The sequence below is a fragment of the Pirellulales bacterium genome, assembly GCA_019694455.1.
Taxonomy (GTDB): domain Bacteria; phylum Planctomycetota; class Planctomycetia; order Pirellulales; family JAEUIK01; genus JAIBBY01.
Genome location: JAIBBY010000002.1, coordinates 1 through 57,671 on the forward strand (window position 1 = coordinate 1; position 57,671 = coordinate 57,671).

Consider the following 57,671-nt stretch of genomic DNA (forward strand, 5'->3'; position numbering starts at 1 on the left):
GGCGCAGGACGGCGTCGGCCCGGTCGATGGTCTGGCGGAAGATTTTGGCGCGGCGGTAGAGGACTTCTCCCATGCCGGCGTGGCTTCCCCCCTGTCCGCTGAAGAGGAAGGCCAGGCGGGGACGTCGCCCACTGGCGACGCCAGCGGCGATTTGGCTGGCGTCGTCGCCGACGGCGGCGCCGTCGCCGGCCAGCCAGCGGCGGAGTTTCATTGCCGCTTCGGCGCGGGTGGCGGCGACCAGGGCCAGTCGCTCGGCGAGGTGGAAGCGGCCGGTCGCCGCCGTGTGGCCGATGTCGGCCAGCCGCTGGTCGGTGGTCTCCAGATGGTCGGCGTAGCGCTGGGCCAGTTGGCGCAGCGCTTGGGGGGTGCGGGCCGAGAGGCACAAGGGGTGTGGTTCGTTGGCGTCGGCCAGGGGCGTGGCGAGCGGGGCCTCCTCGAGCACGACATGCGCGTTGGTGCCGCCGAAGCCGAAGGCGCTGACCCCGGCGCGGCGCGGCCGCTCGGCCCGCCGAGGCCAGGGGCGGAGTCGGTCGTTGACGAAAAACGGCGAATCCTCAAACTCGAGCAATCGATTGGGCACATCGAAATGCAGCGTCGGCGGCAACTCGCCGTGATGCAGCGCCAGTATCGCCTTAATCATGCCTGCGATGCCGGCCGCCGGTTCCAAGTGACCAACATTCGACTTCACTGAGCCAATCGCGCACGATTGCCGTTGAAGATCGAAAACCTGGCGAAGCCCTTCTACCTCGATTGGGTCGCCCAGCGCCGTGCCGGTGCCGTGCGCCTCAATCAGATCGACGCCCGACGCCGGAAGCCGCGCGGACTGATAGGCGCTGCGGATGACGGCGGCTTGAGCCGAAGAATTGGGGACGGTGACTCCGGCGGCCTGACCGCCATGATTCACGGCGCTGCCGCGGATCAGCGCGTAGACTTGATCGCCATCGGCATGCGCCTTGGACAGCCGCTTCAATACGAGCATGCCCACCCCTTCGCCGAGCGCGTAGCCATCGGCGCGATTGCTGAAAGTGGCACAGCGCCCCGTAGGCGACAAAGCGCCCAGTCGACACATCAACTCGAAATGCGCGGCTGTCAGACCGACTTGGCTGCCGCCGGCAAGCGCCATTTCGCATTCGCCACGACGCAGACTCTCGACTGCCAGATGCACTGCTACAAGCGATGAACTGCAAGCCGTATCGAGCGCCAAAGATGGTCCTGTGAGCGAAAACTGATACGACAACCGATTGGCAAGCATCGACAGCGCGTTGCCCGTAGCCGCGTAGCTATCGACGCCTTCTGGCTGACTCACAAGCGCGGGTAGGTACTCGCTCGCCATGGCGCCGACAAACACGCCAACTGCGGCGCCATTCCTTTGCTCGCCGGCATAGCCCGCATCAGTCAGCGCGTCGTGGGCCGCTTCGATCAGCAACCGTTGCTGGGGGTCGATCTGCGCCGCTTCGCGCGGCGTCAGATGAAAGTATTCGGCGTCGAACTCATCAATGCGTTCCAACAGTGCGGCCGAGCGCGAATAAGTCGTGCCGCGCGCATGGCGGTCGGTCGAATACCGATCATGCAAATTCAGAGTCGACATTGCGTCGACGACTAAATTTCGGCCGTCGCGGATTGCGCGCCAAAACTCGCCCACCGTGTCGCAGGCGCCAAATCGACCGGCGATTCCGATGACGGCAATTAGTTCAGGAGTCGAATCGGCCTGATCGCCGTTGCGTTGGTCGTGCGCTGCGATCGGAACAATTTGCTCGGTTGGCAGACTGGTCAAAGTGGAGGATGGGGCCGGCGAGGACGCGAACTGCTCGACCGGGGACACCTGCCAATCGCTCGCCAAAGCTTGCGCCAGCCGCGACAGGGAGACGCATTCGTAGATCAAGGTGGGCGGAATTGGTTTTGTTGACCATTCGCTCAGGCGCGTGGCGAAGCGAGCAGCGAGGATCGAATCGACGCCTAGCTCTACAAGTGGCCGTCGGGGATCGATCGACTGTGGCGCTCGTTCGGTAATCGTCGCGAATTCCCGAACGAGGACTTCGACCAATTCGCTGGGCTGCTTGATCGAAGTAGCGCCTTGACGCGAAGTGTCGGCGGACGCAGCGGCCAACGTAACCGGCTTGCTGGGAGGGGTTAATGCAATCTGATTCACCCAGTACGGTTCGCGCTCAAAGGGATAGGTGGGGAGGACGACGCGCCGCAGATCGTCATCGCGATGAACTTGCGACCAGTCGATGTTGGCGCCGGCAGCGAACAGACAGGCCAGCACCGCGCAGAATTCGGTCCAATCGTCGACCGTTGCCGGTCCGGGCGTTGCCGGATGATTGAGCAGTTCATCGAGTCGCGGGCGATCCCCGCTGTTTACAACTTGCGAGAGTCGCGCTCGCAGCGGTTGTGAAAGCCGCGGCAGCAGTTCGACAAGTCTCGAAATCAGAGTCTGGTTGTCGCCATCCTGGTCGCCGGTATTGATCAAGCGACTTGGCCAGTGGTTTTTCCGCGGCCAGGATTCAAGTTGTCGAAGTTGATCGGCGAGTTGATCGCGCGAACTGGCTACGATCGCGAGGCGATGTTCCCAGGCCGTTCGACCAACGTTCGAGGTGAAACAGGCGTCAGCTAGCGAGGGATCGCTCGTCGAGCAGATCCAATTGCGATAGCATGCGGTTAGTCGCTCCAGCGCGCGATCGTTGTGGGCCGAGAGCGTCAAGACATACGCGTCTCGCCTTGGCGAGCCAATATTTCTGCTCGGGGCGTTCTCCAACACTGCGTGCGCATTGGCGCCGCCAAAACCGAATGAGCTGATAGCGGCTCGGCGAATCGCGTCGGTCCAGGGACGCGGACGCGTGGCCACATAGAACGGAGACGCCTCCCAAGGGAACCGTTGGTTGGGAGATTCGCAGTGGAGCGATGGGGGAATCTCGCTGTGTTGCAAGCTCAGCGCCGCCTTGATCAGGCCAGCGATGCCAGCCGCTGGCTCCAAATGCCCTAGATTGGTCTTAACCGATCCGATGGCGCACGATTCTGGCGAACGATGGGGGCCGATCACGGCATTCAGCGCATGCAACTCGATGGGATCGCCTAGCGCGGTGCCTGTGCCGTGCGCTTCCACCAATCCGATGGTTGCCGGATCGACCTTCGCGCAATCGTACGCGGCCAACAATAGTTCGCGCTGTGCCTCAAAGTTGGGGGCGGTTAACCCTGCCTTTCCATGTCCATCGTGATTGACCGCCGAACCCTTGATGACAGCCAGCACCTGATCGCCGTCCGCCAGGGCGTCGTCCAGTCGTTTGAGCAACACCGCGGCTACCCCTTCGCCGCGGACGTAGCCGTTTGCATGGTGATCGAATGTGGCGCACCGACCGTTTGGCGACAGCATGCCGGCGGTGGCAAGCAACCGAGTGGTGTCGTCGAGCAGAATGAGGTTGGCGCCCGCCGCGACCGCCAATCGAGCATCGCCAGCGAGGAGGCCACGACACGCCTGATGAACGGCCACTAGCGACGAGGAACAGGCGGTGTCGATCACGTGACTGGGGCCACGGAAGTCGAAAAGATACGACACGCGATTGGCGAGCATGGCCAGGGAGTTGCCTGCTCCGCGATGAGGATCGGCGGCGAGACCGAATCGCTCGCAGAGTTGGAGATATTCGCTTACGGAGGCGCCGACGAAGACACCTGTCTTGCTGCAGCGCGGATCGGACGGTCGGTAGCCCGCGCGTTCAAAGAGTTCCCAAACCACCTCCAGCAGCAACCGCTGCTGCGGGTCCATGAGACGGGCTTCGCGAGGGGCGATGCCGAAGAATTCGGCGTCGAATCCGGCGACATCACGCAAGAATCCGGCGGGGGCCAGTTCGCTGGAATACCCGGATAGCGACTCGCGCGATGACGGAAGTCGACCAACTGCGTCGTCGGCGGCTAGTAGATTCCGCCAGAATTGTTCCGGCGTGTCGGCATTGGGAAACCGCAACGACATGGCCACTATGGCGATGTCGTTATGTTCTGACTGTGCGTGCTGTTGCGCGGCTACTGAGGGATCAATCGATGCTTCGCGCGTGTGTGTGTCGCTGGATTGAATTGGCGATTTTGGGGCGGCGGCGCCATCTTTGGTCAGTCGCGCGAGAGACGCGGCATGATGCTCGCGTAGATAGTCGCACAATCGATTGATCGTCGGCTGCATGAAAAGCAGCACCGGCTCCAATCGTGTGGCGAGACGCTGTTCCAATTGCTGCACGATTTTGGTTGCCAGAATGGAATTGATTCCCAATTCCATGAAGTTGGCGTCGGTGGCGATTAGGTCGGCTTCCATGCCCACCACGGCGCCGATTTCGCACGCGACGGCGCGCCGAACCTGTTCTCGATCGATTTGGGGAGCGCGCGGTTCAGCGCCCGGTGCCGGTTGCAGCAGCGATTCGTCCGATCGAGTGAACGGGGGCGGTTGCTTATCGGGACGCTGCGAGTCGAATTTCAGCGTCAAGAGATGCGCTTGATTGGCTGCCAGCGTCTGCTCAAAGATCGCGCAGCCAGCTTCTGGCGACAATTGGCGCAGGCCGCTTGCGACAACGTGCTTTGCCATGCCGTCGCCCGCCCATGCCGTCCAGCCGATGCTGAGCGCCGTCAGGCCGGCGGTGGCGCGCCGCTGGGCCAAGGCGTCGAGAAAGGCGTTTGCCGCCGCGTAATCAGTTTGGCCGGGAATACCGAACCACGCGCTGACCGAGGAGAACAGCACAAAATGTTGCAATGGGTCGCGCCGAGTGAGTTCGTCGAGAAGCGCTGCGCCGCGGGCCTTGGCGAGAACGACTTGCTGGAAGTCGTCGATTGATTTGTTGACCAACCAGTGGTCGTGTAGCACGCCGGCGCAATGGAAGACTCCCCGCAAGGCGCCCAGCTTCTGGCGCGCGTCATCCAGCGCTTGCTCCAACTGATGACGGTCCGCGACATCGGCGGCCAGATACTCGACGGCGCCGCCAAGCTTGCGGAGTTCGGCCAGTCGCTGCCGGCGGCGCCCATCCAAGCGATCGACTGGGGTGCGGCCGATGATCGCCAACGGCGCGCCGCCAAGCCGAATGAGGTGGCGGCAGATTTCGAAGCCGATAGCGCCGAGGCCGCCAGTGACGAGCGATGCGCCGTTCAGATCGAGCGAAGTTCTTGTCATTGCTTCGCTGGCCGGCGTCAATGTTGGCGCGAGTCGCAAGGGACCGCGCAGGGCGATTTCCGCGTGACTGGCAACTGTTTGCAGTTCTTTTGTCACTCGGCCCGCAAAATCCGCCGCGGCTGTGTCGCTCGCCGTGAAGTCGCGCAGGCGGATGTTCAAATGAAAGTGCTCGTGAGACCACGCGCGGCAGAAACCCCAGAGCGCCGCCAGCGCGGGATTTGCCGATTCCCGCGCGCTGGTTGCCATGGCGCCGGCCGTGACAAGCCACACCTCCAGCGGTTGCTCGCCAGCCGACGAGACGCGGCGCGCCAGTTCGTAAAACGACGTCAGCAGCGAGAAATCGTCGCTTGTCGATACAACGTGTGGCTCGGGCAGAGCCACAATCAGGCCGGCGCGGTCGCTAGAAGTCAGAAATGCGCCGATCGTGTTTGCGTCGTCTGAGCCCAGGATGGCGATGTCCGCAAACGAGACGTGCGGCCGTAATTGGCTGGCCAACTCAATGGCAAGTTCTGGGGACTTGGCGACGACCAACCATCGGCCAGATGGCAAGGCGCGCTGTGACTGCGATTCGCTCGCCTGCCAGCGAACCGAGTGAAGCCAGCCATCCAAGTCAGGCACTTCGACGCCGAGCGGATTGCGTGGGCGAATGGTTGAATCGACGACGGCTGGCAGCCAGTGGTGGCGTCGTTCAAACGGATAGGTCGGAAGTGGAACCAGCCTGCATCCGCGTCGTTCATATTCAGCAATTTGCGCGACTTCGTCGACCCTCTCCCGTGTGACGGACGCTTGACTGGCGGCGACCGCCGCCAGTTTGCCAATCAATTCCGCGCGCGACTTGGCGGTCAGCAGGACTTGCTCCGCGAAGTGCTGGCGGCCGCGCAGCGTCGTGTAGCAAATGTCGTCCAAGCGCTGATCGGTGGTCTTCAAATACTCCGCAAATCGCTCAGCTAATTGCTGAAGCGCGGCAGGGGTGCGAGCGGATAGCCGCAACACGTTGCGATCTGATCCGGAATGTGAGGCACGTGAGGCGGCCAGTGGGCCTTCTTCCAGGACGACGTGCGCGTTGGCGCCGCCAAAGCCAAACGAGCTTACGGCGGCTCTGCGCTGGTGGTCGTCCGACGCTGTCCAGTCGCGCAAGCGCTCGTTCACATAGAACGGCGTCGACTCGAATGAGATAAAACGATTTGGCGAACTGAAATGGAGCGTCGGCGGCAATTCGCGATGCCGCAGCGCCAGCGCGATCTTGATCACCCCGGCAAGGCCGGCGGCCGCCTCCAAGTGTCCGATGTTGGATTTCAGCGATCCGATGGCGCATGTCTGTCGCGAGGCACTCGGCTGCATGACGCGGCCAAGGCCTTCCAGTTCAATGGGGTCGCCCAATGCGGTGCCTGTGCCATGCGCTTCGAACAAACCAACTGTGTGCGGCGCGATGCCTGCGGTTTGATAGGCGCGGGCCAGTAGTTCTGCTTGGCTAGTGGCGCTGGGCGCGGTGAGGCCGTTGGTGCGTCCGTCTTGATTGATCGCGCTGCCGCGAATAACGGCATAGACGTCATTGCGATCGCGGAGGGCGTCGGCCAATGGCCGCAAGACGACAACGCCGATGCCTTCGCCGCGGACATAGCCATTGGCGCGGTCGTCAAAGGCCTTGCAGGCGCCATCCGGCGACAGCATACCGGCATCTTCGAGCGATTGCTGCAATGGCTCGGCGAGCAGCAGATTGACGCCCCCCACCAGCGCCAATCGGCATTCCCTCTGGCGGAGGCTTTGCGCCGCGAGGTGACAGGCCACAAGCGACGACGAGCAGGCGGTGTCGATGGTCAGACTTGGGCCGCGCAGATTGAGGAAGTAGCTCAGCCGGTTCGCAAGGATCGACAGACAGTTGCCGGTCGCCGTGAAGGCGTCAACGATGCCCGCCGACGCAGAGAGTTGCAAGTAATCGTTTGAGCTGGCCCCGATGAAGACACCCGTTGCTCCGAGAAGTTCGGTTTGAGCGACCAGCCCACTGGTCTCCAGCGCTTCCCAGGCGGTTTCCAACAGCAGACGCTGTTGGGGGTCCATTCGATCGGCCTCGTGCGGCGTGATCTCGAAGAAGGAAGCGTCAAACTGATCGATGCCGCGGACAAATCCCCCCCCGCGCGCGCTGCCGGTGTCGACAGTCGAAGTGCGATCTGGCGGAATGGGTCCGATACTGTCGAGGCCCTGGCGAATGTTTTGCCAAAACTCATCGGGCGAGTTCGCGCCGGGAAAACGGCAGGCGATGCCGACGATAGCAATGGCATCGTCGGGCAGCGACTGCGATGGCGCCACCGGCTGTGCCGCTGAAGACTCTGGCGGTTGCGTGCTGCTTGATTCCGGAGCGCCTAAGAGACGCGCCACCGCCGTGATATTCGGGCAATCGTAGAACAAGGTGGGCGAGATGGGGCGCCCGAGCCACTCCTCCAACTGACCAGATAGCGCAATGAGGTGCGCCGAGCCTAGGCCCAGGCTGGTGAAGGAGCGGTCAACGAAAACCTGATCGAGCGGTGTTAAAAAGTCGCGCGCGATCGCGATTCGCAACCATTGAACGACATCCGCAATGGAAGGCGCAAAGCGGTGTTCCGCCTGCGGCGGCAACTCGTTCACATCAGGCGAAGTTTGCGGAGCCTCTCCCAAAGTCCAGCGGTGCAGAACTTGTCCGATTTCAGGGCTATCGGCCAGGTAATCGGCGCGGCACAGTTGTCGTTGTTTCTTGCCGCTGGTGGTCTTGCGCATGGTGCCAGGCGCGAGCAACAGGATAGAGAAGACCTCGACCCAATGCTGGTCGGCCACGACGGCGCGGACGGCCTCGAAGATATCGCCAGCTTGCTGCTCGTCGTGGCCGCTCTCCGCCAGGAGGACCAAGCGTTCCTGTCCGGCGCATTCGACCGAGAAGGCCGTGGCGCAGCCCAGGCGTATGGCGGGGTGACAGTTTTCCACCGAGGACTCGATGTCCTGCGGATGGTGATTCACTCCGTTGATAATGATCAGGTCTTTCAGCCGGCCCGTGACAAACAAGTCTCCCTGGGCGTCCAATAGTCCCAGGTCGCCCGTTCGCAAGAACGGTCCTTGGTCAGTATCAGCGAGCCGGGCCGCAAAATTCTCGGTTGTGTCGGCTGGCTTGCGCCAATAGCCGCGGGTGACCGCGGGACCGGCGAGCCAGATTTCTCCTACTTCGCCGAGGTCTTGTTCTGTTCGGTGCTCGGGATCAACGATGCGCAGTTCGACGTTGTGCAGCGCGCGGCCCGAACTGACCAAGGTCTTGGTATTGGAGACTTCCTGGGATACCACCGCGCGGCCTTGCTGGTCCAGGGCGTGGCGGTCCACGACCATCGAAACGGGCGTTGTGCCGATCGGTTTGCAAGTTGCAATGAGCGTGCCTTCGGCCAATCCATATTCGGGAGCGAAGGCTTCTGGCCGAAACCCGCATGGGGCGAAGCGTTCGCAGAACTGCTCAATCAAGTCGTAGCGTAGCGGTTCGGAACCGTTGCCTGCCGCGCGCCAACTGGAGAGATCGAGAGTCGCCAGGTCGTCCGGCTTCACGCGCGCTGCGCACAAACCATAAGCGAATGACGGCGCCTGACCATGGGTTCCGCGATATTTGTCGATCGCGCGGAGCCATCGCAAAGGGCGCTGGACAAACGCCTGCGGCGCCATGAGGAAGCAAGGAAAGCCGCTGAATAGCGGCTGCAAGATGCCTTCAATCAATCCATAGTCGTGAAAGTACGGCAACCAAGAGACCGTGCGGCAATTTGGGCCGTATCCGCCTGCCAGACGAATGCCGTATAGATTCTGGATCAGGTTGTCATGGGCGACCATGACCCCTTTGGGATGAGAAGTCGAGCCCGACGTGTATTGAAAGTACGCCAGTTGATCGGCGCTGATCGACTCTGGACGCCAAGGGTTGGCGTCCGCGCTCTCGATGCAGTCAGTCGCCAACAACGAGAGATTATGGAAGGGATTATCTGCTGCTTGGTTGGATTGAAATACAGGCTGGCACGATTCAATCGTGAGCAGGGCCGCGGCCTCGGCGTCTTCGACGACGACCTGAATGCGGCGCAGCGCGCGCTCGGCGCGCGAGGATTCTGGCAACGGAATCGGCACGGCGATCATACCGGCGTACAGACAGCCAAAGAACGCCGAGACGACTTCCAGACATTGCGGATAGACCAGCAGCGCTCGATCGCCGGGCGACATGCGGCAGACAAGCTCAGCCGCAATGGCCCGCGCGCGCTGGTCCAGCTCTCGATAGGTGAGCGTGTGCGACTGGCGCTCGCCGTTTTCGAGAAACGCGTAGGCGAGCTGGTCGCCTTGATGCTCCGCGCGGTGGCGAAGTATCTCGACCAGCGAGGCAGCGTGCCAGGGCTCGTACAAGTCGGTCATGGCCGTTGACGGAGGAGCGGAAGAGATGGAACGTCGGCATCCACTTGCTTGACACAAGCCGATGCCAAATAGCCCAGCAGAGCGTTGGAATAACTCGCTCTTTGCCTAGTGGAATCCATTCTCGCCAGGGAAAGCCCAACGTCGACCGGGCCATGGCGCCGCAGCGATGCGCTTAGGCCATCGTAAGCGGGAGGCAATCAGTGTTCAAATGGGCAGATCCTCTCAGAGGGAGGAAGCGTCCGGCGGGGGTGTTATGCCACATTTTCGCGGCCGACGGCGCGCGGTTCGATGGGGCCGGCGATGGCGTGGCGTTCGTGGCGCGCCGGATCGTCGGCCGCATCGACTTGAAAGACGCGTTCAATGACGAACGGCGGTCGCCGGCGCGCTGCCTCAAGCGTGCGAACCATGTATTCGCCCAAGAGCCCAATCATGAGCAATTGCGCTCCGCCGACCACCAAGATGGCGACCATCACGGACGCCCACGAATGCACGTAGCGAGCATTGAGGAAGATGACGGAGAAAGTGACCAGCGCGGCGTAGGCGAAGCCGAGCGTGGCGAGCGCGACTCCCAGCACCGACGCGGCGCGAATTGGCAAATGCGAAAAGGAAACAAAAGTGTCGATCAGATACGTGATCTTTTTGGACCAGCTCCACATCGAGCGGCCGTAGTGCTGCGCGCGCTCTTGACGATGGTAGTGGACGATCGCCGGCTCGAAGCCGGTCCACAGCACCATGCCGAGCCCGGCGCTGGGTTCGTGAGTCTCGCGCAGCACGTCAAGCACCAGACGATCGAGCAGACAAAAATCGCAACCGCCCGGCGGCATGGAAGGGATCGCCATGCGGCGCAGGAATTTCCAGGAGAGATTGGCGGTGACGGTGGTGAGCCAGGGGTCCTTGCGACTGGCGCGCGCGGCGAGCACCACCTTGTAGCCGGCGCGCCAACGTTCGAGCATTTCGCCGATCAACTCGGGCGGATCCTGCAGGTCGGCCGAGATGGCCACGACGGCGTCGCCGCGAGCGCAAAAGATGCCGGCGGACGAGGCGGCGTTGGAACCAAAGTTGCGCGCGAGCTTGACGGCGCGAACGCGCGGATTGGCGCGCGCCAGTTCTTCCATCACCTGGTACGAATCGTCGCGCGAGCCGTCGTCGACAAAGACATATTCAAACTCCTCGGGCTGCGAGCGGGCCAGTTCGTCCAAGCGCACAACGAGATCGCGCAAACTGGCGGCGTTGTGATAAACGGGAACGACGACGGAGATCAGTCGCATGCGGAGTCGACCTGGAGCATTCAGAGCCAGCGCGGCGAGCGAGCGCCGATGAGCGCTGCCATCATCGTAACTGCCGCCTGCTAGTGGGTCAGCCACCGGCGGCGGAAAACCGGGCAATGTCGCGCGCGAAAATATCGCGAATTCGCAATTAAAGGATAATTCGAAAAATATGCTCACATTTACCGTAATTGGCTCCCGCCTCCTGCGCGAACCAGATAATCGAGCGATTGGTGACCTGCGTGCTGCCATATGAATACTCGGCGCCGACCGAGCGCAGCCGCGCGTTGACCTCGGGGCCGAGCTTGCCCATCCAGCCCATGAATTCGGGGCTGACGGCCGACAACAAGCCTTGCACTAGATTGAGTCCCCAGCGCGACCAGCGATCGCGATGGTAGCGATAGGTGACGAAGGCGCCGGGCGCGGCGACATCGGGGACAAGCACCAGATCGGCCATGCGGCCAGCGACCGACTGCTCGACCCACTTCTCCATCAAGGCGCCGACCGCATGCTCGTCGAGAAAGGGATCGGCGTGAAAGCGATCGTACGGGTTGACGGTTTGTCGGGCGGCTTGCGCCAAGCTGGGCACGTCGGCCGGAGTGGCCTGCCGAATGGCTTGCCGCTCGTACGCTTCTGGCACGCGCACCGGGCCGTGTTGAAAGTAGCGAGTTTCGATGAGTGAAAAACCAACCTCGCCTAGCGCGCGCAGCAGCGCCAGATCGCGCGGGTCGACGGCCGACCAGACGTAGCGCGCGCCGGCATGCGACAGCTTGTGCAAGAGGCGTTCGAGGGCCGCGGCGTATTGCAAGCGGGGGCGAAAGGTCGGCGCTTCCAACGGAAACACGCCGTCCAGTTTGGCGACGCCATAGCCAAAGAATTCGGTGTCCCACGGCAACATTTGAGCAAACAGGCCGATCACCGCGCCATCGGCGAGCGTGGCCCGAAAACGAAAGTCATGCGCCTCGTCGAGCGGGCGCGTCAGTTCTTCGGCATGGATCGCACGATCGCCGCGGCGCGAAATGCCGGGCACAAAGTCGAGCGGGCTCCACGGCAGATGCTCGACGAGAAACCGTCGCGCGTCGTCGAGCAGCGGCGCCAAAGGCGCGAGCTTGATGGAGGAATGTCCGTTGGTGGTTTGAATCATGCTACCAATAGTGCTCGCGGCTGGCGCGATAGAAATCGACCGTGCGCGCGACGCCTGCGCTCAGCGGCGTGCGCGGCGACCAGCCGACGAGCGAGCGAATCTTGCTGATGTCGGAATAGAAATCGCCGGGTTCTTGCGCGCGGCGCTCCTCAGAGAACGGGGCCAGCTTCCAGCGGCCCGATCCGGCGACCGAGACAATCGATTCGGCCAGATCGCGGAAGGTGGTGGGCCGATCGACGCCGACATTGAAGATTTGGCCCAGCGCGGCGTCGTTGGTGGCGCACGCCAAGAGCGCCTCGACGCAATCATCGACATATAAAAAGTCGCGCTGGATCATGCCATTGCCGAAGACGGGAATGGTTTCGTCGTCGAGCGCCAAGCGAATGAACCAGTTCACCACGCCATAGCGCGAGTGTTGCATCTGTGCTCGCGGACCATAGGTGTTGGTGATGCGCAGCAGACAGGAGCGCACGCCAAACACCAGGTGGTAGGCTTCGACGATCTTTTCCGCCGCCAGATTGGTGATTTCGTAAATGCCGAGCGGCATGGTGGGCGCGGTCTCGGGGACCGGTAGCTGAGCGGGCTTGCCATATTGGCCGCGCGTGCCGGTGTAAACAACGCGCGCGGTCGGATTGTGGCGCCGGCAGGCCTCCATCACGACGGCTGTGCCTTTGACGTTGATATCGATATCGGGAAAGGGATCGGTCAGACTCAAGATGTGATCGACCTGCCCTGCCAAATGGAAAACAAAGTCCTGGCCGCGGACCAGGTGGTTCATCACGTTGGCGTCGCGAATGTCGGAGTAGTTGACGGTGACGCGGTCGCGGATGGGATGGATGTTGAACAAGTTGCCGCCGTAGCCAGGGATCATGGCGTCGACGATGGTGACCTGCGCGCCGCGTTCAATCAAGGCAATGGCCAAGTTACTGCCGAGAAAGCCCATGCCGCCGGTGATCATCACCCGCGCGCCGTCGAACGTGGCAGTGGCGCCAACCGGCGCGGCGGCGGTCGTCATGGCAAGGCCTCCGCCAGCGTGGAGCGGACGGCGGTCGCCACCGTTTCGAGTTGCCCGGGGGAAAGGCCGATATAGAGCGGCAGCGAGAGTATCTCGCGAGCGGCTAGTTCCGTGACCGGCAGCGATCCAGATTCATAACCCAGATCGGCGTAGGCAGGTTGCAGATGCGCAGGGAGCGGATAGTGGACGAGCGTGCCGATGCCTTGGCGGGCAAGCTCGTCGCGCAGTCGATCGCGCTCTGGCGAGCGGACGACATAGAGATGATAGACGTGCCGCGCGTCGGCGGCGACGTGCGGGGTGCTGACGGCGTCGCGCAGTAAGGCGTCGTACTCGGCCGCGAGTTCGCGCCGCTCACTGTTGTGCTGGTCGAGATAAGGAAGCTTGGCGAGCAAGATCGCCGCTTGCAGTTCGTCGAGCCGGCTGTTGACGCCGCGCCGCGCCGACGAATCGCGATTGACTTGCCCATAGCTGCGCAGTTGCCGCAAGCGCTGGGCCGTGGGCGCGTAGTTGGTGACCACGGCGCCAGCGTCTCCGGCGGCGGACAGGTTCTTGGTGGGGTAAAAGCTGAAGGTCGCCAGGTCGCCGAACGTGCCCACCGGCCGATCGCGCCAGCGGGCGCCGTGCGCCTGCGCGCAATCTTCGATCAGCGTCAGATCGTGCCGGTCGGCCAGCGCGGTGAGCGCGGTCATGTCGGCGGGTTGACCATATAAATGGACCGGCAAGATCGCGCGGGTGCGGGGGGTGATGGCGGCCGCGGCGGCCGCCGGGTCCATGGTATAGGTCGCGGCGTCGATATCGACCAACACCGGTCGCGCGCCGGCGCGTTCGATGCCGCAAACGGTGGCGACCGCCGTATGCGCCACGGTAATGACCTCGTCGCCGGGTCCGATATCGGCGGCGCGCAACGCCAGTTCGATGGCGTCGGTGCCGTTGGCCACACCCACCGCATGCGAGACGCCGAGGTAATTTGCCCAGGCGTGTTCAAACGCTTCGACTTCTGGCCCTAGCACGTACCAGCCACTGGCCAGCACGCGCTGGCTGGCTGCCTGCAACTGGGGCGCAAGCCGCTCGGCGAGCGGACGGAGGTTGTGAAACGGGATCATAGGCAAGCACACGGCGCCAATCGGGCACGGAGCAATGCGGCCAATTGCCGCATTCATGGCAGTGTACGCCGCGCCGCTGCCGCCCGCGAGTTGGGGGGCCTAGTCGCCCGGCGGCGCCGGCGACTAGGTGGAACCCTTCTCGGCACACCTGGGGCGACAAGGATCGGCGATGCAATGCCTTTGCGCGCGATGGAGCACAAGGGGTTTTGCTCGATTGATTTGCTCCGGGGGTCAATGACTAGTGAAGTAGCCGCGGGTTGTTCTCGTCGCTGACAAACGCCGTTCACAAAGCGCGCGACGGGAACAGATGTACAGTATTTGATTGAGGGAGGAACTGCAAGGCGATTTTTTGCACAAACTAGGGGCGGGAGAGGGACGAGCGACGGGGGAGGTGAGTAGAAAAATGCCCCCCTCACCGCGACCTGCGGTCGCTGCCTCTGGCGCCTGCTGCGCTTCGCTGCGTGGGGGCGAGGCGGAAGAGGGGAGGAACCGCAGAGACGCGGAGACGCAGAGGGGGGATGAGATTGAGCAGGGGAGCAGTAGAGAAGGAGATCAGGTGAGCAGTGGAGCAGGTGAGGCGGCCTGTGTGGCCGCGTGTAGGGCCGCAGGGGGCGGCGGAAATGATTTGCAACGAAAACATGAAAACAGGGGGGGTGAACTCCGAAAACGCCTGTCCGACAACGAATGCGAATCGCGATTCTGTTTTTTGAAGTGGTTGGTATGCCACGGCTTGCGCTGTGATGCACGCTCGGGAGAGGCGAAAGGGTTTTCGGAGTTTTCGGAATGCGGTAGCGATTCGTGGCGCGGAGAAAGAAAACCGCCGAGGCGCGGAGGTGCCACATCAACACCAGTATTACGCCCGAGCCGTCGCATGCACTGCGGTTTGCCATCGACTGCATCCAATCATGTGCTGGCGGGCACTTAGGAAATCCGTCGCGTCCCGGCAGACGGTCGCCGTCGAGAAATCCAAAGCATCGTTGCTCGACTCGCCCCCGGAGCGAACTGGGGCTGTTCAGGAGAATTTCCACGGAATTTGTGTGGATGTTCGACACAATGGAGCGCGTGGCATTAAAGTGTCGCTCGCAAGGTTATCGTTGTGCTGGCTGGCGGCGCCTCAAGCGGCTATTTGCCCCTTGGGCCAGATCGAAAGGAAACGCTGATGTCTCGAAATCCAACGCGCGGCCTTTTCTCGATGCCCGCAGCTCTTGCGCTCGCTGTTCTGTTCGTCGCGGGCTTCGTCGCCCCCGCCCTCGCCGTGACGATTCCCACCGTGCCGGTCGGCAACCCGGGCAACGCGCCCGACCAACTCTGGACGCAGACCAATCCCACGAATCTTCTATTCGGCTCGGTCGGCTACGCCTACCGCATCGGCACGACCGAGGTGACGGTCGGTCAGTACACCGACTTTCTCAATGCGGTCGCTGCCACCGACACCTACGCCCTCTACAACACGTCGATGGGCACGGACCTCAATATCGCCGGCATCGCGCGCACGGGTTCGTCGGGCAGTTACACTTACAGCGTCATCGGCTCAGCCAACAAGCCGGTGACCAATGTGAGTTGGGGCGACGCGGCCAGATTCTCGAACTGGCTGAACAACGGCCAGCCGACGGGTGCCCAAGGGCCGGGCACGACCGAGACCGGCGCGTACACACTGAATGGCGCCGTCACTCGAGCAGCCTTGAACGCCGTATCGCGCAATGCGGGTGCCACGTGGTTCATTCCCAGCGAAAGCGAGTGGTACAAGGCGGCCTATTATGAGCCGGCCGCGCAAGGGGGTGACGCGGACAATTACTGGCTCTATCCGACCGGCACCAACAGCGAGCCGATCTCGCAGGCGCCCGCCGGCGGCGCCAACAGCGGCAATTTCTTTGACCCCATCACTGGTTATGCCGTTACGGGTTCCACGGGCTACAGCAGCACTCAGAACTATTTGACCGATGCGAAAGCGTACAGTTCCGCGATAAGCCCCTCCGGCACCTACGATCAGGGTGGCAACGTGTGGGAGTGGAACGAAGCGTTGATCAGCGGGTCGTATCGGGGTTTGCGTGGTGGTTCGTGGAGCAGCTACGCATTCTACTTGCAGTCCTCGATCCGGAACTACGAAAACCCGACGACCGAGGGCCGCAGTTTCGGGTTCCGTGTGGCAACCGTCCCCGAGCCGGCGGCGCTGATCTATGCCGCCAGCGGCATGGCGATAATCTTCGTGGCGCTAGGACGCCGGCGGCGGCGAGCACCTTAGCCCGCGCACTGTGCGCCCCCTTGGTTTCTTGCGGCCGCGGGGGGCATAATGCGGCGCGGGGCGGGGCGCGGGTTTCATCTCGCCGACATGGCGCGAGCAGCGAAGGCACGGCCGCATTTTGAAGTCGATACGCATTGGCAACGCCGCTGGATTTTTGGGGGACAATCTCGACGCGCCGCGGCAGTTGGCCGAGGCGGGCGGGCTAGACTATCTGACGCTCGAATATCTGGCCGAGCTGACGCTGTCGATTCTTGCCCGAGTGCGCGAGAAGAACCCGGCGGCGGGCTACGCGGGGGATTTTTTGGAGGTGCTGGGGAGTCTTGTGCCGGCGCTGGCGTCGCAACCGAACCTGAAGATCGTGACCAACGCCGGCGGGATGAACCCGGCGGCGTGCGCGGCGGCGGCGGGCAGGCTGCTGGCCGAGGCGGGATTGGGCGAGACGCCGATTGGCGTGGTGACCGGCGACGACATCTTGCCGCGCCTGGCCGAGTTGCAATCGGCGGGCTGCGCGTTCACCAACCTTGACACGGGCGCGCCGCTGAGCCAACAGCAGCAACCGGTGAGCGCCAACGCCTATCTGGGGGCGCGACCGATTGTCGATTGCCTGGCTGGCGGCGCGCGGCTGGTCATCACGGGCCGCGTGGCCGACGCCTCGCTGACGGTGGCGTCGGCAGTGCATGAATTTGGCTGGCGGTGGGACGATTGGGATCGGCTGGCCGGGGCGAGCGTGGCGGGGCATATCATCGAGTGCGGCGCGCAGGCGACCGGCGGCTTTTATCCGCACTGGCAAGGGATTGAACTGGGACGCGTGGGCTACCCGATCGCGGTGCTGGCCGACGACGGCGCGTGCCAGATCACCAAGCCGGTCGGGAGCGGCGGCGTGGTGAACCGCGAGACGGTGTGCGAGCAACTGGTGTACGAGATCGGCGACCCGACGCATTATTTGACGCCGGATGTCGATGTCGATTTCACCGGCGTCGAAGTATCGGCCGATGGCGTCGACCGGGCGCGGGTGCGCGGCGGGCGAGGACGCGCGGCGCCAGAGAGTTATAAGGTGTCGCTGGCGTATCGGGCCGGTTTCACGGCGTCGGGGACGCTGCTGGTCTACGGGCGCGACTGCGTGGCGAAGGCGCGGGAGTGTGGCCGGATTGTGTTTGAAAAGCTGCGCGCGGCGGGCTTTGAGTACGACCGGCAACTGGTGGAGTGCCTAGGCGCGGGAGAAGGCGTGCCGGGTTTGAATCGGCCGCCGGCTGATCTTGTGGAGGTGGTGCTGCGGGTGAGCGTGCAAGACCGGCGGCGCGAGGCGGTGGAGCGATTCACCAAGGAACTAGCGCCTTTAATTACGGCGGGGCCGGCGGGCCTGGCGGGTTACGCGGCGGGCCGGGCGAGCGTGCGGCCGGTGTTTGCCTATTGGCCGACGCTCGTGCCGAAGCGCTTGATCGCGGCCGAGACGCGCGTGGCCACGGCCCAACAGTGGAGCCAGCCATGAGCGCGGCGAAGACGATTCGACTGGCCGAGATCGCGCACGCCCGCAGCGGCGACAAGGGGAACCACGCCAACGTGGGCGTGATCGCCTACACGCCGGCGGGGTTTGCTTACTTGCGGAGGGAGCTAACGGCCGAGCGGGTGGGCGCGTATTTCGCAGGGCTGGGGGTGACGCGGGTGGAGCGTTTTGAGTTGGCGGGGATCGGGGCGTTCAACTTCTTGCTGTACGACGCCTTGGGGGGCGGGGCGAGCCAATCGCTGCGGATCGACACGCAGGGCAAGCTCTTGAGCACGGCGCTCATGGAAATTGAGTTGCCGGCAGCCGATAATGCAGCCGCGATGCGTCGAGGGGACGGTTGATCGCTGGCTGTGTGGGCAATAGGCGCAAGGCGGAAGCGCGCCTGGCTACATCCGGCTCTTTGGACGTGCGCGCTCTGGCATACGGCGACTGAGAGAGGCGCCAGAATACAGCCACGAATCCGTAGCCGGGAACACCCCATGAGCGAACCACTGGTCAAGGTACAGGTTCACGACGAGGCGGGAACCATTCTGCTCAACCGCGCCGACAAGCGCAACGCGCTGAGCCGCGAGTTGGTCGCTGAGCTCGATCAGGCGATCGAAGATTTACACCTGGAGCGCCGCGTGCGGGCGGTGATCATCACCGGCGCGGGGACCGCGTTTTGCGCGGGGCTCGACCTGGTGGAGATGCATGAGACGGCGCAGCTACCGAGCGCGCGGACCCAGTGGGAAACCGACTCGCTGGCGTATCGCGACCTGCTGGAAAAGATGTTGCGCTTTCCCAAGCCGCTGATCGCGGCGGTCAATGGTCCGGCGATGGCGGGGGGCGCGGGACTGGTGCTGGCGTGCGATATAGTGGTGGCGGCGCACGAGGCGCGATTTGGATTGCCCGAGCCGATGCGGGGGATTGCCGCGGCGGCGGTGGCGCCCTTGTTGTCGTTTCGAGTGGGGGCGGGTCCGGCGGCGTTTTTGCTGACGACGGCGGGGGTGATTAGCGCCGAGCGGGCGCATCACTTGAACATCTATCACGAACTGGTGGACCAGCATTGGTGCTGGGCGCGGGCGAAGGAATTGGCGGCGCACTGCGCCAAGTGCGCGCCGACGGCGCTACAGCTCAACAAAAAGATGTTGAACGAGACGATCGGAGAGGAGATGCTGCGGCAACTCACCAGCGGCGCGGCGATGAGCGCGTCGTCGCGGACCACCGAGGCGGCCGTCGAAGGGTTGAAGGCGTTTCGCGAGAAGCGCGAGCCGAATTGGGAGTGATGCGCGCAGCGCGCGACCGGAGGGCAAGATGCGATACAACCTGGGGGCGGCGCTGACCAGCGGGCATGTCGATGCGGGGCGCGGCGACCGTGTGTGCCTGTATTGGGAGAACTCGGCGGGCCAGCGGCGGCAGTTCACCTACGCCGAGATGGACGAGCTTTCCAACCGCTGCGCCGCGGCGCTGGCCGCGCTGGGTGTGACGCGGGGCGACCGCGTGCTGCTGCGGTTGCCGAACCTGCCGGAGTTCTACATTGCGGCGCTGGGAGTGGCGAAGCTGGGGGGCGTGTTCATTCCGTCGAGCACGCAGTTTCGGCAAAGCGAGGTGGAGTATCGCCTGCGCGACTCGGGCGCGGTGGCGGTGGTCACCACCGGCGCGCTGGCGGCGGCGATTGTCGAATCGCGCGCGGCGTGCCCGGCGCTACGACACTTGATTACGGTGGATGGGGCGGACGGCGCGGCGGGCGCGCTCGACTTTTGGACGTTGCTCGACGGCGCGGCGCCGCGATTTGAAGCGGCCGACACGGCCGACGACGACTTGGCCTTCATCGCTTATACCAGCGGCACCACCGGCGACCCCAAAGGGGTAGTGCATTTGCAGCGGTACCCAATCTCTTACGAAGCGTTGATTCGGCTGTGGCACGACTACCGCGACGACGACGTGGTGGCCTGCCCTGCCGAGTTGGGCTGGCTGCTGCCGGTGGCCTCGACCTTTCTGTACGCGATGCGGGCCGGGGTGTCGATTGTGCTGTATCACCCAACCGACGGGCGATTTCGCGCCGGGGCGTGGTTCGATTTGATCGCGCGATATGGCATCACCAATTTTGTGGGAACGCCGACGATCTATCGCATGTTGATCGCCGACTCGGCGATTGACGCGGCGAATTTGCGTTCGCTGCGGCATGGCGTGAGCGCGGGAGAACCGTTGCCGCCCGATACGTTGGCGGCGGTGCAGGCGCGGCTGGGGTTTGCGCCGCTGGACGGCATCGGCATGAGCGAGTGCATGGTGTATTGCTTCAACCGCGTGGGGGAGGAGGTTGTGCCCGGCAGTTGCGGCAGGCCGGGGCCGGACTGCGAGATTCGGCTGTTGGACGACGACCTGCGCGAGGTGGGCGTGGGGGAGTCCGGCGTGTTGTGCGTGCGGCGCGATTCGCACCCCGGCATGATGAAGGAGTATTGGAACAAGCCGGCGCAGACGGCGGAGATTTTTCGCGGGCCGTGGTACTACTCGGGCGACGTGCTGACGCGCGACGCGGCGGGGCGGTATTGGTTTCAGGGGCGCAACGACGACGTAATCAAGGCGAGCGGGTATCGCATTTCGCCGTTCGAGGTGGAGAGCTGCTTGCTCGAACATCCGGCGGTGCTGGAAGCGGCGGCGGTGGCGGCCGACGATCGAGTGCGCGGCTCGGTGGTGAAGGGGGTGATCGTGCTGCGCGAGGGGCACGCGGCTAGCGAGCGGTTGGCGGCGGAGATTCAGGAGTTCGTCAAGTCGCGGATCGCGGGGTACAAGTATCCGCGGCAGATCGAGTTTGTGACGGAACTGCCGAAGACGGCGAGCGGCAAGATCAAGCGGAGAATGCTGAGGGAAAGTGGCTAGTGGTCGGTGGCTGGTGGCTAGGGAAGAAGGAATTGAACCGCCGAGGCGCGGAGACGCAGAGGGGGGGCATGTACGAGAAACGGGCCGGCAGCATGCAGTGGCAAATCAAGACGATCTATTGGGACATGCTGCCCGTCGAATTGATTCCGCCTGCGATCGAGTGGCGGGAAGTGTTCATGGCGCTGTGGCCGGGGCCGATCGACGCGGATCAATGTTTCATCGAGGCCGGCTTCACGGAGTTGTACGAGGCCGAGAACGAGGAGGCCGAAGACGCTTGGGAAAGCGAGTGGCGTGAGTTGGTTGCCACGGTGATTGAGCAACTGAGTGTCGTCGGCGATGTTCGGCCGCGCGCCGCGGTCGAGGTTTTGCGCGTCGAAGAAGGCTCCTGGTTGCGGAGACTATTCGGCGCCTCGTCACTACGATCGCCGCCGCTGGAACTGTCGCTATTGGATCAAATCTTATTGGTAAGCAACGACTCGCACTTTGGCGCGATTACGGTGGATTTTGGCGAGCCGCCACAGGCGTCGTTGCGCGCTGGCGAAGGTCATCCGCTTCTGTGGCTGAGCTTTGATCGCGGCGCGATTGATTCGCAGCGACTCGTTGAGCAAGCTGCCGCCGGCCGGCCCGTGAAACAGTTGAGTCTGAATTGGGAACGGTTGATGTGGCATCGAGGGTGAATGGACGCGTTCGCTAGTTCGTTTGCGCGAAACGCGCCGCTGTTGCGGCCTTGACGCGGATTCAGCGCCGAGACGAGGGGACATATTTCAGGGCACGTCCGTGATTTTAATAGGAGGAGCAAGACCACGCCGAAGCGGGGAAATGCTCCATCCATTGCAAATCGACAATGTGCGGGCCACTGGATCACATCGCGTAGGTGTCTGAAGCATTATCGCCACGACCACAGTACCGCCGGCGCAGTCGCGGTAGTCCACCTTTCTCCTCACCCTTCCTACGGAGGTTAAGGAGCCGTTTGCTAACCGATGCGATACTCGAAGGTGGTTCTGCGCCCGATGCAGCGTTCACCTCCTTGGCGAAAGCGCTCGCGAGCGCGGGGTCAGCAACAATTGCATCGGCTGGTGTGTCAAATCGAAGGTACTGTTCAATGATTACAGAATCGAGGTCGTTCATCCGTACACATCCTCTCCCTGCGTTCTGGTTGACAAACGAAAACGCCGATGCAAGATGAACGGCAGGGGGACGTGCCACCGTGCATCGGCCTCTCAACAACTAGCCGTCACTCGCGAGTTTTCCAGGCTTCAGCGAGTGCGGCTTTTTTTTGGTACGCAAGTAGCGATTGCTAACCAGGTTACGTAGCTCACACGCTAGAGTCGCTTAGCTTGCTCCGTAAGCGTGACGACTTTTTTGTGAATGTCAAGTGCCTCAGGCGATTATTTGGAATCGAAGTTCGGATTCATTTCGAATTGCCGTTCCGCCCTGTCAGACCGGCCCCTCGGCGGCGTATCAGCGATTGACGTAACTGGTCAAACGCCGAAATCGCACCGGGAGCCGACGCATGGGCACGCCGCAAGCAACCCTCTGGAACCTAGCCTCTTGGGGGCTGCTCGGCGCCGCGCGAGCGCTGATCGTGGCCAAGTCGCCGCTGTGCGGGCGGATGGTCGAACAGGGTTTGAACGACGGGCTGCACTGCGCGCTGGTCTTTGGCCCGCTGGTCTGGTGCTGGGTGGCGCGGCAGGTGGGGGCGGGCGTTACGGTTTAGCCGCCAGCCGATCGAGCAGCACTTGGATGGCCGCTTTGGCGACCTCGGCATCTTGCTCGCCCGTGCCACCGCCGATGCCGACGGCGCCGATGACCTGATCGGCGACGACGATTGGCACGCCTCCTTTGAGGGTGGTGATCTTGGCGCCGCTGGCCAGCGCCGCGTGCTGAATGGCGAGACTCAGGTGTACGTTGGGCTCGCCACCTGCCGGCAGCGTGCCGGTCGGCTGGCGGAAGGTGGCGGCCGAGACCGCCTTGGTGAGCGCGGTGGCGCCGCTGGCCGGCCGGGCGCCATCCATGCGGGCGAAGGCGAGCAAATGCCCTCCGTCGTCGACGATGGCGATGTTGAGCTTGAGCTTCATCTCGGCGGCCTTTTGTTTGGCGGCGTCGAGGATGGTTTCGGCGCCGGCGAGATGGAGCAGCGTGCGGCCGGTGGTCACCAGCGGCGCGGGGGATTCTGTCTGCGCGGCCGATTTTGTTTGCGCGGTCGCGGACGGCATGGCGACGAGCGAGACGATGAGCGCAAAGAGCAGCCAGTGAGCACGCGACATGACGACCTCCGCGGGTGAGATGAATCGCGGCAGGTGATGCCGTAGGCGCCGCGACGACGTGACGATTCTCGCAGGGGCGGCGAGGGAGGGAAAGTAGATAGTGACTGATGGGAGGGGACGAAGAAACAACGCGAAGTCGCAATGGTGCGGAGGAGGAGATTGAGCAGAGGAGTTGTTTGCGGCGGCCGCGATTGCGGCCTTGGGATTGGGGAATCCCCTCACCCGCGGCCTGTCGGCCTTGCCCTCTCCCCGCACATGCGGGGCGAGGGAGGAAGATGGAACCGCAGAGACGCAACGGCGCGGGGGAGGAGGAGATTGAGCAGGAGAGTTGTTTGCGGCGGCCGCGATTGCGGCCTTGGGATTGGGGAATCCCCTCACCCGCGGCCTGTCGGCCTTGCCCTCTCCCCGCACATGCGGGGCGAGGGAGGAAGAAGGAACCGCAGAGGCGCAACGGCGCGAGGGCGAAGGAGATTGAGCAGGAGAGTTGTTTGCGGCGGCCGCGATTGCGGCCTTGGGATTGGGGAATCCCCTCACCCGCGGCCTGTCGGCCTTGCCCTCTCCCCGCACATGCGGGGCGAGGGGGGAAGAAGAAACGCAACGTCGCCAAGTCGCGAGGGGCGAAGGAGATTGAGCAGGAGAGTGGTTTGCGGCGGCCGCAATGGCGGCCTTGGGATTGGGGAATCCCCTCACCCGCGGCCTGTCGGCCTTGCCCTCTCCCCGCACATGCGGGGCGAGGGAGGAAGATGGAACCGCAGAGACGCCAAGGCGCAGAGGGGGAGGAGATTGAGCAGGAGAGAATTGGAGCAGGGGATAGGGGAGCAGGAGGTAAGGGGGGCAGTGTGTTTACTGCGTCAGGGGTTGCTGTTGGGTTGCCAATTGAGCGACGGCACGGCGCCGACGCCGCTGGCGCTGTTGCCGGCTGGCGCCGCGTGCGTTGCCTGTTGCGCGGACGACTGTGGACACAACTGTGGATAGGTTTGTTCGAGCACGTGCGCGGGGGGGGCCGAGATGACGTCGCCCGCCTGCAACCGGCTGGGGCTGGGATAGCGCTGGCGATTGTGCTCGTACAGCGCCTTGAAGTAGCCGCCGGTGCCGTAGAGGCGCTTGGAGATAACCCAATAATTTTCGTTGGCGCCGACCGTGTAGGAGTGGTCTTCGGGCCGAAACGCGCCAGGAGCGACGCCGGTTGGCTCGGGCTGCGGATTGGCGGCGGCGCGAGGCTGCGATGTGGCCAGCGGCTGTGTTGCTGCTGACGGTTGTGGCGACGGAGCGAAGGATTGCGACGGCGCGGACAACGGCGGAGACGGCGCGGCGAAAGCCGGCGCCGATGCCGGCAGGGGCGCGTCGTTACGCTGCGAGTCGACAAACGGCGTGCCCGCTGGCGGCTGTGCGCCGGCCAGCGGTGGCGGCGCCGCGACCTGCGGCAACGGCTGGTCGTCGATCGGTGGCGGAGGAAGTCGGCGGCGCGAGGGGCGGCTGGCGACGTCGCCTAGTGGTTCGAGCGGATCGGGGAAGTTGGCCGGCGCTGTGTTTGTTGGCGCTGTGTTGTTTGGCGCGGCGATGTTCGCCGGCGCTGAGCTATTAGTTGGCGCGGTGGCAAGATCGGACGCGCTGGCCGGTGGCTCGGCGCGCCAGGAGCGACCGTCATCGGCGGGCGGTTCGAGGCGCAGGGGGCCGGTTGGCAAGGGGGGCGTGCCTGAGTCCGAGGCGGGAACTTCGACATTCGAGCGCGCCGGCACTGCGGCCAGCGATTCGAGCGGCGGCGGCGTGGAGTAGATCTTGGCCGGAGCGGACGAGGCGATGGCTGGCGGCACGAAGAGCGGCGTCTTCCCCGGCGCGGCAGCGCCAGGCGAGTCGTCCGCAGGCGGATTGGGGAGCGTCGCCAGTTGACTGTCGGCGGGCGGGACAGAATCGGCGGGGAAAGGCTCAAAGGGGGCTTCGGCCGGCGCGACGACAGTGGGCTCGCTGGTGATCGAAGATTTAGCGGCGGGCTCAGCGCCCAAAGGATCGGCGGCGAATTGATCGGCCGGCGCGACATTGGCGGGGGGCGTGACGACTGGCGGCAGTTCGCCTGCGAGCGATGGTTGTCGCGGCGACTTGGTGAAGGGATTGTCCGCTACGGAATTGGCGGAAGGCGGCGAGGTGTTGGTTTTCCAGGGCGACTTGCGATGCGGCTCGCTGCTGGCGGGCGCGGCGGCGAGCTTGGTGGTTAGTTCGGAAGCGGCCGGCGTCTTGGCGGGCGCCTTGGCGGGCGCCTTGGCGACCACGGCCTCGCGTTCTTTTTTGAGTTTGGCGGCGCGGGCCTGATCGACGCGGACCCGAAACCAAAGGACGCCGCAGAAGATCAGCACGAGGCAACCAATGAAGCTGACGCCGGCGCGAATTTCGCGGGCGAGCGAGCGGCGAGAGCGGCGCGGCAAGGCGACCGGCTCATCGGCGAGCAGTGTGGCGGAAGTTGTGTCGAGACGGCCGTGATCCATCATGGCGAACTCGCTTTCGTGGCGGGGTGAGTTTAGTCGGTGGCGCGGCGACTCGCGACGCGCAGCTTGGCGCTACGGGCGCGGGGGTTTCGCGCCAGTTCGTCGTCGGCGGGACGCAGCGGTTTTTTGGTGATGACAGCTAAGCGCGGATCGTCGCGAAATGCTTCCTTCACGCGGCGATCTTCCAGCGAATGAAAGCTGATGATGGCCAGGCGCCCGCCCGGCCGCAGCCGGTCTGGCAGACGGCGCAGGGCGATTTCCAGCGATTTGAGTTCTTCGTTGACGGCGATGCGCAAGGCCTGGAAGGTGCGGGTGGCGGGGTCGATGCGCTCGCTATCGCGCGAGCGCGGGACGGCGCGGCGCACCACGTCGGCCAGTTCGGCGGCGGTTTCGATGGGGCGCGCGCGGCGCGCGGCGACGATCTCGCGGGCGATACGGCGGCTGAGGCGGTCCTCGCCATAGTGATAGATGAGATCGGCCAGGTGGGCCTCGCTCAGCCGATTCACCAGGCGCGAGGCGGGCTCGCCTTCGTGGGGATTGAATCTCAAATCAAGCGGTCCTTCGCTTTGAAAACTGAAGCCTCGCTCGCGGTCGGCAAGCTGGTCGCTGGAGAGTCCGAGATCGAGGATTACTCCGTCGAGCCGATCGATGTTGAGTTGGTCAAGCGCCTCCGGCGCATCGCAAAAGTTGGTCTGACAGAACCGCACCGGCATGCCCGCCGACCAGCTTGCGGCGCGTTCGATTGCCGCGGGATCGCGGTCGAACGCCACGAGCAAACCGGAGGGTCCGATCCGCTCGAGGATGGCGCGGGCATGTCCACCGCCGCCGAGCGTGCCATCGAGCACGATTTGTCCGGGGGCGAGCTCGAGCTGCGTAAGCACCTCGGCCGTGAGGACAGAAACGTGTTGCGATTGCGAAGTCGACATCGGGACGGGACGCCGATCTTACCAGGGAGCAGCGGGAGCTGAGAATTGCACTTGTTCCGGGCGCATCCGTGCGCCCATTTGTGGTTCAAGCGTCCACGAAGACGCGTCGACCTATGGCTTCGCGGATATGAAGGATCCGCCCCGACATCCTGCGAGGCGGCGCTGCTCAAAGCAGGGCTCGGCCGAGGCCGAATTAGACGACAGTCGGTGGCCGCTGACTGGCGTCGCCCTGCGTGTAAGCGCACTAGCAGCAATGGTTTGCGACTAGGCTATGGCTCGTCGGCGGCGGATGATTGGGGCCGTCACAGGCGAACCAGTACGGGCCAAGAATATCCCTTTCGGCGATTGGGTCAAGCAAGCTTTTGTTGGTCGAAAGCGGACCAATCGCCAGCCGATTTCGTACCTTCAATCCACGGCTTGGTTTGAGTCGATGCTAGCGGCCGACGAGATTTTTAGAAATTTTTTTCGGCGCGATTTCAGCCGCGCTCGGCGCGCTTGTGGAAGAGCTGTTGGTAGACCGCTTCGTACTGTCGCACGATCGCATCGAGCCCGTAAAACTCGGCCGCGCGGCGCTGGTTTGCCGCGCCCAGTTCGGCCGCTAATGCGGAATTGCCGGCGATTTTCACGATTTGTCGAGAAAACGCGGCGGAATCATCGGGCGCGGTGATTTGCTCCTCGGCGGCGTCGCCAAGCGAGCTAGCCACCCCTTCGACACGAGTGGCCACTACCGGCAGGCCGGCGGCCATTGCTTCCAACACGACGTTGGGCATGCCTTCCCAGGCAGAGGGGAGTACCAGTAGCTCGCTGGCCCGCAGTATTGCGGGCACATCGGGACGCCAGCCGACGAAGTGGACACGCCGGCTCAGGCCAAGTTCGGCGGCGAGGCGTACTGCCTGATCGCGTTGGGGTCCGTCGCCGACGATCAACAGATCGTGGTCTGGCAATTGTTCCAGCACTGGCGGCATGAGTCGCAGCAGCCAGAGGTGACGTTTTTGCTCCTCCAGACGACCAACATAGGTGATTAGACTGCGATTTTGGTCGATGGCCAGGTTGGCTAGCCCAATGCGGGGAACCGCGAAGCGGGCGAGATCGACGCCATTGCCGATAGATTGCAGCTTTTGCCGCGGCAGGCCGCCCGCCTGGTGCGAGAAGGTGAGGACATCGTCGCTGACGCAGATATAGCGGTCGACCAGTGGACTGGTGGCCCAATCGAGCCACAAGTGCCAGCGCTGTTGCTGCTCGGCCACGCGAATGCCGGCCACGACGTGCGGCACGCCGGCCAGTCGCGCCGCCAGTCGGCCAATGAAGTTGGCGTGAAAGAGAAAGGTTTGCACCACATCGGGAGGCCGCTGCTGGAAGTGACGGGCAAGGCGCCAGACGCTGCCAGCGGCGTGCCACGGCCTAGTGGCATTCAGATAGACCACCGGCACTTCAGCGGCGGCCAGACGCGCCGGCAATTCGTCGTGCGGGGGGCGGGGGGGCGGGCCTAGCGAATAGACAATGGGCTGGAACTGCTGGCGGTCGATGCGCGCGGCCAATTCGACCAGCGCGCGCTCGGCGCCGCCGGTTTGCAGTTCGGTGATGCAAAACGCGATGCGAATGGCCGCGGCGCCTGTTGGGTGATGGGGATGGTGTGGAGCGCGGCGGAGTGTCGCCGCTGGGTTGTGGCTGAATATACTGTCGCTCCCATGATGACTCGCACGGCCGACTACGACTACGACCTGCCCGCGGAACGCATTGCTCAATTCCCGCTGCCGAACCGGGCGGACGCCCGGCTGTTGGTGGTGGATCGGCAGGCCGGGACGCTTGAGCATCGGCACGTGCGCGACCTGCCCGAGCTATTGCGGCCGGGGGACTGCCTGGTGCTGAACGACACCAAGGTGGCGCCGGCGCGGTTGGTGGGGCGGCGGGCGCTGACCGGGGGGCGCTGGGAGGGGCTGTTTCTGTCGGTGGAGGCGAGCGGCGCCTGGCGGCTATTGGGGCGCACGCGGGGAAAGATACAGCCGGGCGAAGAGGTGATTCTGCAGCGGTCCGACGGCGGCGACGCCTTCGCACTGCGGCTTGTGGAGCGACAGGCCGACGGCGTGTGGCTGGCGGAGCCGAAGTTGCCGGGCGCGACCTGGGAACTGTTGGAGCAGGCTGGTCGAACGCCACTGCCGTGCTACATTCGCCACGGCGTGGGACGCGAGGGGGACATTGGCCGGTATCAAACGGTCTATGCACAGACACTAGGTTCGTCGGCGGCGCCAACGGCGGGGCTGCATCTGACGACGCAGTTATTGGATCGGCTGCGCGGCGTGGGGGTGATGACTGCCCGCGTGACGCTGCATGTGGGGTTGGACACGTTCCGCCCGATCAAGGCCGACCAGGTGGAAGAGCATCCGCTGCATTCGGAATGGTGCGCGGTGAGCGGCGAAGCGGCGGCGGCCATTGGCGCGGCGCGCGCGGCGGGCGGACGCGTGGTGGCGGTGGGGACGACGAGCGTGCGCACCTTGGAGACCGTCGCAGCCGACGGCGCGCCGCGCGCATGGGAGGGGAACACGCGACTCTTTGTGCGGCCGGGGTATCGGTTCGCCATCGTGGATGGGCTAATGACGAACTTTCATCTGCCGCGTTCGTCGCTATTGGTGCTGGTGCGGACGTTTGGCGGGGACGAGTTGATCCGGCGCGCGTATGACGAGGCGATTCGCGAGGAATACCGCTTTTACAGCTATGGCGACGCGATGTTGATTTTGTAGGCGGCGCTGGCGAGACCGCTGCGCGGCGACTCGTCGACGGCGCAACTGGCCTCTATACTGATGGCCCCGTTTCACCCCGCAAATCGTTCACGGAGGATGCGCCGTGCTGGAAGTCGCCGCCGAAATGGTGTTGGTTGTGCCGACCCCTGTGTTTCATGGGCTGGGACACTTTCAAGGGTTTTCGACCGACGCGGAGCGCTATCTGAGCGAACTGCTGCGGCCGGAACACGTGTCGTATCGTCCGCGCGGGGAGATGGAGCAGGACCCGAGCTTCAAGCAGTTGATACCGTACTGCATCTTTCGCTATGTGGACGCGGCGGGCGTGGCGCATGTGTTTCAGTACCGGCGCGGTTCGGGACAAGGCGAGGGGCGACTACACGCCAAGCGCAGCATCGGCGTGGGCGGGCATATTTCGAGCGAGGACTGCGGGGGCGCGATCGGCGCCGATCCGTACCTGGAAGGGCTGCGCCGCGAGTTGGCCGAGGAGGTGCGGATCGACACCGAGTACAGCGATCGGCGGGTGGGACTGATCAACGACGACGAGACGGCGGTGGGGCGCGTCCACCTAGGAGTGGTGCATCTCTTGGACGTGCGCGAGCCGGCCGTGGCGCCGCGCGAGGCCGACCTGTTGGAGGCGGGCTTTGTGCCGGTGAGCGAGCTGCTGGCCGATCTCGACGATTTTGAGACGTGGTCGAAGATTAGTTTGGAATCACTCTTCGCAGGATGACTCTTGCCAACGGTGGACGCGGTTTGTTAGGGTTCTGGCGTCGTCGGACCTCCCGCCCGAACGTGGGGTGTTCACCGGCGGCAGCGATCGACACAATTTCGTAATGATCCGGGGTCTTTGACCCCGTTTCAGGCGCCTTCGTAGGTTCCTGCCCCGCCTACGAAGGTTTTTTTATGCGCGGAGGATTTGCGGCGGCAGTGGACGCGCGCTGCGCTTCCGTTGACGTCCTTGGCAAGTGCCGATACGATTTTTGAGTCGCTCGGCTGGATAGCCGGGCGTTTTTCTGGGAGCACTTTGTGAAACTGTTCACAAAGTGGCTGTTTTCCGCGGGTTCAGGTGCGCGCCCATGGTCGCCGATTGGCTTCCCATTTTTCTCTTTGCCGTGGTGGCAGTGGCGCTTTCGGGCGGAATGCTGCTGGTGAGCTGGCTGATTGGTCCGGCGCGGCAGACCCGAGTGAAGGAGATGCCGTACGAGAGCGGCATGGACCCGATTCACGACGCGCGGCGCCGGTTCGACGTGCGCTTTCATCTGGTGGCGATCGCGTTTCTGGTGTTCGACGTCGAGCTGTTGTTTCTTTATCCCTGGGCGGTCGCCACGCGCGATCTGGAGGGGATCAACCGCGCGGTGGAGCAGGGCCTGGTGAGCGGACGCGGACTGGTGTTCGCCGAGGTGCTGGTGTTCATCACGCTGCTGGCCCTGGGCTTTGTCTATGCCTGGCGCAAGGGGGTGTTTGAATGGCGCTAGAACTGCCCGAAAACGTGGTGGTGACGCAGCTTGATTCGCTGGCCAACTGGTGCCGCAAGAACAGCCTGTGGCCAATGCCGTTTGCCACCGCGTGCTGCGGCATTGAGTTGATGGCGACCGGCGCTAGCCGCCACGACTTGGCGCGGTTTGGCGCCGAGGTGTTTCGCTTCAGCCCGCGACAGTGCGACTTGATGATCGTGGCGGGGCGGGTGGTGATGAAGATGCTGCCGGTGCTGCAACGCATTTGGTTGCAGATGAGCGAGCCGAAGTGGTGCATCTCGATGGGGGCCTGCGCTTCGACCGGGGGCGTGTTCGACACCTATTGCGTGGTGCAGGGAATCGACCGCTTCATACCGGTCGATATGTACGTGCCGGGCTGTCCGCCGCGGCCGGAGCAATTGATTCAGTCGATCATCGACCTGCAAGACAAGATTCAGCGCGAGGGGACGATCACCGGGCGCGAGTTCGAGGTGGCCGCGCGGCAGCAGCCGAAGCGGGCGCTGATGGAATTGCCGATCCTGCACAACGTTCCGCAACTCAACCGTTAAACCTTTGCCGACTATCGACGCATGTTGCTGCCCGAGACGTTGCAAGCGCTAAGCGCCAACTTCGCCGGCCTGGAGTCGAGCGAGTTTCGCGGGGGGACGCGCGTGGTCGTGCCGCGCGACTCGCTGTTGGCGGCGATGCGCTTTTTGCGCGACCAGCGGGGATTCGATCTGCTGGTGGATGTGACGTGCGTCGACTATCTGAACTATCGCGACGCCACCGATCGGTTTGGGCTGGTGTACCTGCTGACCAACACCACAACCAACGAGCGGGTGACGATTCGGGTGTTCGTCAACGAGCCCGACCTGACGGTTCCCTCGGTTGTGCCGCTGTGGGAGGGGGCCAATTGGATGGAGCGCGAGGTGTACGACATGTTCGGCATCCGGTTCGCGGGGCACCCCGATCTGCGGCGAATCTTGATGCCCGAGGAGTTCACGGCGTATCCGCTGCGTAAGGATTACCCGCTGCAAGGGCGCGGCGAGCGGCACAACTTCCCGGTTCTGCTGAGGAGCGAGAGCTGACATGTCGTTGGAATCCGCCATGTTGACGCAGCCGGGCGAGCCTGGCGCCGCGACCGATGAGCAGGACTATTTGTGGACGCTCAATTTTGGTCCGCAGCATCCGGCCACGCACACCACCTTGCGGTTGGTGATTCGGCTGGATGGCGAGCGCGTGGTGGATGCCGTGCCCGACATTGGCTACCTGCACTCGGGCTTTGAGAAGATTGGCGAACACCTCGATTACAACCAGTACGTGACGGTCACGGACCGGATGAATTACATCTCGCCGATGGCCAACAACGTGGCCTGGCACGGCGCGGTGGAAAAGCTGATGGGGATCGAGCTGACGCCGCGCTGCAAGTATTTACGGGTGATCGTGGCGGAGTTGGCGCGGATCAGCGACCATCTGTTGTGCAACGGCGCGGTGGGCCTGGACGTGGGGGCGTTCACGTTCTTTTTGTACGCGTTCAATCAGCGCGAGGCGTTGTACGACATCTTTGAGACGGTGTGCGGCGCGCGGTTCACCAACAGCTACACGCGGGTCGGCGGACTGATGTACGACGCCACGCCGCTGTTCGTGGAAAAGGTGCGGGCCTTCGCGCGGGCGTTTCCCAAGACGTTGGACGACATGGAGCGACTGCTCAACCGCAATCGCATCTTCATCGATCGGACCAAAGGGGTGGGCCTGTTGAGCAAGGCCGAGGCGCTGTCGCGCAGCGCCACCGGACCGATCGCGCGGGCCAGCGGCGTGACGCGCGACCTGCGCAAAGACGAGCCGTATCTGGCGTATGGCGATTTTGATTTTCAGGTGTGCTGCGCCACGGCGGGCGATTGCCTGACGCGCTACCTGGTGCGCATGGCCGAAATGCGCGAGAGCCTGAAGATCGTGGAGCAGGCGATCGAGAATCTGCCATCGGGCCCGGTGAACGTGGGCATCGACCAGCGCACCGCGCTGCCGCGCAAGACGCAGGTGTATTCGACCATCGAAGGGCTGATTTCGCACTTTGAGCTGGTGATGAGCAACCGCGGCTTTGAAGTGCCGAACGAAGAATGCTATGCGGCGATTGAGAGCCCCAACGGCGAGCTGGGATTTTACATCGCGGGGGACGGCAGCGACGTGGCGTATCGGGCGCGATGCCGGCCGCCGTCGTACATCCACTTCGCCCTGTTTCCGTATTTGATCAAGGGGCACACGCTCAGCGACATCGTGGCGGTGCTGGGCAGCTTGAACATCATTGCCGCGGAGCTCGATCGCTAACCATTTGCCGCCCGGAGTCGAGAGCTTGTCCCACACCAACGGCCAACGCGTGCTGACCGACGAGATGGTGGCGGCGATCCGCGCCTACTTTCCGCGTTATCCCACGCGGCAGGCGGTGACGCTGCCGGCCTTGCACATTGTGAACGAGCGGCTGCGGCATGTGCCGCTGCAAGCGGTGGTGGAGATCGCCGAACTGCTGGAGCTGAAGCCGGCGGAGGTGCAAGACACGCTCTCGTTTTACGGCTTCTTCAAGCAGGACGCGCCGCACGGCAAGACCCGGGCCTGGGTGTGCCGCAGCGTGAGCTGCGCCTTGCGCGGCGGCGAGGAGATTTTGGAGCATCTGTGTCACCGCGCCGGCGTGCAGCCGGGCGAGACGACCGCCGACGGCCGGCTGACGGTGGAGTTTGCCGAGTGCCTGGGCGCCTGCGAGCACGCGCCGTGCATGTTGGCGGGCGACACGCTGCACACCAGTCTCACGCCCGAGAAGATCGACCAGTATTTGGCCCAGCGAGGAGCGTGAGCGTGGCGAAGTTCGAACCGGTGCTGCTGGCCAACATCGCGCGACCCGACAGCCACACGCTGCGCGTGTACGAGGAGACGGGGGGCTACCAGGGGATGCGCCGCGCGCTGACGGAGATGACCAGCGCCGCGGTGATCGACGTGGTGAAGGCGAGCAACCTGCGCGGGCGGGGCGGGGCGGGCTTTCCGACCGGGCTCAAGTGGACGTTCCTCCCCAAGGGACATCCCGGCCCGATCTACATGTGCATCAACGCCGACGAAAGCGAGCCGGGCACGTTCAACAATCGCTACCTGATGGAGCTTGATCCGCATCAGGTGCTGGAAGGGGTGATACTGAGTTCGTTCGCCACGCGGGCGACGACGGCATATATCTACATTCGCTACGAGTATCCGTTGTCGTACCAGCGCTTGCAGATGGCGATCGACGAGTGCTACGCGGCGGGGCTACTGGGCAAGAACATCCTAGGGAGCGATTTTTCGCTCGACATTTATTTGCATCGCGGAGCGGCGGCGTACATCTGCGGTGAAGAGACGGGCCTGATTGAAAGCCTGGAAGGCAAGCGAGCCTGGCCGCGCATCAAACCGCCGTTTCCGGCGGTCGAAGGCTTGTTCCACAAGCCGACGGTGGTCAACAACATTGAGACGGTCTGTTGCGTGAAGCACATCGTCGATCGGGGCGCCGACTGGTTCAAGTCGATCGGCGTGCCCGCCGATCCGAACAATCCGCGCGATCCGGGGAGCTATGGTCCCAAGCTGTATTGCTTGAGCGGCCACGTGAACAAGCCGGGTTGCTACGAGGCGCCGCTGGGGATCACCTGCCGACAACTCATCGACGAGTATGGGGGCGGGGTGTGGAAGGGACGGCGGGCCAAGGCCGCGATACCGGGGGGCATCAGCATGGGGCTGTTGACCGAGGCGGAGCTGGACACGCCGCTCGACTTTGCCGGGCCGGGGCGCGTGGGCTGCCTGGGGTTGGGCACGGCGGCGGTGGTGGTGATGGACGACCAGACCTCGATGATCGACTTTCTGCACAACAGTTGTCGCTTCTTCGCGCACGAAAGCTGTGGGCAGTGCACGCCTTGCCGCGAGGGGACCAACTGGTCGCTGCGGATGTTGGAGCGGATCAAGTTGGGCAAGGGGCGACTCAAGGATCTCGAACTGCTTTTGGAGATCGGCGACACGATCGGGATTATGCCGGGCACGACCATTTGCGGGCTGGCCGACGGCGCCGCGTGGCCGATCAAGAACGCGATCCGCAAGTTTCGCGGCGAGTTTGAAGACTACATCAAGCGCACCAATCCCCACGGCTACGAGCAAACGGCGCCGGCGACCGCGCTGCCAATCGTCACGGCGCACTAGGAAAGCAACAGGCATGGGCATCGTACTGGTAGACGGCCAAGAAATTGAAATCGGCGATCAGGAGCGCTTGAACGGCATTCAGGTCGCGCGGCGCGCCGGCGTGGACATACCGCGCTATTGCTGGCACCCCGGCCTGACCGTGGTGGCCAGTTGCCGTATGTGTCTGGTGGAGACCGGCACACGCAACGCGGAGACTGGCGCGATCACGATGTTGCCGAAACTGGTGCCCGCCTGCCAGACGCCGGCCACGCCGAACACGGTGTTCGTCACCACGAGCGAAAAGGTGAAGCAGGCGCGCGCGATCGTGGAAGAGGACCTGTTGATCGATCACCCGATCGACTGCCCCATCTGCGACAAGGCGGGGGAGTGTTACCTGCAAGACTATCACTTTGAGCATGGCCAATCGGAGCGACGAACCGACGTGCGGCCGTTCACCAGTCGGCGGCGCGAGATGGGGCCGACGGTCTCGTTGTTTGTCGATCGCTGCGTGATGTGCAGTCGCTGCGTGCGGTTCTGTCGCGAGGTGGCCGGCAGCAGCGAGTTGATGGTGATCAACCGCGGCGCGCACGAAGAGATCGACGTGTTCCCCAGCTTTCCGTTGGAAAACAAGTTGGCGGGGAACGTGGTCGATTTGTGCCCAGTGGGAGCGCTGGGCGACAAGGACTTTTTGTACCAGCAACGGGTGTGGTTCTTGAAGCAGCATCCGGGGGTCTGCACCGGTTGCTCCACCGGTTGCTCGATCACGGTGGAGGAGAACCAGGATCGGGTGTGGCGACTCAAGCCACGCGAGAATCCGCACGTCAACCAATTTTGGATGTGCGACGAGGGGCGCTACGGCTATCACCATGTCCACAGCAGCGAGCGATTGATCGGCGTGCAGGCGCTGCGCGGCGACCAATACGCAGCGGTGGAATGGTCCGACGCGCTGTTGGAGTTGGTGGGACAACTCAAAGACGCGGAGCGGCTGGCGGTCGTGCTGTCGCCGCATTTGACGGTGGAAGAAGCGTATCTGCTGGGCAAGTTTGCCCGGGCGGTGGACGCCAACGTCACGCTGGCGCTGGGGCCTGTGCCGGTGGTGGGAGACGACGAACGATTTAAGAGCGGTTTTACGATTCGCGCGGAGAAGGCGCCGAATCGGCGCGGCGTCGAGGAGGTGATTCGGCACTTCGCCGGCGACGTGCTGGGCTGGGAAGATTTCACGCAATCGCTGGCGAAGGAAAAATTTGGCGCGGTGTGGGTGACAGGGGGTTATCCCTCGGCCTGGATCGACGACAAGACTGCGGCGCGGTTTGCCGGCGTGGGGCTGTTGATCGTGCAAGACATGTTCGATTCGCCACTGTGGCAGCGGGCGACCCTGCGACTGCCGGGGGGCGCCTTCGCCGAGCGCGAGGGTTCGTATGTGAACTACGCGGATCGCTTGCAGTTTGCCCAATGGGCCGTGCGTCCGCCGGCCGGCGCCCGAGTGGAGGGGAGCGTGTATTGGCAACTGTTGGAGTTGGGGGGCCTTTACAAATCGCGGCGCGTGCTGGATGAGATCGCGGCGACGATTCCGTTCTTTGCCGCGGCGGCGCAAGGCGTGCCCGAGACCGGCGTTGATCTAAAGGCGGCGGCCACCCCCAGCACGGAGGCGGCGCTGAGCCGGTAGCGAGTCATGGCGGATCCTTCTTCAATGTCGATCTCGGTGGAAGCGATCGTGAAGATCGCGCTGCTGTGCGGTGGCCTGATGACCGCGGCGGCGTATCTGGTGCTGTTGGAGCGCTGGATCGCGGCGTGGGTGCAAGACCGCAAGGGACCGAACCGGGTGGGCATACCGCTGACCCGCATCAAACTGTTTGGCCTGGGTCAGCCGCTGGCGGACGGGCTCAAGTTCATCTTCAAAGAAGAGTACACGCCGAGTCACGTGGACCGGTGGCTCTACACGCTGGCGCCGGTTTCGATCTTGGCGGCGGCTTTGGCCACCTTCGCGGTGATTCCGTTTGGCAGCTACGTGCCGAAGTTCGCCGGCATCGATCATCAAATTCCGCTGGTGGTGGCGCCGGGCATCGACGTGGCGCTGGTGTACGTCTTCGCGCTGTCGAGCATGGCGGTGTATGGCGTGATTTTGGGGGGCTGGGCGAGCAACAACAAATACAGCTTCATCGGCGGGCTGCGTTCCAGCGCGCAGCTCATCTCCTACGAGGTGCCGCTGGGGCTAGGCATCCTCGGCGTGGTGCTGTACTCGGGCTCTTTGCGACTGGACCGCATCATCGAGCAGCAGGCGGCCGCCGGAACGTGGAACATCTTTGTGCAGCCGTTGGGCTTTTTGGTGTTTTTGATCGCGGCGTTCGCCGAGAGCGCGCGATTGCCGTTCGACCTGCCGGAAGCGGAGCAGGAACTGATCGGCGGCTATCACACCGAGTACTCCGGGATGCGGCTGCTTTTGTATCTCATCGCCGAGTTCCTGCACATGGTGACGGCGGCGGTGCTGATCACGATCTTGTTTTTAGGCGGGTGGCATTTTTGGTTCATCACCGGCAGCGAGGCGGCGGTGACCGGCTGGGGGCAGGCGATCTTGCGGGTGCTGGTGCTGTTGGGCAAGGCGCTGGGCGTGATCGTGTTCATGATGATGGTCCGCTGGACCTGGCCCCGATTTCGCTTTGATCAGCTCATGAACCTGGCCTGGAAGGTGATGCTGCCGCTGGGGCTGGTGAATCTGGTGGTGGTCGCCGTACTGGTCGAACTGTTCATGTCGGGCTACCTGCAAGGCGCCGGTGGCGCGTTTTGGATGATTGTGGCCGGGTGGATCACGCTGGTCGCCTCGGTGGCGGCCGCCGCGCTGGCCGCGCCGTGGTTCGCCGACAACCGTCCGCGGCTTGATCTGCCCGCCTCGGAAGACGCCTACCTGTTGCCGCGCTAAATCGGGAGCCAACGCACGTGAAATCGAACGACCCCGCCATCACCTGGGTGCCGGAGCCAAAGCTGGGGCTGGCGGGCAAGATGTATTTGCCGCTGGTGGTGCAAGGGCTGACGGTGACCACCAAGCATTTGTTTTCGCCGAAGATGACGGTGAGCTTTCCGGAGGAACGGCCGACGATCGGCAATCCGCTGATCTATCGGGGGGTGCACCGGTTGAACAAAGACGAGCAGGGGCGGGTAAAGTGCGTGGCGTGCTTCTTGTGCGCGACGGCTTGCCCGGCGCATTGCATCGACATTATTGGCGCGGAGAGCCCTTGGCCGGATCGGGAGAAGTACCCGGAGAGCTTTTCGATCGACGAGCTGCGCTGCATCTTTTGCGGGATGTGCGAAGAGGCGTGTCCGGTGGACGCGATTGAATTGACGAGCCTGTTCGACCTGACGGGGCGGAGTCGCGAGGAGATGATCTTCGACAAGGAAAAGCTGCTCAGCGTGTACGACCAGACCAAGGACGCGGAGCCGAGCCCCATGGAACGAGAGGCGGCCGCGCGATGAATTTGAGCGACGTGACAACCGATCAATGGATTTTTCTGGCGGCCGCGTTTTGCGGCGGTTGGGGACTGTGGCTGATGCTGCCGCGGCGCGGCCAGCGCGGCCGAGCGTTGGGGGCGGTGCTGGGCGTGGTGATGCTGGGGCTGCTCATGTCGCGGATCGACCGCCTGGGGGACTGGCTCACCGACAGCGTGTTTCTGGTGCTGGCGGCGGTGACGTTGCTCTCGGCGGGGGCGACGATCACGTTTCGCAATCCGGTGTATTGCGCCATCTGGTTCGCGCTGACGCTGTTGGGCGTCTCGGGGCTGTTGTTTTTGCAGGGAGCGCAGTTCTTGGGCGTGGCGACGCTGACGGTGTACGCCGGCGCGATTTTGGTGATGTTTTTGTTCGTGCTGATGTTCGCCAACCCCAGTGGGCGCGATTACTACGATCGGATGAGTTGGGAGCCGTGGCTGGCGGCGCCGGCCGCCGCGGTGATTGTGGTGGCGTTGACCGTGGTGGTGGTGCGCACGCTGACGCGCGACGAGGCGCCGGCGGCCGGGTCGCCGATCGCGGCGACGCAAATCACCGCCGCGGCGCGCGAGGCGGAGATTTTGGCGGGCGAACACATGGCGCACCTGGGGCGCCGGCTGTTCAGCCAGTATCTGGTGGCGATTGAGATCGCCGGCACGCTGCTGTTGGTGGCGCTGGTCGGCGCGGTGGCGATCGTGATGCAAGACAAGTCAAGCAAACACGCCCGACGCGAGGCGCGCCATGGTTGAAGAAGCGCTGTTGCAAAACTATTTGGTCGTGGGCGCCGTGCTGTTTGGGCTGGGCCTGTTGGGCCTGCTGACGCGGCGGAACATGATTGTGATGTTCCTGGCGGCGGAAATGATGCTGCAAGGGGTGTCGGTGAGTCTGGCCGCATGGGGCCGGTATCACAACGATTGGGGCGGCCAGATCCTGGTGATCTTCATACTCACCGTGGCGGCGTGCGAGGCGGCGATCGCGCTGGCGCTGGTGATGGGACTGTATCGGGCGCGGGGCACGCTGGACATGGTGGTTTGGCAAAGCTTGCGCGAAGACAACCAGCCGCTGTACGTGGATGAACAGTTGCCCGAGACGACGTTGGAAACCCACGCGTGGCCGCAACTAACGCCGGCGGGGGTGGAGCCGGCATTGCCGGAGATCGACACAAATTATCGGATGCGCGTTTAGCGCTGACATGGCGCGGCGCGAGAGTGGAATTGACGGATGGAAGAACGCATTGATTTGCTGATGGTCTTGATCCCGGCGCTGCCGCTGGCGGCGACGGTCATCACGGCCGCGCTGGGTCGCTATGTGCTGCGGGAGTTGAGTCACTGGCCAGTGCTGTTGGCCACGGTGACGGCGTTCGCGCTCAGCTTGGTGCTTTTGTACGACGTGCGGACCGCGGCCAGCGCGGCAGCGGAAGGGGCTGCGACTCACGCGCCGGAAGGCGACGGCGCGCACGGGCCAGCGGACGCGGCGCAATCGACGAACCGCAAGAGCGTGGGCTGGGAGCATGTGCGCAATCTGTGGACCTGGGCCAGCGTGGACGACGCTTACACCGGCTTGGACGTAAAGTTGCCGCACGAGCAGACACCCAGCGGCGCGGTGCTGGTGGGCAACCCCGACACGCAAGGATTTGATTTTCGGATCGACGTGGCGCTGCGGGCCGATCCGTTGACCTCGATCATGCTGTCGATGGTCACCTTGGTGTCGTCGTTGGTGGTGATTTACGCGATTGGTTACATGCACGGCGATCCGGGGTATTGGCGCTTCTTCACGTACGTGTCGCTGTTCATCTTCTCGATGACGATGTTGGTGTCGGCGAGCAACTTTGTGTTGCTGTACGCGTTTTGGGAAGCGGTGGGGCTATGCAGTTATCTGTTGGTCGGCTTTTGGTATGAGAAGCGCGCGGCTGCCGCCGCGGGTATGAAGGCGTTTCTGGTCAATCGCGTGGGCGATTTTTGTTTCGTGCTCGGGTTGTTCCTGATGTGGACCACCTATGGCACGCTGAACTACCACGACGTGACCACCCCGGACGGCGCGGTGCAGGTCTCTGGCGTCTTGGGGCAAAGCCGGTTGCTGGCCGACCCGGCCGACGCCTATGTGGGGGGGGGTGTGGGACTGGCGATTTGCCTGCTGCTGCTGGCGGGCGCATGTGGCAAGAGCGCGCAGTTTCCGCTGCACGTGTGGCTGCCCGACGCGATGGAAGGCCCCACTCCGGTGAGCGCGCTGATTCATGCGGCGACGATGGTGACGGCGGGGGTGTACATGGTGACGCGCTGCGCGCCGTTGTACTTGAGCGCGCCGGAGTCGTATTACGTGGTGGCGGCGATCGGCGCGTTCACGGCGCTGTTTTCGGCGATCATCGCCGTCACGCAGACTGATCTGAAGCGAGTGCTGGCTTATTCAACCATCAGTCAACTCGGTTACATGTTCGTGGGCCTGGGGGTAGGGACGCTGGCAGGGATCACGGCGGGCATGTTCCACCTGTTCACGCACGCGTTCTTCAAGGCGTTGTTGTTTTTGGCCGCGGGGAGCGTGATGCACGCCATGGGGGGCGTGATCGACATGCGCAGCTTCAGCGGCCTGCGGCGCAAGTTGCCGATCACGCACGCGACGTTTTTGATTGGCGCCTTGGCGCTGGCGGGGTTCTTTCCGCTGGCCGGCTTCTGGAGCAAGGACGCCATCCTCGGCGCCGCGCTCGACCGCTCGCGCGAGGGGGACGGCGCCGCGCTGTATCAATGGGTTTACTACGCCGGCCTGTTCACCGCCGCGCTAACTTCGTTCTACACCTTTCGCGCTTTCTTCATGACGTTCTACGGGCCGGAGCGCATCCCGCACGAGGCGGGGCATCACGCCCACGAATCGCCGCTGGTGATGACCGGGCCGCTGGTGATTTTGTCGGCGTTCGCGCTGGGCGTGGGCGCGTGGTTCGAGTACACCCACGGCTTCGCCAATTTTCTGGCGCTGGCGCCAAGCATGGCCTACGGGCCTTTGGTTCCGCACGGATCGCATCACTTCCATCTGGATGTCGCCACGATCAGCATGATTATCGCGGTGCTCGGCTTCATTGGCGCCTGGTACTTGTATCTGGGGGATCAGCGCGAGATCGATTTCCTCACGCGGCTGATGCAGCCGGTTTACCGGTTGTCGAGCGGCAAGTTCTTTTTCGATCCGATTTACAACGCGCTGATCATTTGGCCGGCGCGCACGCTGGCGACGTTTCTGTCGTGGCTCGACTGGCATCTGGTCGACGCCATTGTGAACGCCGTGGGTTGGTTGGCGCCGGCGGCGGGATCGCTGTTGCGGACGCTGGAAAACGGCGTGCTGCACTTTTACGCGCTGGCGATGATGCTGGCGCTGGCGATCTTGTTGCTTGGCGTGGTGATTTTGTAACGAGTGATTGGGATTTTCAGTCGTCGGTTCTTACTGCTTGCAAGGTTCGACCATGCCCGAAGCTGTTGACTTGTCCGTGCCGCTGGCGATCAGCATTTTGCTGCCGATCGTGGGCGCGATCTTGGTGTGGGTGGTGGCGGACGCCGGGCGAGGGGCGGTGCGGCAGGTGGCGCTGTGGACCTCGCTGGCCACGCTGGCGGTGGCGGGCTACATCGTGTTGCAGCAGGCGCGCGGCGCGGCGCAGTTCAAGCGCGCGTATGACTGGCTGGACACGGCGGCGGGGACCGGGGTGGGGATCCAGTTTTCGCTGGGGCTGGATGGGCTCAGCTTCTGGCTCTATGGATTGTCGGCGCTGCTGCTATTGGTATGCGTGCTGGTGAGTTGGGAGGCGATCCGCGACCACGCGGCGGGGTTCTACTCGCTGCTGTTGGTGTTGGGATCGGGCATGCTGGGGGTATTCGCCGCGCGCGACGTGATTTTGTTTTACGTGTTTTTTGAGTTCACGCTGATTCCGCTGTTCTTTTTGATCGGCATTTGGGGGAGCGAGGATCGGCGCTACGCCGCGGTGAAGTTCTTTTTGTACACGTTGGCCGGCAGCCTGCTGACCTTCTTGGGGCTGTTGGCGATCGTGCTGTGGAATTACTTCAACTCGCCCGACCGGGTGATGACGTTCAACATCGCCGCGCTGACCAGCGGCCTGGCGCGACATCCGATCGACGCGGCGCTGACCTGGGGTGGAATGTCGATCAGCGTGCAGGTGTTGATCTTCTTGGCGCTGTTCGCGGGGTTTGCGGTCAAGGTGCCGCTGTTTCCGTTTCATACCTGGCTGCCGCTGGCGCACGTGCAGGCGCCAACCGCGGGGAGCGTGGTGCTGGCGGGGATCTTGTTGAAGATTGGGACCTACGGATTCTTGCGGTTCAGCGTGCCGATGCTCCCCGACGCGACGGCGCTGTTTGCGCCAGCGATCGGTTGGCTGAGCGCGGCGGGCGTGATCTATGCGGCGCTGGTGGCGCTGGCGCAAAGCGACATGAAAAAGATGATCGCCTACTCCAGCGTGGGGCATTTGGGCTTTTCGATGTTGGGATTGTTCGCGCTCAATCGACTGGGCGCGGTGGGGGGCACGCTGCAGATGGTCAATCACGGCCTGTCGACCGGCGGCCTGTTCGCGCTGATCGGCATGTTGTACGAGCGCTATCACACGCGGCAGATCAGCGCGTATGGCGGCATCGCCAAGCGACTGCCGTGGTACGCCTTCTTTTTTGTGTTGTTCACCATGTCGAGCATTGGCTTGCCGATGCTCAACGGCTTTCCGGGCGAGTTCATGCTTTTCATGGGGGCGTTTCAGCGCGGCTTTTCTGGCGGCCCGTGGACCGTGGAAACGCAATTGCGCTGGATCGCGGTGCTGTCGGTGACCGGCATGATACTCAACGCCTGGTACATGTTGTGGCTAGCCAAGAGTATTTTGTATGGACCCTTGCGCGAGCCGCACGAGGAGCATGGCCATTCGGGGCAGGCTCCCGGACCGGTGCGCGATTTGAGCGGGCGCGAGATCGCGGCGCTGGCGCCGATCGCGGTGTTCATGCTGTGGATCGGCTTGGCGCCGAACATGTTCATTCAGCCGATGGAGCCCGCGCTGACGCCGGCCATCGCCGCAGCGAGCGCGAAGTTCGATAGCCTGTGGCATGCCGCGCCCACGGCCACAAGCGTCGCCCGCAAACAAGCGCCGGCGCTGGCGGCCAACCTGAAAACAACGAAAGACAACGATCGTGACCGCTGAGACCATCAACTATTTGCTGCCCGAGATCGTGCTGATCGCCGCGGCGACGGCGATTTATGTGCTGGGGGCGTTCGTGCCGGCGCGGGGGTTATGGAGCGCGTTGGCGGCTGGCGCGATGCTGTTGGCGGCGCTGCTCTTGGCGCGGGGCGGAGTGGCGTCGACCAGTGGGGCGGTGGCGACCGATCTGTTGGCGCAGTATGGCCGCTGGTTGGGGCTGGGATCGGGCCTGTTGCTGGTGATGATGGGCGCGCGGCAGTCGGCGCCAGGATACGGGTCTGAGATGACCGGTTCGTTGGTGCTGGCCACCAGCGGACTGATGTTGGCCGCGGTGGGCAACGACCTGGTGCTGTTGTTCTTGGGGCTGGAGATGATTTCGATCCCGACGTACGTGCTGCTGTACCTGGGCCGTCCCGGCGATCGCGGCAAGGAAGCGGCGGCGAAGTACTTTTTTCTTTCGATCCTGTCGAGCGCCGTGTTGTTGTACGGTTTCAGTTGGCTGTATGGGATGGGGGGCGCGACGCAACTGCCGGTGATTCAGGCGGCGCTGCTTTCGCATTCGCCCGACGTGGGGCTGGCGCGGCTAGGTCCCCTGGCATTGGTGCTGTTGTTTATGGGGCTGGGCTTCAAGATGGCGGCGGCGCCATTTCAGTTTTACGCGCCCGATGTATATCAAGGGACGAGCCACGGCAACGCCGCGCTCTTGTCGGTGCTGCCGAAAGCAGCGGGTCTGATCGTGCTGGTGCGCCTGGTGGCGGTCGCCATGCCGGGGCAGGAAAGGACCGCCTGGCATCTGGCGATGGCGCTGGGCGCCTTGAGCATGACGGTGGGCAACCTGCTGGCGGTGTGGCAGACGCACGTGCGGCGGCTGATGGCGTATTCGTCGATTGCGCATATCGGCTACATGCTGGTGGGTGTGGCGGCCGGCTTCGCGGCGACGCAAAGCCCGCAGGCGGGCGGCTCCGACGGGTTGGGCGCCATGCTGTTTTATCTGGCGACCTACGCGCTGGCGACGATCGGCACGTTCGCGGCGCTGGCGTACTTGGGAAGCCGCGAGCGCCCGATTGAAACGCTCGACGATCTGGCCGGGCTGGGTTGGAAGTATCCGATCGTTGGTCTGTCGATGGGGATCTTCATGTTCAGTCTGGCGGGCATCCCGATCTTCGCCGGCTTCTGGGGGAAGCTGACGGTGTTCTTTGCCGCGCTGCGCGTGGCCGAGGCGCCGGGGGACGCGGCGCTGCGCGGTTGGTTTTTGGCGCTGGTGGTGCTGGGCGCGCTGAACGCGGCGGTGGGGGCGTTTTACTATCTGCGGGTGATCGGCGCGATGGTGTTTCGCGAACCCGCGACCGAGCGCAGCGCCGGCGGCGGACTGGCCGCCTGGGGCGCGGCGGTGGCGTGCGCAGCGCTGGTGTTAGCGATCGGCATCTTGCCCGGTCCGCTGTTGCGCGAGTCGCAAAAGGCCGCGAATCTGGGCACGCCACGACCGGCGGGCACGGTGGTCGCGGGCGCTGTGGCGACGGTGGCGGAACGTGCGCGCTGACGGGCGACGATTTCCGCGCCGGCCTTGAGCAATTGCGGCGCCGCGAAATCAAACCGCATTGAGTTGGGCGTTGTCGCTGCAAGGCAGCGCATTCGACGCCAATTCCCAGCAGTATCCTCAAACAAGTGAGCGTTTGGCGCTCATGGACGTCGGCCCCGGCTTCGGTTGACAATGGAAGCTCGGACTAAGTGTGTCAGCATAGCGCGCCAAGAGCGAGGATCAGCATGAATAGCGCATGGCAGATTGAGCCACGTGGCGGAGCGATACGACTGGGCCCGCGTCCGATGGTTTGGTCGCTTGTATTTCTTCTCATGTCGCATTCCTATGCGATCGCTGTGGCGAATCCGCTCGAGAAGATTCGCGTGTCGTCCGACCACCGCACATTCGTGACGGCTAGCGGCCGCGCGTTTGCTCCCGTGGGGCTCACCTACTTTCGCGCGAACACGGGATGGGCGCCGCAGGTGTGGAAGCGGTTCGACGCCGAGGCGACGCGCCGCGATTTTGCCGTCATGAAAGAGTTGGGCGTCAATTGCGTGCGCGTCTTTCTCAGCTACACGTCGTTTTGCGATCAGTTGGGCCAACTGAACCCGGACGGGCTGACAAAGTTCGATCAGTTTCTCTCGTTCGCCGAAGAGGCCGGTATCTATGTGCATCCGACGGGCCCCGATCACTGGGAAGGCGTTCCGGACTGGGCCCGCGAGGATCAGATTTCTGGCGAACAATATCTGGAAACGATCGAAGCATTCTGGACGATGTTCGCCAAACGCTACGCCGGCCGGAATGTGATCTTCGCGTACGACCTGCGTAACGAACCGGCCGTGCCATGGGCCGCGACGCCGACGATGCGGCGGCGCTGGAACGAGTGGCTGCTCAAGCGCTATGTCACGCGCGAGGCGCTGGCGCAAGCCTGGGGCGTTGACGCCAGCGCCGTACCGCTGGGCGAGGCGCCAACTCCCGAGGACGAGCACAAGATCGGCAAGGCGGAATTGCTCGACTACCAGCTATTTCGCGAGGACCTGGCCGACGAATGGACCGCTCGGCAGGTCAAGGCCATCAAAGCGGCCGATCCCGACGCGCTGTGCACCGTGGGGTTCATTCAGTGGTCCGTGCCATCGCTCTTGCCGGGGTTGCGGCACTACTCAGGCTTCCGCCCCGAGCGTCAGGGACCACTGCTCGATTTCTTCGAGATTCATTTCTATCCGTTTTGTGACGGCGCCTATGAATATCAAAGCGCGGACGCCGAAACGAAAAACCTGGCCTACTTCGAAGGAGTCGTGCGCGAGTTGGCCCGACTCGGTAAGCCAGTGGTCTTGGCGGAATTTGGCTGGTACGGCGGAGGCAAACCGGTGTTTGATCGAGGGATTCACCCCGCCGCGACTGAGGAGCAACAGGCGCAGTGGTGCCGCCGCGTGGTCGAAACCGGGCAAGGGCTGATGGTCGGATGGTTGAATTGGGGGCTGTTCGATCAGCCCGAGGCAACCGATCCGAGCCAGTTCAGCGGTTTGCTAACCGCGACCGGCCAGCCGAAAGCGTGGGGCCGCGCGTTCGCCGAGTTGGCGGCGCGTCAAAGAGATGGAACTTTGACGCCGCGCGCGCTGGGGGAGCGTCCAGAACTCGATTGGAACCGCTGTCTGGTCGATGCGCAGGCCGCGGCGGAATTTCGCGCGGCGTACCTGCAAGCGTTTCGACGCGATATCGCCCGTTGAACCGCGGACGGCAGGCGGGCTAGCTGCGCGGGCGTGGTTGGTGCGCCATGCCGCCGGCGGCGCTATTCGTTTGCGCAGCGCGCTCGGCAGTAGCGCGGTTGCGAGTCCATCGCGGCGGCGCAAGAATTTTTGAAATTCTTGGTTGCGCGCGTGGCCCGGCGAGCGTCCTTGATAGTAGCCCCTGGAGAGGATTCGCAATTTGCAGCTTGTGGACCGAGCACTGGCGATTTTGGATGAGCACGGCCCACGGCTATTCGCCATGCTGGTTCGGTTGACGCTCCGCGCCGACGTCGCGGAGGAGTTGATGCAGGAACTGTTTTGCAAGTTGGCTCAAGACAAGCGCTGCGCTAGCGCCCGCGATCCGGCGGCCTATGCGGTTCGCATGGGCATGAATCTGGCGTTCGATTACCGGCGAGCGCAGCGACGGATGCGCACAGCGGAAACAGCGGCGGCTCCGTCCGCCGAGGCGATGCCTTCACCGCTCGGTCAGCTTGTGCAACGAGAAGAATTGCGCCGAATGCTCGACGCCATCGATCAGTTGCCGGTCGAAAGTCGGGAAGTCATCGTGCTGCGCTACCTGGAACGGCAGGATTACACAACCATCGCCGATCAACTTGACAAGTCGCCGCATCATGTGCGCGCGGTATGTCATCGCGCTCTATCTCGGCTGCGGGACTTACTCGGCGCGCAGCGGCCGTCAAAGGTGGGGGCTGTGTTGGAGACGAAACGTGAACACTGAAAATAAACAATTGCTGCGCGAAATGCGCCGGTTGTCGCGCGTCGCGCCGGATGTGGAGTCGACCGCTCGGGCGATCGCGCGCGCGCGGGGCGCGGCGCTGCGCGCGGCCGCCAGCGAGGCGCCACATACTAGGCAGCGGGTACTTGTGCGCGGCGCCTGGCTGGGCGTCGCCGCCACGCTATTGCTGCTCCTTGCTGGCGAGCGCTGGCTTGCGGGCCTTGGCTCTTCGCGAGCATTGGCCTTTGAGCAGGTGCAAGAAAGTGTGAACAGGACCAAGTCGGTGCAGTATGTGCAGCGGAGAAAGGACCGCACGAAGCAGAATCGATTGGCGCCGCAAGAGATGCGCGAGGTCATGATCCTGGGCGCGCATCGCATGCGGGAAGAGGTGACCACCACCACGGCTGGCGATCCATTGTCCGAGGGAGAAAATTGGGCATCGAGCCCAGAGGAGTACGTGTTGATTCACAACTACGGCACGGGCAAGTTCATCACGCTGTTTCCGAAAGCGCGGACGTTTGACGCGTCGCAAACGATTCTTGGCATCGACGTGGATAGCGGCGAAGTGAAGGAAAGCAAGATGAAGGCGCTTCCTCAGGCCGACTTTTACCAGCGATTGCGCGAAGTGCCGACCGACAAGGCCGAGAGGTTGCCTGGTCGCCAGATCGATGGCCGGGAGGCGATTGGCTTTCAGGTCGTGGAGAAATTGGAACGTCGCAACGGCGTCTCGACATCCACTCGCACGTATTGGGTAGACGCCGCATCGAAGCTGCCGGTGCGGATCGAAATATCACTACAGCACACGGACCCGATGATGGTGGACACAGAGTTCGTGCAGAGCGATTTTGTGTTCGACGCGCCGCTCGACGAATCGCTGTTCAGCACCGATCCGCCGCCGGGATATCGTCCGCAGTAGCGCGGAACGGGCCGTCGCTCACTCCGTATTGCGTCGCCGAGTCCCGCGCGCGGCGGGAAAATGTCGCGCGTCCAAGATCAAGCCGCTGGCGATCACTCCGGTTCTTCGGCCGCTGGCTCTTTGGGCTGTTTGATTCGTGAGCGCTTGGGTTTGGGCGCGGCGCGTTTTTTGGTTTTCTTGCCGGGCTTGGCGTCGGCATCATCGGTCATTTCTCCATCGGGCGTGGCGAAGCCACCGATCGGCGCACCGGCCGCTGCGGGAGGATTGGCGCCGTCGGGCGGGTTGTCGCCCGGCGGATTGCCAGCGGGCTGAGCGTCTGGATTGTTGGCGTTGTCGTTCTTGCCCGCGTCGGCGAGCGCGACGCCGACGGCGGGGGCGTCGGCCTGTTTGCCGGCCGGGCCGGGATCGATCAGCAGATAACCGGCCCAAAGAAACGGGTGGCTGGCCTTGAGCGCTTGGTCGCGCTGGCCGAGCTGCAGACGAGGCTCTTTGGTGGCGTCGATCTCGGCGTCGCGAGCAAGCACGACGCTGCGCTGCCAGGCGTTGGTGGCAGGGACGTGCGGCAGTTCTTGCACGAACTCGCGCATCAGATCGACGGACGACTGGCCGCCGGTGCGCCATTGGCTCAGAAGCACAGTGCGCGTGCCGGAGGCCAGCAAACCGCAAACGGTTTGAAAGATGTCGTCGCCGGCCAGGTCGAGCGCGGCGCCCTTGAGGCTGTTCTCGGCGGCGGAGTGAAAGCCAGGGACAAGCACCTGATCTGGCGCGCCCCAAGGGAGCATGGTCCAGTCGGCCAGCGAGGAGCCGGCGACTCCTTGATCGATTTCCAAGGGAGACCAGCCGTCTCCCTTCGTGCGGGTGTCGGCGTCGTCGAGCACGAGCAGCCGATCGATCACCGAGGCGTAGACATGCGATGGCGCGGGGGGGCGCTTGGTGAGCGGGATGACGCCGGGAACCGCGGCTTGGATGTCGGCCACGGCGGCGGCGGTGAGCTCTTCGCCCCCGCGGGGGTAGAGGCGCCCCGCGACGAGCAGGGTGCGCGCGTGCTGGGGCGCGCTGCGCGGATCGCCGACGGCCAGGCCGGTGGTGGGGGCGAAGCGGAGGCGATACTTGTCGATGAGCGCCTCGGTGTGATCCTGCGGGCCGATTTGCAGGGCCGCCCAGGGGACATACCAGAGGGCGCGGTCGGGGACGATGACCAGTTCTTGCACGGTGTCCGGGAAGTTGCTCTTGGCGCTGGCGGTGAACAGGGTGAACAGTTCGGCGGCGTAGCGGCGCCACTCGACGCCGGCGAGTTGTTCCTCGGTGAGGGCGCGATTGCCGTCGGTGAGCCCCATTTCGCGCAAGAGTTGCACCAGCTTGCGGTGGACGGAGGGGACGTCGCCAATGGGCCATACGTCGTAGTCGGTGGCGGTGACCAGAAAACCGTAGACGCCGGCGCCGGTGGTGAGGAACGAAAGCAGCGCCTGTCCTTGGGCCAGCGACTCTTGCACGTTTTTGAGGCTGCGCTGGGGCGGAAAGACGAGATCGGCGGGATTGCGGCGGACCGCCATCTCGCGTAAGACGCGTTCCTGTTCGAGGCAAACGGCGCCCAGGTTGGCCACCGCGTTGCCGAGCGCGCGCTGGGCCTCGGGGTCTTCGCTGGCCAGCGGCATTTGGGCCAGCGCGGCGCGCTGCTGGCGCGCTTGTTGGCTGAGTTGATCGTAGTTGACGAAACGCGTGGCGAGCCCTTGCCGATCGAGCGTCGATTGTTTGTCGAGCAGTTCTGGCGGACCTTCGAGCAGCCAGCGCAGGCCGAGTAACCGGCCGCCCAGGGGCTGGGCGCTCAAGAAACGATGGCGGCGCACGACATCGGCGACTTCGAAGGCGACCAGCTTGTCGCGCTCCAGCGCGGTGAGAAACCAGTTTTCGTACGACTGCGAGTGCGGGGTACACAGCGCGGCCAAGGCTTCGAGGGGATCGTAGCCCCAGTCAAAGCCATCGGGATCGCGCAGAACGCGTTGATACACCAGCAGGGCCGAGCGCGGCGAGAGCGTGCCTTGCATGTACATGCTGTCGGCCAGGTTGATCTGAAACAGCCAATGCGAGCTGCCGCGCTCGTAGGCCAGGAGATTGGCGAGGGCGGTGTCGGCGTTGGCGGTTTGACCGGCCTGATACAGGATGAGCGCGGTGACATAGTTCAGACGCGCGCCCACGCGGCCGCGGAGCATCGGGCGATTGCCGCTCGCCGAGCGGGCGGTGGCCAAGAGGTTTTGCGCTGGCTGCGTTTGGCCGAGCACGGCCATATTTTCGGCCGCGCCCAATAGCAGCGAGACGTGCAGTTGGCGCAGGTTGTTGGCCTTGGCCCAGGCCGCGGCGGCGACCAGCGGCGGATAGGGTTCGGGGCGGCCCGACATGAGGTGCGTGGTCAGGCCGAGGCGAAACGCCTCTTCGAGCACGCCGGGATCGGTGTATTGGCAGGCGGAATAGGTGGCCTCTTCAAAACAGCGGCTGGCGGTGGGGTAGTCGTTCTGCAACAGGGCGATGCGGCCAAGCTCCAACAGTCCGGTGGAGGTGAGCGGATGGTCGAACTGGCCGGCGACGAGCAGCGAGCGTTCCAAGATCGGGCGCGCCTGATCGAGCTTGCCAACGGCGGCATAGGCCAGCCCGAGTTGCAGATCGATCAGCGTCTCTGACCAGTGGTTGGGTTGCGTGGCGCGGCGCGCGAGCGCGGCCAGCACTTCTTTGCCGAGCGAATCGTGTTCGGCGAGCGGCCCCAACAACTCGCCGCGGCGGCGAATCGCCAGCGAGGTGCAACGGATGATTTCGAAGGGACGGATGGGAAACAATTGGGCGACTTGGACGACGCCGCCGCGCTGGATGACGTTGTTGTTGCTGACGCTGCCTTGCAGCGTGCGGACGACATCGGGAAAGTGGGCGAACTGCGCCGGGCGTTGCCGCTGCCCCCAGGGAATGGCCATGATCTGGTTGGTCGGCTGCAGCGTAGGGGGGAACTGGACGCGGATCATCCAGTCGTAGAAGGCGGTGTAGAGCTGCAGCGCCGAGTTGTAGTGCGAGAGGGCGCGCGACAGATCGCCCATCTGGTAATAGCACTCGCCGGCCATCGTGTGATAGCAGATCGAGTCGATCCAATTGGTTTGGGCGGTCTTGATCGCGCCGCGCCCCTCGTGCAGATACACCTTGAGGGCGTCGGGATAATCGCCGTCGTAAAAATCGCGAAAGATCTGGAGATAGAAGTCGCTGGGCGCCGCCATGCGGCCGGCGACTTGCGCGCGGGCGTCGTCGGGCGCGGCCAGCGCCAGCGCGATGAATAGCGACGCGGCTACCGGCAGGGCGCGCAGGTAAACGGCAATGAGGTGCGGCGAGCCAATGGCGCGCATGGCAAGCTCCTGTTGACTGACGGCGCCAGGATGGAATCGAGCGTGCGGTCTGTCTGGCGCCACTTGCCCCGGCTAGTTTCCACCATAGCGGCGCTTGCGCAGGCGTCAAAACCGCAAATGCCGAGCGGGCCGCGGCCAGGGCGGGCCGGGAGGCGGCGATAGCAGTTGTAACGGCTGCTCCGGCGACCGCGTGGGCGCTAGCCAAGCAGCCCGGGGATGACAGTTCCGCCGCCAGCGATCTTCATCGGACGGCCGTTATTGCTGGTGTAGGAGCGGTTAAGCGGTATGCCAAGCGCCGCCAAGGCGGTGGCCATCAGATCTTCGGCGGAGTGACTTTCGCTGGTCACTTGGGCGCCGTCTTCGCTGGTTTCGCCAATGGCGATGCCCCCTTGAACTCCGCAGCCACCAATCACCGCGCTCCAGGCGCGGGCGTAGTGATCGCGGCCGACATTGGCGTTGATGCGCGGCGTGCGACCGAACTCGCCCATCCAAAGGATGAGTGTGCTCTCCAACAGGCCGCGCTGAACCAGGTCTTCAACCAGCGCGCTCATGGCCTGATCGAGTTGTGGCAACTTGTCGTCTTTCAAGGTGTCGAAGACGTTTTGATGATTGTCCCAGCCGCCAAAATCGACCTCGACGAACGGCACTCCGGTTTCGACCAGTCGACGCGCCATCAGGCAGCCATTGCCGAGCGACGACTTGCCGTAACGCTCGCGGACCGCGTCGGGCTCTTGATCGACGCGAAAGGCCTGCATCTGCTGGCTGGTCATCACCGAGGCGGTCTTGTCGAGAATCTTGGCGTGGTCGGCGGCGGCCTGCCCGCGGCGCTGGCGAATGAAGCCGGCTTCGATGGTTTGCAGCATTTGCATGCGATCGGCGAGCCGTTTTTCAGCGTCGGGCATTTTGAGGTTGCGCACATCGCCATCGGTTCCGACGACGAAGGGGGCGTGCGACATGCCGAGAAAGCCGGGGCCCTCGCTGGGGCCACCGATGGAGACGAAGGGAGGGATTTGCAGATCCTTGAGTTCGCGCTCCAGCTCGCGACTGACCACAGCGCCATAACTGGGATGCGTGACATCGGGGTTGGGAATGTATCCGGTGTGCAGATAGTAGCGGCCGCGATTGTGATCGGCCTCGCGCGTGCTCATCGAGCGGACGATGGACAAATGCCGCATGACCTGGGCGACTTTGGGTAGGTGCTCGCAGATTTGCACGTCGCCAGTGGTGGCAATGGGTTTGAAGGGGCCGCCGGTGTCGGCGCCGCTCTTGAGGTCCCACAGGTCGATGGTGCTGGGTCCGCCCCCCATCCACAGCAAAATGGCCGACTTGTGCTGGCGTTTGGGGTCGCGAGCGCCGGCGGCCAGCGCGGTGGTGAAGTGGTTGGCGGCGGCCAACATGGCGCCCCCCGCCGCCAGATGCGCGGCGAAGTGGCGACGGGTCATGCCGCGTGGAGTTGTGGAGAAGGTTTGCATCTGGGTTGCTAGGTCACGATGAATGGACGTCACAATTGGCGTGACGACTTTGGCTGGTTACACCACACGTCGAGGCACGGCTTGATCTCTCGGCTGCGTATCGGGGCGATGGTCTTCCGTTGAATTCTAGTGATTGAGGATGAACTCGTTGCTGTTGAGCAGCGCCCACCAAATATCTTCGAGGGCGGCCTTGGTGTCGCCGCGGTGATTGAGCCAGACGCGCTGCGCGGCGGACAACTCCTCCTTGCCGGGGGGACGACTGAAGGCGGCCAGATAGAGCTGACTGATCTTGTCGCGATCTTTGCCGCTGGCGGCGGCGAGGTCGTACAGAAAGGTTCCTTCCTTGGTGGAGATGGCGTTGCGCGTCAGTTCGCCATTCATGAGCATCAAGGTCTGCGTGATCGTGCCATTGAAGGTGCTGGCCTCGTCGTTTTCGTCTGTGCCGTACGAAATAGTGAACTGGTTCAGCCACTCGCGCTTGCGACGGTCGTGGTCGGCATCTCCCTTTTTCTCCGCGCGCGTCGCAGTCACCAGCGACTCGTAAAGCTCCTCGGGACGCATCTGCCGCAGGTAGAAGCGGCTGAAGGCGGGCTTATTGCCGGTGCCCGGATCGTCGGCCTGGTTCTTTCGCCCCGCCTGACTGGAGAGCGCGTACGGCTCGCTGAGCACCAACCAGCGCATGAGTTGTTGCAGGTCGAACTGCGTGTCGCGCAGGCGATCGGCCAGGCCTTGCAGCAGATCGGGGCGCCACACGGGATTGTGCGGCCCCATGTCGTCGACCGGTTGCGTGAAACCATATCCGAAGAAGTGCGCCCAAAGGCGGTTGACGATCGCCAGCGGAAGTTCGGGCGACTTCGCAATCAGCTCGGCCAGTTCATCGCGGCGGTTCACGTCTTCGACATAACCGCTGGGTTTGATCTTTTGTCCATCGATGAAGGTGGGCTCCAGCACGCCGATGAGGGTGCCGTTGCGACGCTCGAAGTAGATCTCGCCCGACTCGGGATCGTTGCCCTCGCCGGCAAAGTCTTCATCTTCCAGCCTCGCGCCGACGACTTGCGTGCCATCGAAGGTGCGCAGCCCGCGCGCCTGGCGGAAGAAGGCGTTGAAGCCCCAAAACTGCTCTTGCTTCCAGGTGTTGAAGGGGTGGTCGTGGCACTGGGTGCATTGCACCTGCACGCCAAGAAAGAGCTTGGCGGTCTTGGTGGTGGCGGGCGTAGCCTTCTCTTGCAGGTTGTCGAGCAAGAAGTTCACCGCGCCGTTGAAGCCTTCTTCGTCGGGCTGATTGGCGCCGTTGGCCGACACCAATTGGCGAACGAACTGATCGTAGGGCAGGTTGGCGACGAAGGCGCCGTGCAGCCAGGTCTCTAGCCCTTCGCGGCTGACCAGCCCGCGACGATCGCCGTCGACACGGCGCCCGATGAGCAAGTTGGCCCAGATGCTGGCCCAGTTGCGGGCGTACTCGTCGCGGTACTCGGAGCCGAGCAGTCGGGCGACCAGCTTGGCGCGTTTGTCTTTGGAGCGGTCGCTCAGAAACTGGTTGGTCTCGTCGACGCTGGGGATACGTCCGATCAGGTCGAGGAAGACGCGCCGCGCCCATTCGCCATCGGTGGCGTGGGGCGAAGGGGTCAGCTCGGCGTCGCGCCAACTTTGCGCAAGCTGCTGGTTGATGAAGTCGATGGTTGGATCGTCGCCCGGTTCTGGGACGGACGCTTGCGGTTTGGAAGGGACCGCCGACGGGCGCTTTTGACGCGCGCTAGTGTTATCGGCCGCGGCGGACCAGGAGGCCGCCAGAATTGAGAAGGCTGCCGCCAGAACGACCATCGACCACAGTCGCCAACCGAGTCGGCCGGCCATAAGAAACCTCAGCCGCAATGGCGTGTTTAAGAGAGATAGCGCAGGGAATGCCCCGATGGTTCGATTTTATCGCTGGATGGCAGGAGGGGCGAAAAAAAAGAGAGCCTTGTCGGTTCCGGCGACAAGGCTCTCTGGTGTTCAATTCTGCAACACCTGATCGATTTTGATACAGCATTGCAGTACTGTCGATGGCCGGACCAGCGTACCTCATCTCTGTCCGGCCCCGCGTTGGCTCGCACGCGTGTTCCGTTTTCTGGCCCTAATCGCCCCTTCTGCCCCTGTTCCGAAGGGCAGTTGGGATAAAGATTTAAGGAGTAAACGGTCTTCTCTGTTCTGACCCCGAAAAGCCTCTGCTCTGTTCCGCGTGCGAGTCGCTTGCTTCTCGTTCCGCCAGACTGATAAAGCAACCCGCGTGCCAAGGGGATTACTCTGGCCACAAATCGAGCATGCTGGCGAGCCTGGGGATGAAGATGGCGGCGCCGACAATGGCGGCGGTGATCGAGGCCAAGAGGACGGCGCCGCTGCCCATATCGAGGGCGTCGCGCATTTGGCTGTTGTATCGATCGGTGACGACGCGGGCGATGGTTTCGAGCGCGGTGTTGAAGAGTTCTGCGACCAGCACCGCGCCGATGCAGAGGGTGAGCAGACACCATTCGAGGCGGCTGACTTCGAGCACCATGCCGGCGGCGATGACGATTGCCGCCACGAAGAAGTGGACAAAGAAGTTGACTTCGCTGCGGACGCCGCGGCGCAGGCCGCGGAGCGCGCAATTGAATTTTTCCGGCCACGATTGGGGCCGGCGAGGGGCGTCGTCGGTGGCAGGTTCTCGCATGGCGGTGGCGTGCGTGGCTCGTGACGTGGGCGCTGCGCCGCGCGCGACGTTGGTGGCGCTGCCGGTCATTGTAGCCCCACGGTGTCGGCCGGGTTGGAATAGCCACGCAGGCGGCCGCCGGGCAAGAAGCGCGGCTCGACCATGAAGGTCGCGCCGACATTTCCCTTGCTGGCGTCGACATTGAAGCCGGCGCTGACGATGAACGATTCGCCCAGCCGAGCGATGGTGAAATTCTGGCCGATGTTGCCGTTGCCGCCAATATCGAACGAGGTGCCGAACGACGACAGCCACTTGGGGCTGAGTTGGTAGGTGTAGTTGGCGATCAGCACCTGATTGCGGAAGGGGGTTTCGACATTGGCCAGATCGGGGCCTTCCAGCCAGCGGAAGCCGACGAACAAGCTGCCGCGTGGCGGACGATTCAAGTAACCGCCCACGGTCCAGATTTTTTGGCCGTCGTGGAAGAAATCAAAAACGCCGTCGGAGACGATCGTGGTGCGGTCACCGATGTACCAGTTGTAATCGTAGTTCAATAGGCCGAACGATTGGCCGAAGTTGTCGCGGTTCTTGGCGGGGAAGTAGGTGACGCCGGTGTTGAAGGTCATCCAGTCGATGATCCGCCGCTGGCCGGGCAGGCCACGTTTGGTTTGCAGGCGTTGGAAGAGATTGAGCTTGAGCGTGGCGAAGTCCTCGGCGATTTCGGCCACCGGCGAGGTGACCGAGTCTTGAATGCCATAGCGCAAGGCGTAGAAGCGCGGATCGAATTGGGTCGGCACATTGCCATCGGGGAGCGGGCCGCCAAAGGTGTTGAAGGTGAAGCGGCGGCGGTACTGCTCCAAGTTGTTGTCGTCGATCTGGTCATAGAGCGGCAGATCGGTCATCGACTGATTGGCGCCGGAGAAGGCGGCGTCGGCCTCGAGGGTGACCTTGTGCGCCAGGCCATGCACATTGAACAGCGAGCTTTCGACGGACGGATTGGCGGCCCAGAAGGGGATGGAAGTGCGCACGCCGGCCTGGCCATAGAGTCGGTTGAGCGGATCGCCGGACAGGTCTTGGCCCCAGCGGGCAAGTTCGCCCAGCGCGTAGGGGACCACCTTGGCAGGCCCGAGATCGAAGGGCAGGTCGACTTCGTTGCGGGTGACCAGGCGCTCTCCGCTGCGGTTTTGTTCCCAGGGAAACCAGACGAACTTGGCGGCGTCGATGGGATTGTCGGGGAAGGCCGCCATGCGGAACTGCGAATAGCCCAACGCGGTGTGCTCGTAGAACGTCAGGCTGTCGTTCAAGAACGATTGGCCGAGCCAGAAGTGGTCGAAGCGGGCCTGCTGCGTCTCGCTGAAGAAATTGTTGAGGCGCGACTGCGTGCGCAGCGACCAGGAGCGGTTGTTGACCAGGCGGCGCAGTTCGAGCGTGGTGCTCTCGTCTTTGAATTCGTCCCACTCGCGCTCGTAGTACTGCTCCAAAAAGTTGCGGTCGCTGATCCAGCCAAACTCGCCCGAGAGGATGAAGTTGTTTGGCAAGAGTTGGCGATGGCGATTCAGCACGCGCCAGCGATAGTTTTTGGGGAAGGGAACGTCTTTGCGGTCGCTGCCGAGGGTATCGCCAACGCCGGTGTCGTTGATGGCCCAAGCGTCGAGCAGGCCGGAAGTGGGTCCGCCGAGACCCAGGAAGTTGGGCCGGGTATAGGTGAAGGTGGTGCCGTGACCGAGTCCGCGCTCGCTGAGGTAGTCGGCATGCACGCGCCAGTCGGTGCCCTGCGGCTTGTTGCGAATGCCAAGCAGTTCCCACACTCCAAAGGAGGTGAGGACCTGCGTGCCGAAGATGCGGTCGTTGCGCAGTTGAATGCGCTTCAAAAAGAAACTGGGGTCGCTCAGGTCGGC

At 63.8% G+C, this 57,671-nt stretch carries 40 protein-coding genes (1 of these 40 running past the window's edge); 26 read left to right on the top strand and 14 right to left on the bottom strand.

Features of this window, described 5'->3' with window-relative positions:
* From K1X71_01345 to K1X71_01365, 5 genes are all read right to left on the bottom strand, one after another.
* Nucleotides 1-9,541 (bottom strand): SDR family NAD(P)-dependent oxidoreductase (locus K1X71_01345; protein ID MBX7071765.1); only part of this gene is annotated, 9,541 nt, incomplete at its 3' end.
* A gap of 251 nt (nucleotides 9,542-9,792) precedes the next feature.
* On the bottom strand, nucleotides 9,793-10,809 hold the full coding sequence (locus K1X71_01350; GenBank protein MBX7071766.1) for a glycosyltransferase: 1,017 nt from the start codon (nucleotides 10,807-10,809) through the stop codon (nucleotides 9,793-9,795).
* Nucleotides 10,810-10,957: 148 nt separating this feature from the next.
* Nucleotides 10,958-11,950, bottom strand: a complete 993-nt coding sequence (locus tag K1X71_01355; GenBank protein ID MBX7071767.1) for a hypothetical protein — start codon at nucleotides 11,948-11,950, stop codon at nucleotides 10,958-10,960.
* 1 nt (nucleotide 11,951) lies between these two features.
* Complete coding sequence (locus K1X71_01360; protein MBX7071768.1) at nucleotides 11,952-12,965, bottom strand: NAD-dependent epimerase/dehydratase family protein; 1,014 nt, start codon at nucleotides 12,963-12,965, stop codon at nucleotides 11,952-11,954.
* On the bottom strand, nucleotides 12,962-14,125 hold the full coding sequence (locus tag K1X71_01365) for a DegT/DnrJ/EryC1/StrS family aminotransferase (protein ID MBX7071769.1): 1,164 nt from the start codon (nucleotides 14,123-14,125) through the stop codon (nucleotides 12,962-12,964). Before K1X71_01365 ends, K1X71_01360 begins: the two co-directional genes overlap by 4 nt.
* A 1,102-nt stretch (nucleotides 14,126-15,227) precedes the next feature.
* On the opposite strand from K1X71_01365, the gene K1X71_01370 reads away from it, so the two are divergent.
* The 7 genes from K1X71_01370 (at nucleotide 15,228) to K1X71_01400 (ending at nucleotide 22,390) form a co-directional block, all read left to right on the top strand.
* Nucleotides 15,228-16,310, top strand: a complete 1,083-nt coding sequence (locus K1X71_01370; GenBank protein MBX7071770.1) for a formylglycine-generating enzyme family protein — start codon at nucleotides 15,228-15,230, stop codon at nucleotides 16,308-16,310.
* Nucleotides 16,311-16,428: 118 nt separating this feature from the next.
* The gene (locus tag K1X71_01375) at nucleotides 16,429-17,799 is read left to right on the top strand and encodes a DUF1446 domain-containing protein (protein ID MBX7071771.1); all 1,371 of its coding nucleotides are present in this window, start codon (nucleotides 16,429-16,431) and stop codon (nucleotides 17,797-17,799) included.
* Nucleotides 17,796-18,155: a DUF3037 domain-containing protein gene (locus K1X71_01380; GenBank protein ID MBX7071772.1), complete on the top strand. Its 360-nt coding sequence runs from the start codon at nucleotides 17,796-17,798 to the stop codon at nucleotides 18,153-18,155. Before K1X71_01375 ends, K1X71_01380 begins: the two co-directional genes overlap by 4 nt.
* 138 nt (nucleotides 18,156-18,293) lie before the next feature.
* A complete protein-coding gene (locus tag K1X71_01385) occupies nucleotides 18,294-19,079 on the top strand; it encodes an enoyl-CoA hydratase/isomerase family protein (GenBank protein ID MBX7071773.1) in 786 nt (261 codons plus the stop codon).
* A 28-nt stretch (nucleotides 19,080-19,107) separates the two neighbouring features.
* Nucleotides 19,108-20,673: an AMP-binding protein gene (locus K1X71_01390; protein ID MBX7071774.1), complete on the top strand. Its 1,566-nt coding sequence runs from the start codon at nucleotides 19,108-19,110 to the stop codon at nucleotides 20,671-20,673.
* Between the two features lie 32 nt (nucleotides 20,674-20,705).
* Nucleotides 20,706-21,350, top strand: coding sequence for a hypothetical protein (locus tag K1X71_01395; GenBank protein MBX7071775.1), 645 nt, complete (start codon nucleotides 20,706-20,708; stop codon nucleotides 21,348-21,350).
* Nucleotides 21,351-22,186: 836 nt separating this feature from the next.
* Complete coding sequence (locus tag K1X71_01400) at nucleotides 22,187-22,390, top strand: hypothetical protein (protein MBX7071776.1); 204 nt, start codon at nucleotides 22,187-22,189, stop codon at nucleotides 22,388-22,390.
* On the opposite strand, the gene K1X71_01405 is transcribed toward K1X71_01400, so the two are convergent.
* The 4 genes from K1X71_01405 to K1X71_01420 form a co-directional block, all read right to left on the bottom strand.
* Nucleotides 22,380-22,940, bottom strand: a complete 561-nt coding sequence (locus K1X71_01405) for a heme-binding protein (protein MBX7071777.1) — start codon at nucleotides 22,938-22,940, stop codon at nucleotides 22,380-22,382. The two genes, K1X71_01400 and K1X71_01405, sit on opposite strands and share 11 nt — an antisense overlap.
* An 851-nt stretch (nucleotides 22,941-23,791) precedes the next feature.
* The gene (locus K1X71_01410) at nucleotides 23,792-25,423 is read right to left on the bottom strand and encodes a hypothetical protein (GenBank protein ID MBX7071778.1); all 1,632 of its coding nucleotides are present in this window, start codon (nucleotides 25,421-25,423) and stop codon (nucleotides 23,792-23,794) included.
* A 29-nt stretch (nucleotides 25,424-25,452) separates the two neighbouring features.
* Nucleotides 25,453-26,346 carry a 16S rRNA (cytosine(1402)-N(4))-methyltransferase RsmH gene (gene rsmH, locus K1X71_01415; GenBank protein MBX7071779.1) on the bottom strand — a complete coding sequence of 298 codons (894 nt, stop codon included), beginning with the start codon at nucleotides 26,344-26,346 and terminating at the stop codon, nucleotides 25,453-25,455.
* 476 nt (nucleotides 26,347-26,822) lie between these two features.
* Nucleotides 26,823-28,091 (bottom strand): glycosyltransferase, encoded by a 1,269-nt coding sequence (locus K1X71_01420; protein MBX7071780.1) that lies wholly within the window; start codon nucleotides 28,089-28,091, stop codon nucleotides 26,823-26,825.
* Between K1X71_01420 and queA the strand changes: the two genes are divergently transcribed.
* The 19 genes from queA (at nucleotide 28,038) to K1X71_01515 (ending at nucleotide 48,259) form a co-directional block, all read left to right on the top strand.
* Nucleotides 28,038-29,084 (top strand): tRNA preQ1(34) S-adenosylmethionine ribosyltransferase-isomerase QueA, encoded by a 1,047-nt coding sequence (gene queA, locus K1X71_01425; protein MBX7071781.1) that lies wholly within the window; start codon nucleotides 28,038-28,040, stop codon nucleotides 29,082-29,084. The two genes, K1X71_01420 and queA, sit on opposite strands and share 54 nt — an antisense overlap.
* A 124-nt stretch (nucleotides 29,085-29,208) precedes the next feature.
* Nucleotides 29,209-29,811, top strand: a complete 603-nt coding sequence (locus K1X71_01430) for a phosphoesterase (GenBank protein ID MBX7071782.1) — start codon at nucleotides 29,209-29,211, stop codon at nucleotides 29,809-29,811.
* Between the two features lie 346 nt (nucleotides 29,812-30,157).
* Complete coding sequence (gene ndhC, locus K1X71_01435) at nucleotides 30,158-30,556, top strand: NADH-quinone oxidoreductase subunit A (protein ID MBX7071783.1); 399 nt, start codon at nucleotides 30,158-30,160, stop codon at nucleotides 30,554-30,556.
* Nucleotides 30,547-31,104 carry an NADH-quinone oxidoreductase subunit NuoB gene (gene nuoB, locus K1X71_01440; GenBank protein ID MBX7071784.1) on the top strand — a complete coding sequence of 186 codons (558 nt, stop codon included), beginning with the start codon at nucleotides 30,547-30,549 and terminating at the stop codon, nucleotides 31,102-31,104. Before ndhC ends, nuoB begins: the two co-directional genes overlap by 10 nt.
* A 21-nt stretch (nucleotides 31,105-31,125) precedes the next feature.
* On the top strand, nucleotides 31,126-31,623 hold the full coding sequence (locus K1X71_01445) for an NADH-quinone oxidoreductase subunit C (protein MBX7071785.1): 498 nt from the start codon (nucleotides 31,126-31,128) through the stop codon (nucleotides 31,621-31,623).
* A 19-nt stretch (nucleotides 31,624-31,642) separates the two neighbouring features.
* A complete protein-coding gene (nuoD, locus tag K1X71_01450) occupies nucleotides 31,643-32,860 on the top strand; it encodes an NADH dehydrogenase (quinone) subunit D (GenBank protein MBX7071786.1) in 1,218 nt (405 codons plus the stop codon).
* A 25-nt stretch (nucleotides 32,861-32,885) separates the two neighbouring features.
* Complete coding sequence (locus tag K1X71_01455) at nucleotides 32,886-33,380, top strand: NAD(P)H-dependent oxidoreductase subunit E (protein MBX7071787.1); 495 nt, start codon at nucleotides 32,886-32,888, stop codon at nucleotides 33,378-33,380.
* A 2-nt stretch (nucleotides 33,381-33,382) separates the two neighbouring features.
* Entirely contained in the window at nucleotides 33,383-34,738 is a 1,356-nt protein-coding gene (nuoF, locus tag K1X71_01460; protein ID MBX7071788.1) for an NADH-quinone oxidoreductase subunit NuoF, read from the top strand.
* 13 nt (nucleotides 34,739-34,751) lie between these two features.
* Nucleotides 34,752-36,383 (top strand): 2Fe-2S iron-sulfur cluster binding domain-containing protein, encoded by a 1,632-nt coding sequence (locus K1X71_01465; protein MBX7071789.1) that lies wholly within the window; start codon nucleotides 34,752-34,754, stop codon nucleotides 36,381-36,383.
* 24 nt (nucleotides 36,384-36,407) lie between these two features.
* Nucleotides 36,408-37,634, top strand: coding sequence for an NADH-quinone oxidoreductase subunit NuoH (gene nuoH, locus K1X71_01470; protein ID MBX7071790.1), 1,227 nt, complete (start codon nucleotides 36,408-36,410; stop codon nucleotides 37,632-37,634).
* A gap of 17 nt (nucleotides 37,635-37,651) precedes the next feature.
* Nucleotides 37,652-38,185, top strand: coding sequence for an NADH-quinone oxidoreductase subunit I (locus K1X71_01475; GenBank protein MBX7071791.1), 534 nt, complete (start codon nucleotides 37,652-37,654; stop codon nucleotides 38,183-38,185).
* On the top strand, nucleotides 38,182-38,943 hold the full coding sequence (locus K1X71_01480) for an NADH-quinone oxidoreductase subunit J (protein MBX7071792.1): 762 nt from the start codon (nucleotides 38,182-38,184) through the stop codon (nucleotides 38,941-38,943). The genes K1X71_01475 and K1X71_01480 overlap by 4 nt, the downstream gene beginning before the upstream one ends.
* A complete protein-coding gene (gene nuoK, locus K1X71_01485) occupies nucleotides 38,936-39,379 on the top strand; it encodes an NADH-quinone oxidoreductase subunit NuoK (protein ID MBX7071793.1) in 444 nt (147 codons plus the stop codon). The genes K1X71_01480 and nuoK overlap by 8 nt, the downstream gene beginning before the upstream one ends.
* Before the next feature lie 36 nt (nucleotides 39,380-39,415).
* Complete coding sequence (nuoL, locus tag K1X71_01490) at nucleotides 39,416-41,587, top strand: NADH-quinone oxidoreductase subunit L (GenBank protein MBX7071794.1); 2,172 nt, start codon at nucleotides 39,416-39,418, stop codon at nucleotides 41,585-41,587.
* Nucleotides 41,588-41,639: 52 nt separating this feature from the next.
* Nucleotides 41,640-43,364, top strand: a complete 1,725-nt coding sequence (locus K1X71_01495) for an NADH-quinone oxidoreductase subunit M (protein ID MBX7071795.1) — start codon at nucleotides 41,640-41,642, stop codon at nucleotides 43,362-43,364.
* Nucleotides 43,354-44,901 carry an NADH-quinone oxidoreductase subunit N gene (locus K1X71_01500; GenBank protein ID MBX7071796.1) on the top strand — a complete coding sequence of 516 codons (1,548 nt, stop codon included), beginning with the start codon at nucleotides 43,354-43,356 and terminating at the stop codon, nucleotides 44,899-44,901. Before K1X71_01495 ends, K1X71_01500 begins: the two co-directional genes overlap by 11 nt.
* Before the next feature lie 335 nt (nucleotides 44,902-45,236).
* Nucleotides 45,237-46,607 carry a glycoside hydrolase family 5 protein gene (locus K1X71_01505; protein MBX7071797.1) on the top strand — a complete coding sequence of 457 codons (1,371 nt, stop codon included), beginning with the start codon at nucleotides 45,237-45,239 and terminating at the stop codon, nucleotides 46,605-46,607.
* Nucleotides 46,608-46,806: 199 nt separating this feature from the next.
* Nucleotides 46,807-47,346, top strand: coding sequence for a sigma-70 family RNA polymerase sigma factor (locus K1X71_01510; protein ID MBX7071798.1), 540 nt, complete (start codon nucleotides 46,807-46,809; stop codon nucleotides 47,344-47,346).
* Nucleotides 47,336-48,259: a hypothetical protein gene (locus K1X71_01515; protein ID MBX7071799.1), complete on the top strand. Its 924-nt coding sequence runs from the start codon at nucleotides 47,336-47,338 to the stop codon at nucleotides 48,257-48,259. The genes K1X71_01510 and K1X71_01515 overlap by 11 nt, the downstream gene beginning before the upstream one ends.
* 92 nt (nucleotides 48,260-48,351) lie before the next feature.
* Here K1X71_01515 and K1X71_01520 read toward each other — a convergent pair whose 3' ends face one another.
* The 5 genes from K1X71_01520 to K1X71_01540 all read right to left on the bottom strand — a co-directional run.
* Nucleotides 48,352-51,639 (bottom strand): CHAT domain-containing protein, encoded by a 3,288-nt coding sequence (locus K1X71_01520; protein ID MBX7071800.1) that lies wholly within the window; start codon nucleotides 51,637-51,639, stop codon nucleotides 48,352-48,354.
* 197 nt (nucleotides 51,640-51,836) lie between these two features.
* Nucleotides 51,837-53,081: a DUF1501 domain-containing protein gene (locus K1X71_01525; protein MBX7071801.1), complete on the bottom strand. Its 1,245-nt coding sequence runs from the start codon at nucleotides 53,079-53,081 to the stop codon at nucleotides 51,837-51,839.
* A 156-nt stretch (nucleotides 53,082-53,237) separates the two neighbouring features.
* On the bottom strand, nucleotides 53,238-54,932 hold the full coding sequence (locus tag K1X71_01530; GenBank protein MBX7071802.1) for a DUF1549 and DUF1553 domain-containing protein: 1,695 nt from the start codon (nucleotides 54,930-54,932) through the stop codon (nucleotides 53,238-53,240).
* 457 nt (nucleotides 54,933-55,389) lie between these two features.
* On the bottom strand, nucleotides 55,390-55,866 hold the full coding sequence (locus tag K1X71_01535) for a diacylglycerol kinase family protein (GenBank protein MBX7071803.1): 477 nt from the start codon (nucleotides 55,864-55,866) through the stop codon (nucleotides 55,390-55,392).
* Nucleotides 55,863-57,671, bottom strand: the 3' portion of a protein-coding gene (locus K1X71_01540) for an organic solvent tolerance protein OstA (GenBank protein ID MBX7071804.1). It continues 1,470 nt past the right edge of the window; 1,809 of the gene's 3,279 nt are visible here — the last part of the coding sequence; the start codon falls outside the window, past its right edge; the stop codon is at nucleotides 55,863-55,865. Before K1X71_01540 ends, K1X71_01535 begins: the two co-directional genes overlap by 4 nt.

Coding starts and splice junctions, on each gene's coding strand:
- K1X71_01530 (MBX7071802.1), bottom strand. CDS start 54,932: ATGGTCGTTCTGGCGGCAGCCTTCTCAATTCTGGCGGCCTCCTGGTCC.
- K1X71_01365 (MBX7071769.1), bottom strand. CDS start 14,125: ATGAATGCGGCAATTGGCCGCATTGCTCCGTGCCCGATTGGCGCCGTG.
- K1X71_01410 (MBX7071778.1), bottom strand. CDS start 25,423: ATGATGGATCACGGCCGTCTCGACACAACTTCCGCCACACTGCTCGCC.
- nuoB (MBX7071784.1), top strand. CDS start 30,547: ATGGCGCTAGAACTGCCCGAAAACGTGGTGGTGACGCAGCTTGATTCG.
- K1X71_01495 (MBX7071795.1), top strand. CDS start 41,640: ATGCCCGAAGCTGTTGACTTGTCCGTGCCGCTGGCGATCAGCATTTTG.
- K1X71_01355 (MBX7071767.1), bottom strand. CDS start 11,950: ATGATTCAAACCACCAACGGACATTCCTCCATCAAGCTCGCGCCTTTG.
- K1X71_01385 (MBX7071773.1), top strand. CDS start 18,294: ATGAGCGAACCACTGGTCAAGGTACAGGTTCACGACGAGGCGGGAACC.
- K1X71_01480 (MBX7071792.1), top strand. CDS start 38,182: ATGAATTTGAGCGACGTGACAACCGATCAATGGATTTTTCTGGCGGCC.
- K1X71_01370 (MBX7071770.1), top strand. CDS start 15,228: ATGTCTCGAAATCCAACGCGCGGCCTTTTCTCGATGCCCGCAGCTCTT.
- queA (MBX7071781.1), top strand. CDS start 28,038: ATGACTCGCACGGCCGACTACGACTACGACCTGCCCGCGGAACGCATT.
- ndhC (MBX7071783.1), top strand. CDS start 30,158: ATGGTCGCCGATTGGCTTCCCATTTTTCTCTTTGCCGTGGTGGCAGTG.
- nuoL (MBX7071794.1), top strand. CDS start 39,416: ATGGAAGAACGCATTGATTTGCTGATGGTCTTGATCCCGGCGCTGCCG.
- K1X71_01380 (MBX7071772.1), top strand. CDS start 17,796: ATGAGCGCGGCGAAGACGATTCGACTGGCCGAGATCGCGCACGCCCGC.
- K1X71_01445 (MBX7071785.1), top strand. CDS start 31,126: ATGTTGCTGCCCGAGACGTTGCAAGCGCTAAGCGCCAACTTCGCCGGC.
- K1X71_01430 (MBX7071782.1), top strand. CDS start 29,209: ATGGTGTTGGTTGTGCCGACCCCTGTGTTTCATGGGCTGGGACACTTT.
- K1X71_01465 (MBX7071789.1), top strand. CDS start 34,752: ATGGGCATCGTACTGGTAGACGGCCAAGAAATTGAAATCGGCGATCAG.
- K1X71_01350 (MBX7071766.1), bottom strand. CDS start 10,809: ATGCGACTGATCTCCGTCGTCGTTCCCGTTTATCACAACGCCGCCAGT.
- K1X71_01520 (MBX7071800.1), bottom strand. CDS start 51,639: ATGCGCGCCATTGGCTCGCCGCACCTCATTGCCGTTTACCTGCGCGCC.
- K1X71_01400 (MBX7071776.1), top strand. CDS start 22,187: ATGGGCACGCCGCAAGCAACCCTCTGGAACCTAGCCTCTTGGGGGCTG.
- K1X71_01405 (MBX7071777.1), bottom strand. CDS start 22,940: ATGTCGCGTGCTCACTGGCTGCTCTTTGCGCTCATCGTCTCGCTCGTC.
- nuoD (MBX7071786.1), top strand. CDS start 31,643: ATGTTGACGCAGCCGGGCGAGCCTGGCGCCGCGACCGATGAGCAGGAC.
- K1X71_01525 (MBX7071801.1), bottom strand. CDS start 53,081: ATGACCCGTCGCCACTTCGCCGCGCATCTGGCGGCGGGGGGCGCCATG.
- rsmH (MBX7071779.1), bottom strand. CDS start 26,346: ATGTCGACTTCGCAATCGCAACACGTTTCTGTCCTCACGGCCGAGGTG.
- nuoH (MBX7071790.1), top strand. CDS start 36,408: ATGTCGATCTCGGTGGAAGCGATCGTGAAGATCGCGCTGCTGTGCGGT.
- K1X71_01360 (MBX7071768.1), bottom strand. CDS start 12,965: ATGACGACCGCCGCCGCGCCGGTTGGCGCCACTGCCACGTTCGACGGC.
- K1X71_01390 (MBX7071774.1), top strand. CDS start 19,108: ATGCGATACAACCTGGGGGCGGCGCTGACCAGCGGGCATGTCGATGCG.
- K1X71_01535 (MBX7071803.1), bottom strand. CDS start 55,866: ATGACCGGCAGCGCCACCAACGTCGCGCGCGGCGCAGCGCCCACGTCA.
- nuoK (MBX7071793.1), top strand. CDS start 38,936: ATGGTTGAAGAAGCGCTGTTGCAAAACTATTTGGTCGTGGGCGCCGTG.